We start from the raw sequence: 57,671 nt of genomic DNA on the forward strand, positions 1-57,671 counted from the left end.
CTGTGAACAAATAGGATTTAAAACTAACGGAGTAATACTTTCGTAATCCAGGTCATAAAAGAAAAATGGTGTACAGGTACCCGCTCTAAAACCTAATGTATCAGGATACCCCATAGAATAATCATTCTTTACTTCCTGATTTATCATCTCACGATAATGCGATGGCAAACTTGCCATCTGACTGCCACAGCGTATTGCGTTAAGTGGTTTATTTGTTATACCCTCGAGACGTATTTTTTCAGTTTTCATATTTTTTTGTTGCTCTAATGCTTCCTTAGAAAGCAACAACCCTATTTCACTGTAATCGCCTACCATTTTAATAAGCTCTCTAAACGACTGCTTGTTATACCGTATATTTCTGGTATATGTTGAGAGATCTCCTACCTGAAAAAAGAAAAGGAATTTAAACTTTGATTTTTTCTGAACATTAATAAGCCAACTAAAGGTGTCGTAAGGATCTTTGCGAAGACCTAAATTAATTTGCAGCCTTAGCCACAATCGTGAAAACTGCAATCGCAAAACATCGCTCGCAAAACTGGTAATTTCTCGTATAAATCCTATATCATACATCTCATAAGCCTGCTCAACATCTACCAGTGCCTGAAATGCAAATTTCTTAGTCACAAATTCATAATCTGGAAATTTTAATTGCAGTACATCCTTAAAATGATAGGCCCAGATGTCTATAACGGGTTCGGTAAGAAAATCTTCCTGATACCCCAAACTTTCTGATGCCGGAAACCTTCCTTCTGCATCTTTTACGTGTGGTAAAAATTCTTCATACCTGCTTAACAGTACAAATGCAGCAGCAAATATATCATAAGGCAATGCACTTTTTGTACCCGTAACAAAGAAGCATTTTGTATCTAACCAGGGCTGTACATTTATCTCCATATCAGAAATACCCTGTTCAAAAAGTACTTCTTGACTTTTAATATGTATTTCTTTTCCTAAGGGTTTATTTGTGTATGATAATTTTAAGCTATCATGTACAATAAACTCATCTACAGCTGTGGTAAATTTAACCGGAATCCCCAGTATTGCCGTACATATATGCTTAAATGTATAACGTAAACGAGGGGTAATTTTATGAGTATAAACTAAAAGCATAAACGAGTTCTAGAAGGCAAGTTCTGTATTTTACTTAGAAAGCCGAAAGAATTATAATAAACCTTCATCTGCGAAGCTAAAATAGGCTTTTTCGGTAATGATTAAATGATCAAGAACCTTTATATCTAAGCTTTGGGAAGCATTTTTTAATTTTTCTGTGATATTTTTATCTGCCTGGCTGGGTTTCAAGGCGCCTGAAGGATGGTTGTGCGCTAGAATAATCGAGACCGCCCCTGTTTCTAGTGCTTTCTTAAATACAAGACGTACATCTACTAAAGTGCCGGTCATACCACCTTTGCTTAACTGATGCATACTAAGTACTTTATTAGCGTTATTTAAGTACAGAATCCAAAATTCTTCATGCGCAAGCTCTCCTAATACAGGTTGAAGCAATTCAAAAACAGAGTGGCTTCCTGAAATTTTCTTTACCTCAGCTACATCTTCTAAGCGTCTGCGACGACCCAACTCTAAAGCCGCTGCAATTGTCACACCTTTAGCCTCGCCAATACCTTTAAATTTTAGGAGTTGATCTATACTTAACTTGCCTAAAGCATTTAAATTATTATTTACAGAAGCTAAAATTCGTTTACTTAAAGCTACCGCACTTTCATTACGACTACCAGATCCTATGAGTATAGCTACCAATTCTGCATCTGTTAAAGCATCTTTGCCCTTGCTGAGTAGTTTTTCTCGAGGACGATCATCTAAGGACCACTTTTTTATTGAAAATGAATCTAAATCTTCTGACATACAATCGTTATTTTCAATATAAAATTGAAAGAGTGATTACTTTTAAATACCTAAGCATCAGTTAAATTATAATATATAAATTTATAAAATGTAATTCTACGATAACTCGTAAAAAAATAAAATATGGAAAGTCTATTTCATGCAAATACACACATTGCTATACTTAAACGTTTAGAATCTTTAAGTCCTAATTCTATTGCTTCGTGGGGTAAAATGAATGTAAGCCAAATGCTTAATCACTGTCAAAAACCATTAGAAATCCCACTTTATAATAGAGATTTTAATTTAAAATCTAACTTTTTAATTAAGCTCCTCTTCAAAAAATCGATGTATGATGATTCAAAAATTAGAAAAAATCTCCCCACTCCTAAAGCTTTTAAAATAATTGAAACTAAAGATTTTTTAACCGAAAAAACTCAACTTAAAAAATTGATTGAAGATTTTTATGAGCTTCGTTCAAAAGAATCTTTTCAGCCGCATCCTGTTTTTGGTAACTTTACTACTTCACAATGGGGTCAGATGCAATACAAACATCTAGATCACCATTTTACACAATTTGGAGTATGAGTTTATATCCACCCCCGCACCACCAGGAATCTGGCTTTGCAAACGCGGTTAAAACACTACAGACCTTCCCTCTGGCATTATTAATCACAACACAAAATGATGTCCCCCTCCTCACTCATTTACCACTAATTTACAAGGCAGACAATAATCTGGGTAAACTAGTAGGCCATATAGATAACAATAATCCGCAACTTCAACACTTAAAGCCAGGTGCAGATGTAACCCTTGTTTTTAATGGACCAGACAGCTATATATCGCCAGCTATCTATACCACTCGTCAACTACCTACTTGGAATTATATTAAGGTTCATTTAGAAGGAAAAATTATACGTCATCAAAATATCGACGAATTAAAAAATACAATGGTAGAACTTACGCATACTCTTGAAGGTGATCAACAACGTTTTGTTCTAGATAAAGATGATTCTAGAATGGAAGCCTTTGTTAACTATGTAACGGGTTTTGAAATAGAAATAACGAACTGGGAGGGAAAATTTAAACTTTCACAAGACAAATTAAAGAAAGACCAGGAGAAAGCAAAATTTGCATTAAAAGACAGTTACTCCGCTATTATGAGTGATTATATAGATTTTATATATAAACGACATATCCCCAAGATTTAAGCCTAATTTCAAATAAAAGAATAGTTAGAAAGCCTCGTCTATATGCACTTTGTCGTAATTTTTAACCTTTTTAAGGTGCATTTACTGATTTAAAATTAATAATTATCTACAAAAATATGTATTAATCAAATTTTGCGTAACCATTCGTCGACACTTAAATGTAACTCACCTTTAGCAATATCCACTTAGGCTAACTGTATATGATTTCCTACAAGTTATTAATAGTTTTACATTAGAAATGAGATCTTTTACCCCTCAGAATATTAGTATTGTTAATACGAAAACCGGGAATTATGCGAATAACTAAAGAAAGTTTATACAATCCTTTTTTTGTAGTCTTTACCTCTGTTTTCTTATCTACACTAACATTTACGCTAGTCTTCTCATATACAGCCTGGGAAGACTTTTGGATAGGATTTTGGATGAGTGCTATCATACCTTTTGTGGTATCCTGCCCAATAGCAATAATTATGAATCGTTACTTTAAACGGCTAGATCTTCAAAAACAAAAATTAGAAAAATTAGATTCTACTAATAAAAAATTATTTGCGCTAATCTCTCATGATGTGCGCACTCCTTTGAATAATCTTAAAACGGTTATAGAACTATTTAACAATAATAGTATAGATATAGAAGAAAGTAAATCACTTTTAAATGATCTTTCAGGAAGATTAGATAACGTAACGCTGTTTCTAGATGGTTTATTAGATTGGTCAAAAAAACAGACCCAGGATAAACAAATTGAAAAAACACCTTTTCAAAGTGCAGATTTAATAAAATCTATTCTAAAACTTATGCAACCTCAGGCTCAGGATAAAAATATTGAAATAGTAACTCAAAATATAAATGCTAAAATATATGCTGATATAGACAGTTACTCATTTGTACTTAGAAATCTAATTCACAATGCAATAAAATTTACACCTTCAAATGGGGTTATCACCATTAATATCTACGTAGAAGATAATTTTGTTTATACAACAGTCACAGATACCGGCCTGGGAATTTCACCCAAAGTGATAGAAAAGATTATGAATGGTGAAAATTGGTTTACAACCCCGGGCACTTTTAATGAATTAGGATCTGGTTTTGGCTTAAAAACCTGTATGTTTTATTTAGAAAAAAATAAAGGATCACTAAGCATCAAAAGCGAAGTTGGCGCTGGTAGCACACTTACGTTTAGACTTCCAAAAGCCAGAGATTAACTGAAGGCTTCAAAACCTAAGTTTGTAGTTAACTAGAGTAACTCTTGAATTTTATCAAAGTCTAAACCACCATAGTTACCACTACTCATTAACAACAATACACTATCGTTGAATTTTGAATTTACAAGGAAATCCTTGAAGGTTGTAGCATCTGTAAAAATGGTCAAATCATCCCGCTCGAACGCTTGAGCAATTTGTTCTTTACTTATAGTTTCAAGCTTTTTGATAGCAACTGCTTCTGGAGAATAGAAAACAACTGCTTCTTCAGCAGAATCTAATGCTCCTTTGTAGCCTTTTATAAAATCAGCATTTAAGCTACTATATGTGTGTAGTTCTAAACAAGCAACTAAGCGCTTATCAGGAAATTGATTCTTTACAGCCTCAGTAGTTGCTTTAACTTTTGAAGGCGAGTGAGCAAAATCTTTAAACGCAATATTAGTGGCAGTTTCACCTATCTTTTCAAGACGTTTTGCGGCCCCCTCAAAACTGGCTATAGCCTCATAAAAATCATCTTCGTCAACACCCATATGTTGACAAATCCATTTTGCACCTGCAAGGTTATTTAAATTATGTTTCCCAAAAACAGATATAGGCATTGGCCCTTCTGGAGTTTCTAAAAGCGTTTCCCCATCTTCGATGGTGTATTCTGGTGTCGAGTAGGGATGTTTGCGCGTTGGCGCTTCAGCAGCTTCAACTATTCGCTTTACCTCAGCATCTTCTTCATTATAAACAAGAATACCTCCTCGTGAGATTGACTCAGCAAAAATCTCAAATTGCTCAATATAATTTTCATATGTCGGAAACACATTAACGTGGTCCCAGGCAATTCCACTAATCAATGCAATATTAGGTTTATATAAATGAAATTTTGGTCTTCGGTCTATAGGCGATGATAAATACTCATCTCCTTCAAGAAGAATAAAGTCATTCTCTTCGGTTAAATGCACCATCGTATCAAATCCCGGTAGCTGCGCTCCCACCATAAAATCTACCTCTTTATTCTGATAATGCAGTACATGCAAAATCATAGCAGTTATGGTAGTTTTTCCGTGAGAACCACCAATAACTACACGAGTTTTTTCCTTAGACTGTTCGTATAAAAATTCTGGATAGCTGTATATTTTTATCCCTTCTGCTTGTGCTTTGAGTAATTCAGGATTATCTTCTTTTGCGTGCATACCCAGAATAACCGCATCTAAATCTGATGTAATTTTATCTGGAAACCAGCCTAGTTCAACTGGTAATAAACCGTAATTAGCTAAACGAGTCTTAGAAGGTTCAAAAATAGCATCATCACTCCCGCTAATTGTGTATCCTTTGTGATGAAGCGCCAGGGCTAGATTATGCATTGCACTACCACCTATTGCTATAAAATGTACTTTCATAATCGCCTTTGAATTGAGTCTGCAAGTTAAGAAATCAGAAGTAGCTCGCTTAAAATAAGTTTAAGATTCTAATATCACATAGCAAGAATATTCTTTTTCTCATCTATAGCCTTATCAAAATCAGGAAGATCTTGAAGACACAAATTTATATAATGTAAAGCACGGGTTTTATCACCCTGATTTTTATAAATCTGAGCCATCCTATATTGCGCCCAGCCCACAGGAACACCATCTTTATATGAGTAGTTTGCAATATATTGCTTAAGACTTGCCAGACCTAAAACAGGCTCTATATTAAATTCTGCCGCAATTTTACCTATCTGGTAATTTATTTGATTGCGCTTATGTATTTTAAAACTTGTTGTGGCTGCATCTAAAGCTTTCTGCGGCTCGTTGTCCTTTTCATAAAGCGCTATAAGCTTAGCATAGGTAGTAGGAGAGCCACCTACCTTAATGGCACTTTTGTAGAATTGTTCGGCTTCCTTTAAATTATTTTGATGCTCCTCTACATAGCCTCTTGCTAAATAGCCATCTACAGGAGATATCTTCTGAAGCTCTAAAGCATAATCACGTGCTTTACTTGTGCTACCTCCTATAATACCCGGTAATTGCAGATATAACTCTACAAGAGCCCAGCGGGTTTCTATATGATTGGGATCTAGTTCTGCTGCTTTATGAAAGTGTTCTTTTATATCGTCTATATAGGTTAATGCTCTAATACGACTTATACTCAAAGCTTTCATACCTAATGCCCCACCATATTTAAAATGATAATTTGCATTAGAGGGTTGCTCCTTAACCAATTCTTCATAATAACCTAGAGCAGTATCCCATTTTTTATCGTAAGAAGCGATATCTCCTAAATATTCGCGAGTGAGTTTATCTTTAGGATATTTTTTTAAATAAGAGAGTAAAATAGGCTTTGCTTTTTCAAACTTTTCAGCTTTGTAATAGTTTTCAGCCATTACAAATTCGGTGCTTTGAGCATTACCGGAAATTGAAAATTTTAGTAAAAAAATGAAAAGCATTAAATGTATGCGCATACCTGGTTGTTTTGACCAAAGCTAAACAAAAAGCAGACCAGAAATAAACATTACCTAATAATTACCTTTTACTTTTTACTTTTCTGGCGGAAAATTTTTAAATATTTTCTGACTCACTTTTGTGTAGTAAGAAACCCGATCCTGAGGGTTTGTATTAAGTGCTATATTGCTGTCGCTCACTGCTTGCCAAACCAGCATGTCTTTTTTGCTATCTACTAAATCTATTGTTATAGTCTGATGATCTTTGCTACCGCCTAAAGGAATACCTGCACCAATACTCAAGCCCCCACCATAGCTACCACCACCTACACCCACGCCTACTGAATTTTGCGAGTTTTCACGGTACTGATCAGAGATAATATTTATTAATAAATCTGGAGTTTCAGATTTTACAAATCCTTTTTGTTGCATCACTATATCTATAGCATCAATTAGGCGATTTGCATCTAACTGACTCAAACCTGTTTGCATATCTGGGAGAAAATTATAGGTTTTGTATTCTGCAAAATTTATTTGCTCATCGTAATCATAGTTAACCTGAGTAGAACCACAAGAAATTATTAAAAACGAAACCGCTAAAACTAAAAAATACTTCATCATACTGCTTTTCTTTAAAAATAAGCAAAATGATGAAGTATGATAGTCAATAAAAGCTTAAAAGAAGAAACTTGTTTGGGTTACTTAACTTCAGGTTTGTTAAGCATAGCCCAAAGCTTATCTTTTAACTCAACAAGTCCCTGCTGTGCTACAGAAGATATAAATAGATACTCTACAGGAAGACTTTTATCAAGCTCTTTTTTTAATTCAGACTTAAGCTCTGCATCTAGCATATCACATTTGGTAATCGCTATCAACTTATCTTTATCTAAAAGTTCTGGATTGTATTTCTCTAATTCGTTTAATAAAATCTGATACTGCTCACCTACATTAGGAGCATCTGCAGGTATCATAAAAAGCAATGTAGAATTGCGTTCAATATGCCTTAAAAAACGGTAACCAAGTCCCTTACCTTCTGCAGCTCCTTCAATAATACCAGGTATATCTGCAATTACAAAAGTTTGAAAGTCACGGTACTGTACAATTCCTAGATTCGGTTTTAGCGTAGTAAACTCGTAATTGGCGATTTTTGGCTTTGCCGCAGTAATTACTGAAAGTAAAGTAGATTTACCTGCATTAGGAAATCCTACAAGACCTACATCTGCCAGTACTTTAAGTTCTAAAGTAACATTTACCTCTTCCCCATCCATTCCGGGTTGTGCATAGCGTGGTGTCTGGTTTGTTGCAGTTTTAAAATGCGCGTTTCCTAAACCACCCATACCTCCTTTAGCGATGATGAATTCTTCATCTGCCTCGGTAAGTTCTTTAAGTATCTCCTGCGTTTCAGTATCCCGCACTACAGTACCCAGAGGCACCTCGATGTACATGTCTTCACCATCTGCACCGGTACTGGTTTGCTTACTTCCGTTAGAACCGTGACCGGCTCTGGTATGTCTTTTAAACTTTAAATGTAAAAGTGTCCACAAATTAGGATTTGTACGTAAGATTACATGACCTCCACGGCCACCATCACCACCATCAGGACCTCCTTTTGTAACAAATTTTTCACGGCGTAAATGAGCCGAGCCACCACCACCTTTACCAGATGTTACGTGCATCTTTACATAGTCAACAAAATTTCCTTCGGTCATAAATAGTTAAAAGTTTAAATATAAAATGAGAGCTGTAAGTAACTCTCAATTTTGACATTTGTAATTTATAATGCGTCTATGGTTTTACTTAGACGCTCTGTAATTTCAGGTACGTTACCTACCCCATCTACTCCAAAATATTTATTCTGCTTCTGGTAGTATTCTTTTAAGATAGCAGTCTCCCCATAGTATACTTTTATACGATTGCGTATAACAGTCTCATCTGCATCGTCTTTTCTACCACTGGTTTTACCGCGCTCTAGAAGACGCTGTATTAAAATCTCGTCATCTACTTCTAAGGCTATCATAGCAGAAACTTCGGTATCTTTCTGTTTTAAAAGCGAGTCTAATGCTTCAGCCTGAGCAGTTGTTCTGGGAAAACCGTCGAATATAAAACCATTTGCATCAGCATTTTTATCAACTTCAGCGCTCAGCATATCTATGGTAACTGTATCTGGCACGAGCTGTCCTTTATCTATAAAAGACTTTGCAAGCATACCCAGTTCTGTAGCATTTTTAATATTATATCTAAAAACATCTCCTGTCGAAATATGAATCAGGTTATATTTTTCTTTTAGAAAAGAGGCTTGTGTTCCCTTCCCGGCACCAGGAGGGCCAAACAATACCAAATTTGTCATTTTTGTGGTTTTAAGTTTATAAATAGCATTGAGGTTACGCCCCAAACCGTTATAATCAAGGCCGTATCCCACTATAAAATCATTAGGAATCTCAAGCCCTACGTAATGTATTTTGTATTCTTTTGTGTAAGCTTCAGGCTTAAAAAATAAACTGGCAAAACGGTAATTTTTAACTCCACCACTCACCATCATTTCGGTGAGCTTTGCTATGGTATTACCGCTATCTACGATGTCTTCTATGATAATCACTTCACGATCTTCAAGATCTGCATCAATAGGAATATGAGTCATAACCTGCCCGGTACTCGAGGTACCATCATAAGAACTCAGTTTTAAAAACTCAATCTCACAGTTACCGTTAAATCTGCTCAATAATTCTGTAGCAAATTTAAAAGCCCCATTAAGAACTACGAGAAACAAGGGCTCTTTACCCTCGTAATCATGGTTAATTCTAGCTGCTACTTTTTCAATTGCATTTAAAAGTTCATCTTCTGAAATAAACTCATTAAAATGGAGACCGCGTAGTTTGATCATGGTTAGTCTGGCAGTGGTTTAAACTAAACGACAAAGATACATATTGTTAGTTAATATAAACCTGTAGATAGCTCATTAACAAAAGAGGTCTTTAAATTAAGAATAAGCGCATTTCATACTGAAGGTTTTAAGAACTTAACTTCTGCATTCTTCCTCTAAAAACTTACTTTTGCATTCACTAATTTTAGACGCTAAAAGACATCTATTTAATGAACTCTTATTTCTCTTCAGACTTTAAACTTGCTATTTTAGGTGGCGGTCAATTAGGCAAAATGATGCTGTACGAAACCCGTAAATTTGATATACAAACTGCGGTTTTAGACCCTAGCAATGAAGCTCCTTCCCGTATTGCAGCAAACTATTTTGAACAGGGGGATTTGATGGACTTTACTACGGTTTATAACTTCGGAAAAAAAGCCGATGTGGTAACTTTTGAGATTGAAGCCGTAAATGTAGAAGCTCTAGAAAAACTGCAGTCTGAAGGAATCACCGTTTATCCCAGCCCGCAGACGTTGCGAAAAATTCAGGATAAAGGGGTTCAAAAAGACTTTTATTCAGAAAAAAATATTCCCACAGCTCCCTACAAACGATACCCCAATCTAGAAGCTTTAAAACTAGCCATTACCGCACGGCAAACCAGTTTACCATTTGTATGGAAAAGCACTCAAGGTGGTTATGATGGTAAAGGTGTGCAGGTAGTGCGCTCTATTGATGATCTTGCTAAGCTTATCGATGTGCCCTGTATTGCTGAAGAAATGATTGCATTTAAAAATGAGCTTGCGGTAATTGTCGTGCGTAATCCCAGTGGGGAAGTAAGATCTTACCCTGTTGTAGAAATGGAGTTTCACCCGGAAGCTAACCAGGTAGAATATGTGATTTGTCCTGCTCGTATTGATGAGGCTGTAGCTCAGAAAGCACGTGATGTTGCAACTAAAGTTTCCGAGGCATTTGAACACGTTGGCTTACTGGCTGTAGAGTTATTTCAAACTCAGGATGACCAGATCATTGTAAATGAAGTAGCGCCCAGACCCCACAACAGTGGTCATTATAGTATAGAAGGTAGTTATACAAATCAATTTGAACAACACCTGCGTGCCATTTTAAATCTTCCGTTAGGAGAGACCGAAAGCAAAATAGGCGCCGTTATGGTTAACCTTGTAGGAGAAGAAGGCTATACCGGTGATGTATTTTATGATAAGATGGGAAAAATTCTGGCTTTAAAAGGTGTTACGCCACATATTTATGGAAAACGAGAAACCAGACCCTTTAGAAAAATGGGGCACGTCACTATCGTAAATAGCGATCTAAGTGAAGCCCGTAAAATTGCTGAAGAAGTAAAGAAAACGATCAAAGTCATCACAAAAATATAAGCTAAAACACATCTTATGGTAGGAATTATAATGGGAAGTACCAGCGATATGCCGGTAATGCAAGCGGCTATAGATATACTAAAACAGTTTAATATAGATACAGAAGTCGATATTGTTTCTGCTCACCGTACTCCAGACAAATTATTTGATTATGGCAAAAATGCTCACGAGCGAGGTATACAGGTAATCATTGCAGGAGCTGGTGGTGCTGCTCATTTACCGGGTATGATTGCATCCCTTTCACCACTGCCAGTTATAGGTGTCCCAGTGAAATCACGTAACTCTATAGATGGTTGGGATTCTGTACTATCAATTTTACAGATGCCGGGTGGTGTACCGGTTGCAACTGTAGCACTTGATGGGGCACAAAATGCAGGAATTTTAGCGGCTCAAATATTGGGCGCTACTAATAAATCAATACGCGATAAGATTCTTCAGTACAAGGATGGACTGAAACAGAAGGTTATAGAAGGTGCTGCTGAAGTTAAGAAATAAAAAAGAGCCGTTAAAAAACGGCTCCTATAGAAATGCTTCGGCAAATTAAAAGTTATTTATTAACCATTCTAAATATTATTAATCAAAACCAGCTACAGATCTATGCTAATGTCTTCATTTTGAATTAACAAATTTAAAAAAAATACATAATAAATTCGTTAAAATAAATACAATGCTAGACAAAATACTTATTTCTCAAAAAACTCATTGAAAATTGAAAAATTCAGAAAATATACTACTCAAAACTTTTGATATAACTCCTTTTGATCTTATTCAAGATTCTGATTATCAAAAAGCTATAGAGCACGCCATAGCAGAAGCACGTTTAGAGATTGATCAAATCACAAATTCTACGGAGCCACCCACATTTACAAATACAATCGCTGCATTAGATTATGCCGGTTATAAATTAGACCGGGTAAGCAGTGTTTTTTTTAATATAAATAGTGCAGAAACAAATGATGCAATTCAGAAAACAGCGCAGGAAGTTTCCCCGCTTCTATCTGAATTCTCAAATGACATAACGCTTAATGAGACGCTATTTAAGCGCGTAAAGCAGGTTTATGATGCACGTGAGACATTAGAACTTACCCGAGAAGAACAGGTTTTATTAGAAAAAAAATACAAAGGTTTTGCTCGTAATGGAGCTAATCTTCCCGAAGATAAAAAAGCGCGTCTTCGGGAAATTGACACTAAACTTGCTAAACTTGCTTTAACTTTTGGTGAGAATATTTTAGCCGAGACTAACAAATACGAACTTCAAATCACAAATGAGGCTGATCTTGCGGGATTACCCGAAAGTACTAAGGAAGCTGCAGCACAAACAGCTGAGGAAAAAGGTAAAGAGGGAGGGGTTTTCACACTTGAATATCCCAGTTACATACCTTTTATGAAGTATGCCGAAAATAGAGAATTGCGTAAACAAATGGCAATTGCTTTTGGAGCAAAAGGTTTTCATAATGATGATTTAGATAATCAGCAAAACGTACTTGACATTGTAAATCTGCGTCACGAGCGAGCTAACCTCTTAGGTTACAAAACCCACGCGCACTTTGTTCTTGAAGAACGTATGGCAAAAAATCCTGAGAATGTAACTCGTTTTCTTGAAGATTTGTTAGAAAAGGCAAAACCAGCCGCCGAACTCGAGTTTAAACAACTTGAGAATTTTGCTAAAGAACGTGATGGGATAGACCAATTACAAAAGTGGGACAGCGCTTTCTATTCTGAAAAATTAAAGCAACAACTGTTTGAGCTTGATGACGAACTTCTAAAACCTTATTTCAAATTAGAAAACGTAATTGAAGGCGTATTTACCGTAGCCAATAAATTATACAACTTGAGATTTGTCGAAGTTTTTGACATTCCTACCTACCATAAAGACGTAAAAACCTATCAGGTATTTGACGAGAAAGATAACTTTATTGCATTATTCTATGCAGATTTTCATCCCAGAGCAGGAAAACGTGGTGGCGCATGGATGACTCAGTTTAAAGGTCAATTTATTAAAGACGGTATTAATGAACGTCCACACGTATCTAATGTGTGCAACTTCACAAAACCTACCGCTTCAAAACCCTCTTTACTTACTTTTAATGAGGTAACAACATTGTTTCATGAGTTTGGTCACGGCTTACACGGTATGCTTGCCAATACAACCTACCCTAGCTTATCCGGACCTTCTGTATTTTGGGATTTTGTAGAATTACCCAGTCAGATTTTAGAGAACTGGTGTTATGAACCGGAAGCATTAGCACTTTTTGCTAAACACTATGAAACCGGCGAAACCATACCCATGGTTCTAATTGATAAAATTAAGAATGCAGCTAACTTTCAGGAAGGGATGCAAACCCTACGCCAATTGAGTTTTGGTATTCTTGATATGTCATGGCACGGTGCAGACCCCAGCGGAATAACCAGCGTTAAAGCACATGAAGACGCTGCTTTTGAAAACACCAAACTATATCCAGATGTTGCCGAAAATTGTATGAGTGTCGCATTCTCTCACATCTTTCAAGGCGGGTACTCTAGTGGTTATTATTCCTACAAATGGGCAGAAGTTCTCGACGCAGATGCATTTGCTTATTTTCAGGAACAAGGTATTTTTAACAAAGAAGTAGCTCAAAAATTCAAAGATCACGTACTCTCTCAAGGAGGTACCGAAGATCCTATGGTTTTGTATAAACGTTTCCGCGGAAAAGAACCGAATCCTGAAGCTTTATTAAAAAGAGCAGGATTGATAAACTAAATCACAAATGTCAAATTGCCCAAACTGCAAGTCTAAATTATCAACTCTAAAAGTTTTGAAAAGCTTTTGGAGTTTAAGAAGATATCCACCATTTAGCTGCCCTATTTGCGAAACGAAATTAAATCACACTGCTTCTAACCGAATGTCAGGAGGTCTAATAGTTGGGGTTGCAATATTTGTCTCAATGACTTACACAAGTAATCGTGATTTTGCTATTAATAAAACATTGATTACAATTCTACTCATGCTTTGTATAGCATTATTACTATCTGTTGTAGCAGTACAGTTCTTTAAAATTGAAAAATACTGATTAAAATGAGAAAGCTTATTGGTTTAAATAAATAGATCAATAAGCTTTTTTTAATTTAGGCCTATCTACCTATTCTTTTCCTCGATCCATTTACTCATAAACTTAGAAGCCTGTAAGGATTGATGCCAAAGCATAGACCCTGTAAAATTTGCCTGACGGTGGTGTTCTAAATTCAGCTTTAATTCATTTAGTCGTTCTGCGAATTGTGGTTGCCAGCTACTCGCTAAAAAACGCGTATTTATTATTTCAATTCCATTAGATTGAGCTTGTTGCCATTTATCTTTATTTACATATAATTCTATGGCGGCTTGCGCAAAAAGATTAGAATCGTCAGTTATGCATCCATTAAAGGGTAAATCTCCATGCATTCCTTCAGCACCCACCGTGCTGGTTACGGCAGGAGTACCACATTGCATAGCTTCTAGTAATTTTCCTTTTAAACCTGCTCCGGTCAATAATGGCGCCACTAATACGCGCGCACTTTCAATAACTTCAAATGCGCTTTCGGCTCTGCCTAAAACATAAAAATTCTCTTTTGGATTATGCAATTGCGTATGCTTTTCGGCAGGATACGAACCATAAACACGCATTTGAGCGTCGGGAAGTTGTTGTTTGATTAACGGCCAGATTTCTGTTTTTAATTGGCGTACCGAAAGCCAATTAGGCTCGTGTCTAAAATTACCTATCGTTACAAAATGAGCACGATTTTCATACGTTTTCCAACTATTAATAGTAGTATCGCTTACTTGCTCAACCATAAATGGTAAATAGAAAATTTGCTGACCTGGAACCTTAAAATAAGATTGTAAAAGCTGCATTTCTATCTCAGAAATAACTAAAGACAAATCACAGCGGTAAATACTTGCAACTTCGCGTTTAGCAAAATCGTTATCTAAAAATTGCTCCGAAAAAATTTCCCTTGCCTTTAGCGCTGCTTCCCTACCCTTACGTAATCCGTGAAGGTCTATGGTTTCTAAAACCCGAATCGCTTGGGGACACTGTTCTTTTACACGCCAACCAAATTGCTCCTCTACTACAAACTTGTCAAAAAGAACCAGAGCTGGATCAAGTTCTTTAATATAGGTATCAAAAGACGTATCATTTAACTGTATCTCTTGAGTAAACACCTGCTGTTCTTCAAGATTTTCTGCATACGCCGTTTTGCCTGCGGCACAAGCAAAATGTATTTCAAAATTCTGCTTTTTTAACGCCTCGAGTAATTGAAGAATGCGCGCCCCTGCAGCAGAAGAAACTGGTTCTGGCCAAACGTTACCAATGATCAATGCTTTCATCCTGCAAATATACTTTTAGCTAGGGAATAAATAAGTTTCATTTATTACTGAAACTTTAAAATATTTAATTATATTTGATTATGGAATTTAAAAAAGCAAAAGATCAATTTTTACAAACCTGGGGAGCATTGGGCTCTCAATGGGGCATTAATAAAACAATGGCGCAAATACATGCTCTTTTAATGATATCGCCAGATTCACTATCAATGGAGGATATTATGGAAGAATTACAGATTTCCCGCGGAAATGCCAGTATGAATTTACGTGGTCTTATAGATTGGGGTATTGTCTATAAAGAATATAAGCCCGGTGAACGTCGTGAATATTTTGTTGCTGATCAAGATGTTGATTCTTTAGCCCGCAAGATTGCAATTGAAAGAAGTAAACGTGAAGTAAAACCAGCACTACGAGTACTTGCAGGTGTTAAAAATTTTGATGATGACAATAGCAATGAAGCACTAAAATTTAAGATGAAAACGCAAGAATTACACGACTTTGTTGAAAAGGCTGATACCATGCTTGAAAAAATAATTAACCAAAAAGAAAATTGGATTACAAAAACAATAATGAAGCTTATGACCTAAGCTTTTTTATTTAGATTTAGTTTTCAATATTTTCTGAAAGTTTAAAAAATAAATTTGGATTGATGGTGATAAATAAATTACAATATCTTGTCTTCAATTATTTCATTATTAGTGTTTGGCTAATAAATGGTTTAGTCTGTAAAATCCTAAACTTAGTTCCCAGACATCAAGAAATAGTAGGTGAAATTCTCGGAAACAAATATGCTCCTCAATTGACTATTTTAATAGGTTTTTCTGAAATTATAATGTCTATCTGGATTTTATCTCGTTATAAACAGCAATTAAATGCGTGGTTACAAATAGGAATAATTTTATTAATGAATTGCCTAGAGTTTATCTGTGTTCCTAATTTATTAGTGTGGGGAAAATTTAATCTTGTATTTGCTGTATTATTCTGTGGGTTTATATACTACACAAACTTTATCCTAACAAAACAATAAGAGGCTATGGCTATCACTCTAAAAAATCATCCTTTTGCAGTTGAAGCTTTTTTTCAAAATTCAACTGTTTTAACTTTTGCTGTAGCTAAAGAGGAGTTAACTCCACTAATACCTTCATGTTTAGAATTAGACACCTTAGATGACAAGTGGGGTTTTTAGCGGTGGCAATGGTTGATACTAAAGACTTACGTCCTAAAGGATTTCCAAAATTTATGGGGAATGATTTTTTTTTAATTGGCTACCGCATATTTGTACGTTATATAGATCAAAGAGACAAAAGGCTTCGAGGTTTGTATATTATAAAATCTGAAACTAATAAAAAGCTTATGCAATTAATGGGTAACTTATTTACCCATTATAATTATTCCTCAACAGATATAAAACATCGCAAAACTGACAAAGGCATCGAGATAAAATCTGTAAAATCTGATTTTAAACTTAATATTGTCACAACTAAGAATACCGAAATTACGCTTCCTAATAGCTCTCCATTTACTAATTGGAAAAAAGCACGACGATTTGCAGGTCCCTTGCCATATACATTTACTTACAATACAGAAAAGAAAGAGGTTTTAATAATTGAAGGGGTACGGCAGAACTGGAAACCCAAAGCTGTTGAAGTTTTAGATTATAAATTTTCATTTATAGACTCTTTAAAGTTTAAAGAAATACATCTTGCAAATGCTTTTTCTATCACCGATGTTCCTTATTACTGGAAAAAAGGAAAAATTGAATTATGGAGTTAAAACGCGGCAAATTTCAAGGAGTACTCAATATACTAAGTTTCAACAGGCATTTTTATATCATTGGTTTATCTACACTTCTGGTATTCGGCCTAAGTCATTATTTCATTAATTGGAACACCAGCCTATTTTTGATTATACTAATTGCATTTATATATGGTTTAATGGCCCCACTAATTGTTTCAGCTTATGTGTATGACTTCACGGGATATTACAAGATGTCGTGGTTAAATAACTTAAAACTGAACTCATCAAAAATTACGCAAATCGTAAATATTAATGCTGGCTTTGATGAAACTAGCTTTATTCTGAACAAAAAATTTGAGACAGCTCAAATACGTGTTTTTGACTTTTATGATAGTAAAAGACATACAGAGCCGGCAATCGTGAGGGCTCGTAAGGTGAGCTCGGTATTTCCTAATACACAACAAATAAATTCACGACAAATTCCTATGAATAATAAATCTACAGATATAATATTTTTACTTTCTGCCTTGCATGAAATAAGATCAAACTCAGAAAGAATAGATTTTTTAAAAGAGTGTAAAAGAATTCATAAACCAGAAGGACATTTGATTATTATAGAACACTTAAGAGATTTACCTAATTTCCTAGCCTTCTCTTTCGGTTTTACACATTTCTTTTCTAAAAAAACCTGGCTAGATGTTTTAAAAAAAGCTCGTTTTATTGAAACAAGAGAATTAAAATTCACACCATTTATGTCAATTTTTGTAAGCAACATATGATGATTTATATGCAAACTCAACTACAAATTATAGGTGTTATTTTAATTGTATTAGCATTAGTACATATTGCATTCCCTAAATATTTTGATTGGCAAAATGGCTTGAAATCACTTTCGCTTATTAATAAGCAAATCTTTCAAGTACATACATTCTTTATTGCATTTACCGTGTTTTTAATTGGACTACTCTGCATAACGTCTGCAGAACAATTAACGACTACATCTTTGGGTAAGACAATTTGTTTTGGCTTGGGAATATTTTGGTCCGTACGGCTATTTTTTCAATTCTTTGTTTATTCTCCAAAACTTTGGAAAGGCAAGAGGTTTGAAACAAGTGTTCATATTGTATTTACTCTATTGTGGATTTACCTCAGCACGGTGTTTCTAATTATTTATTTTCAATAAAAAAACCCATCTGTAGTATACAGATGGGTTTAAGTTTTATTAATCACAATTAAATTATGCTTCTTCCATATATTCTTCTATAGGAGCACATGTACAAATTAAGTTACGATCACCATAAGCATCATCAACACGACGTACAGTAGGCCAGAATTTATTGTCTGCCACATATTCAAGCGGGTAAGCAGCCTGTTCTCTTGTGTATGGTAAATCCCAGGAATCTGCTGTAAGCATCATAAGCGTGTGTGGTGCGTTCTTAAGTACATTGTTTTCGTTTTCTGCAGTTGCTGCGTCAATCTCTTTTCTAATACAATTCATTGCATCGCAAAAACGATCTAGTTCAGATTTACTTTCACTTTCAGTAGGCTCAATCATCATTGTTCCTGCAACCGGGAATGATACTGTAGGTGCATGAAATCCGTAATCGATAAGACGTTTTGCAATATCTACTACTTCTATACCATTATCTTTAAACGGGCGACAATCTATAATCATCTCGTGTGCTGCTCTACCCATTTCACCAGAATACAAGACTTCAAAAGAACCTTTTAAACGCTCTTTTATATAGTTTGCATTTAGAATTGCGGCTTCAGTAGACTGTCTTAGACCGTCTGCTCCCAGCATTTTTATATATGCATAACTAATCAAACACACTAAAGAAGAACCCCAGGGAGCTGCTGAAATAGCTGTTATTGCCTGCTCACCTCCAGTTTTAATAACGGGGTTAGTAGGTAAAAAAGGAACCAATTGCTTTGCAACACAAATAGGACCTACACCAGGACCACCACCACCGTGAGGTATCGCAAAGGTTTTATGTAAATTAAGGTGACAAACATCTGCGCCAATGGCTCCGGGATTAGTCAACCCTACCTGAGCATTCATATTTGCACCATCCATATAAACCTGACCTCCATTTTCATGAATAATACTGGTAATTTCCTGAATTGCGCTTTCGTACACTCCGTGTGTAGACGGGTAGGTAACCATTATTGCAGCAAGGTTATCTTTATATTTTTCTGCTTTTTCACGTAAATCATCTACGTCAATGTTGCCAGATTCAGTTGCTTTAGTAACTACAACCTGCATCCCGGCCATTACAGCACTTGCAGGATTTGTACCGTGGGCAGATGATGGTATTAAACATATATTACGATGGCTATCTCCTCTGCTCTCGTGATACGCTCTAATAACCATTAGACCTGCGTACTCACCCTGCGCACCTGAGTTAGGCTGTAATGAAGTACCTGCAAAACCGGTTATTTCGTTTAATTGACTTTCTAATTTAGCAAGAACTTCCTGGTATCCCTGTGCCTGTTCTATAGGTACAAATGGGTGTATTCCTCCCCAACGAGGGTCACTTAGGGGTAACATTTCTGATGCTGCATTAAGCTTCATAGTACAGGATCCTAATGAAATCATACTGTGATTCAAGGATAAATCTTTACGCTCCAGTTTTTTAATATAACGCATCAATTCAGTTTCTGAATGGTAGCTGTTAAAAACAGGATTGGTCATAAATTCTGTTTTACGACGTAAAGTTTCCGGGAATTCCTCTACATCTATGAGTTGATCTAAATGCGTGAATTCTTTACCTAAAGCTTCCGCAAAAACAGATATGATTTTATTTAAATCTGCGAGGCTTGTTGTTTCATTAATAGATACTGAAACCGTATCAGCATCTGGATAGTAAAAATTAATTTCACTAGCTTCTGCAAAACTTCGCACCGCTTTAGCATCTGTTTTAACACGAATGGTATCAAAGTAAGCTGAATTTAGTTGATACAAACCTAAATTTTCTAAGGCATCAGCTAAGGTAGCTGTCGTACGATGAATTTTTGTAGCAATATATTTTAATCCTTTTGGACCGTGATATACAGTATACATACCAGCCATTACAGCAAGTAAAACCTGAGCTGTACATATATTTGAAGTTGCCTTATCTCGTTTAATATGTTGTTCACGAGTTTGTAAGGCCATACGTAATGCACGGTTGCCATTACGGTCTTTAGTAACCCCTATAATACGCCCGGGAATATTTCTCTTATATTCTTCACGTGTAGCAAAATACGCTGCGTGTGGACCACCGTAACCTAACGGAATACCAAAACGTTGCGTTGTACCTACAACTACATCTGCTCCTAAATGACCCGGTGATTCTAATAACACCAGACTCATAATGTCTGCAGCAACTGCAATTTTAATATCTGCATCTTTTGCTTTGGCTATAAACCCAGCATAATCGTGAACCTCACCACTAGCAGAAGGATATTGTAATAAAGCTCCAAAAAAGTCTGTGCCAAACTCAAATTCCTGAGGGTTTCCTACTACTAATTCTACTCCTACAGGAATAGCCCGTGTTTGAAGTACTGAAAGCGTTTGTGGTAAAACCTCTTTATCTACAAAAAACTTGACTACATCATTTTTCTTCTGATCACGGGTGCGCACCGCAGCTAATAAAGTCATCGCTTCTGCTGCTGCTGTAGACTCATCAAGTAAGGATGCATTTGCCAGCTCCATACCGGTAAGATCTGCAATCATGGTTTGAAAGTTTAGCAATGCTTCTAAACGTCCCTGAGCAATTTCTGCCTGATAGGGAGTATAAGCTGTATACCAACCCGGATTTTCTAAAATATTTCGCTGAATTACCGCAGGTATTTTAGCTTCGTGATACCCCAAACCTATATAGGTTTTAAACAATTTATTTTTGCTTGCAAGGGTATTTATATGAGTTGCGTACTCATATTCACTCAAAGCAGGTTCTAAGTCTAATGGCTTCTTTAATTTAATACCATCAGGCAAAGTCTCATAAATAAGTTGATCTATAGATTCAACCCCTATCGCCTTTAGCATCTCCTCTTTCTCTTCCGGTCTTGATCCTATATGCCTTAAAGCAAAAACATCTGTTCTCATATGCAATTTATGTGTGTTTAGAATGCCGCAAAATTACGATTTCAGTTATGAATAAAAGTCTATCAAACGGCGACTTTTTCAACGACCTAAAGCACTTATTAACAGTTATACTATATTTGCGAAATGAAGTCGCTAAAAGGCATTTTTGATTTTTACATTAACAGCAGTATCCACGTGGCTTTAGCGGTGCTTTGCTTGGCTTTAATTACACAATATGAATTACATCTCGAAAACGAAATAGCTTTTAATTATTTTATTTTTTTTGGGGCAATTACCGGATACAATTTTGTGAAATATGCAACCCTCGCAGGACTGCACCATCGCAACCTCACAGACAAATTAAAAATCATTCAGCTATTTTCTTTTTTATGCTTTGTGGCGCTACTTGTAATAGCCTATCGTTTTGAACCGCAGTTCTGGATTTCCTGTATTCCGTTAGCGCTTTTAACTTTATTATATGCGCTACCGTTCTTACCTCACAAAAGAAATTTGAGAATGGTGCCTACATTAAAGATTTTTATAATTGCAGCTGTATGGGCTGGTGTTACAGCTTATCTTCCGGTTATATACAATTCTGCGCTCTGGACATGGGATGCGAGTATCATTACGATACAGCGCTTTCTGCTGGTCTTAGCACTAATTGTGCCTTTTGAGATACGTGATGCTAAATATGATTCCCCTAATTTGGGCACACTCCCGCAATTAGTAGGCATAAAAAAAACCAAACTTTTTGGTTTGATTATGATTACAATTAGTGTTATTCTCGAATTTTTTAAAGATTCTATAAATCCTACAAGTAGTATAATTCACTATATGATAATAGGGATAACGGCTATGGCGATTTTACGGGCTTTAAAAAATCAAAATGAATATTATTCTTCCTTTTTTGTAGAAGGAATTCCTATTCTCTGGTATTTACTCCTGTTGCTTTTTAGCTAATTCTAGTTCTAATTGCTCTTTTATGCGCTTTTTGCATTCCTCTGGCATTTTATGGCATTTGGGGTCATTAATGAGCTTGGTTAGTTTTATATTCCGTTCAGAATAATCTGCACAGTGCTTACAAATCATGTTATGAAAAATCACACTCATCTTCTCAAATAAGGAAGCATCCTTATATTGCTCTTTATCACAAAGGTGACCTGCTTTTTTACAATCTACAAATAGTTTCATCTCTTATAACCAATTTTCTTCTAAGCAACTTGCAAGCGCTGTACGAGCCCTATGAATGATTACCCATAAATTAGACGGTGTAATATCAAATTCTTTACAAATAGTTTCTGTATCCTGTCCTTCAATTGTTTTTTTACGAAATATAGCGGCTTGCTTTTCAGGTAATTTATCAATACAGGCATAAATCGCAACACCTAATTCTGTATTCTCCAAATCATCTTCTGCTGTTTTATCAAACGGGTCTGCAACACGCTCCTCTAACCAATCACCAGCCTCATCATCATTTGCGTAATTCATACGCACCTCAGCCTTCCCCTTGTTAGAGTTTATTTTGCGGTAATGATCTATAATTTTACGTTTGAGAATAGAGATAAGCCAGGTACGTTCACTGGCTTCTCCTTTAAAATTTTTCATAGATTTTAACCCGGCCAAAAAAGTTTCTGAAATAATATCTTCAGCAATCTCTTTATCATTAACCTTTACAATTGTGTAATTGTAAAGATAATCAGAGTATTTATCCACCCATTTTTGGGGATTGAGTTGGTGGTCTGCCATAATTGTTAAATCTGTCGTATCAACACGTTGCAAATCTACACAAATATAGGTTGTGAGCTTGTGAGAATTTTAGTTTCCATCTGGCTTTTTAATTTCAATTTAAAACCTATTTATCTAAATGCTCTCAAACAACTACTTTTGCCTTTGATTTTAAAATTTATTAAACCATCAAAATTTAACCCACGGCGGTGGAAAATACTATAATCTGTGTACGAAAAAACTTTTCCGAATAAGCGGTATGCAAAAACTGCAAAATTTTTAGAGGAAGTGCTTCCGATCAAAAGCTCTATACTTGATTTAGGAGTCGAAAACCCGTTTTCAGAAATAATGAAAACTCTGGGGTATCAGGTTCAAAATACAAGTGGCGAAGACCTTGATATAAATACAGAGGCGGTAATACATACAGATGTTGATGCCGTTACCGCTTTTGAGATTTTTGAACATTTACTAGCTCCTTTTAATGTTTTAAGCGAGATAAAAGCAACTAAGTTAGTCGCCAGTATACCCTTAAAATTATGGTTTTCTCCTGCCTACCAAAGTAAAACTGACAAATGGGACCGGCATTATCATGAGTTTGAAGACTGGCAGTTTGACTGGCTTTTAGAAAAATCTGGGTGGGTTATTAAAAGGCGAGAAAAGTTTACACATCCCGTAAAAAAAATAGGTTTTAGACCATTATTGCGTCTTTTTACTCCCAGATATTATTTGATTTACGCAGAGCGAAAATGAAAATTGTAATCATCATACCCGCATATAACGAGGCAAATCTCATTAATTTAACTTTAGACTCTTTACTAAATCAGCGTTTTTCTGCTGAAAAAATTATCGTAGTTGATGATGGCAGTACAGATCATACGTCTGCTGTAGTTTCTAAATATGCAGCCTTGCATCCTACTATAGAACTTATTCAAAAAGACTCTGAAGCCACACACTTACCCGGAAGTAAAGTGGTACAAGCCTTTAATTATGGCTTAGAACGCCTAACAACCCATTTTGATTTGCTGTGCAAGTTTGATGCAGATTTAATTTTTCCGGAAAATTATTTAGAAACATTAGTGAAGCATTTTAAGAGTAACCCTAAACTTGGTATGTACGGCGGCTTTTGTTACGTAGATAAAAATGGGGTTTGGGAGCTTGAAAATCTTACCAATAAAGATCATATACGTGGTGCTTTAAAGTGCTACCGTAAAGATTGTTTTAAGGCTATAAATGGTTTAAAAACTGCAATGGGCTGGGACACACTTGACGAATTGCTTGCCCAATATCACGGCTGGGAAGTAGCTACTAATGAACATTTGCAGGTTAAACACCTTAAGCCAACCGGGCACACGTATTCTACCAAAGCAAAGTATAAGCAAGGTGAGGCGTTCTATGGGATGCGCTATGGCTTGTTACTAACTCTGGTAGCTTCCGCTAAGCTGGCCCTGCGTAAAAAAAGTTTTCAACTGTTCGGCGATTATGTAATGGGCTTTTATAAGGCACAAAAAAAACACCTTCCCTACTTAGTTACTCAAGAGGAAGGTGCTTTTATAAGAAATCTTCGATGGAAGAAGATTAAACAAAAATTATTTTAAAACTTCAGAAATCACTTCACCGGTGGTTCCGTTAGGAAATTCTATTCCTAACAAGGCAGAAATTGTAGCTGCGATATCTGGTATCACTGTTTTTTGTGTGGTTTTTCCCTTATTTATTCCATTTCCGTAGAAAAGCAAAGGAACATGTGTATCGTAACTAAATGCAGAACCATGAGAAGATCCTGTACCGCCACCGCTTAAATATCCTGGATCTAAAACTATAAACACATCCCCACTACGCTTTTGATTAAATCCTTTCTGAACTAAAGAAGCTACCCCACTTTCATAAGCTCCCTGTTCCATTTGAGCACGTGTATATACCATAGCTACGGCCTCATATTGTAATGCAAAATGCTTAATATCTTTTTGTAATTCTTCAGCATTAATTTTTTCATTTTCCAACACTTCATAGCTAAAAAACACCTGATAGTTCGATATATTTTCTATTAAATCATCTCTCCCATATTTTTGAGCTACAAAAGCCCTAAGTTCTTTATTAAACTCTGAACCTTTAAAATATCCTGAAGGAATTTTTACACTAGTTAAATACGCAGGTACATTCACTGCGGCGTGATCTGCCGTAAGAAAAACGGTGTAATTACCCTTTCCTACTTGCTTATCTAAAGCTTTAAAGAGACGTGCCAATTCTAAATCTAATCGTACATAAGTATCTTGAATTTCTTTAGAATTCACTCCAAAATTATGACCTACATAATCTGTACAACTGTAACTCACCGCAAGAAAATCTGTATCTAAATCCTTACCTAAATCTTCCCCATCAAGTGCGGCAATGGCAAAATCTGTGGTTAAAGAATTTCCGTAAGGTGTTGTTTTCAAAATATCATACCCACCGCTTGTAGCTCCTAATTTTTTTAAATCATAAGGAAAAGTAGCGGTTTCTTTTCCTCTAAATCCTCCTTCAAAGTCATTAAGATCACTACCACTCTCTATATATTCTTTTATAGGCTTATAGGTATCCCAAACTTTCATGTACGATTCGGGCTTCTTTTTATCATTAAAATCGTTTACCCACTTTGGGAGATTTTCCATATAATAAGTACTCGTAACAAATCGGCCCTCATCTGCACCATAAAACCAGTATGCGCCGTTTGCGGTATGACCGGCAGGTAAAATTGAACCTCGGTCCTTTATTGCTACACCTATCGTTTTTCCACGCATTTGCGTATGTAGCCTGTTTTGATCTGTTACTGTTGTAGTCTTCATACGTCGTGGAGACATCTGCCCTACCGGAATATTTGCAGTACCTACAGACGCTACCGTAGTATCTTCGGCACAATACACATCTTTTTTCTCAAATTTATTATACCAGTTGTTTGATATTATACCGTGATTTTGCGGAGTAGTAGCTGTGTAAACAGATGCGTGACCGGGACCGGTATAGGTAGGTACATAATTATAGTGGTTATTCTGGCAGTCAAAGCCTTCATTTTCTAAACGTTTAAACCCCTCATTGCCATAGTGCTTATCAAATCGGGTTAAGTAATCGTAACGCATCTGATCTACCACAATACCAACTACCAGCCTGGGTTTTTGTGGTTCTGCCTGACTAAAACTGTGCACACTCAGTAAAAGAAAAAGTCCTATTGAGAATGACTTAAAAAAAGAAAAATTCATTGTTTTATTAATTTGTTACACAAAGCTAAGGCTTTGTTTTATTAATAAGATTAAGTTAATCTTAAATAGCCGTCACACCTATTTTTGCTATTTTTAAGCCTGAATAAATGAATATGGGATACCTAAAAGAGATTGGTCTTTATTTTATGATGATTAAGGGTGTATTTATTAAACCCACAAAGACCTCTGTACTACGCAATCTTGTTTTAAAGGAAATAGACGATTTAATCATAGGATCACTTGGTATCGTATGTTTTATCTCTTTTTTTGTAGGCGGTGTTGTTGCTATACAAACCGCATTAAATATGGATAACCCCATACTACCAAAGTCATTGATAGGCTTTGCCTCAAGACAATCTATCATTTTAGAATTTGCCCCTACTTTTATTTCTATAATAATGGCTGGTAAAGTAGGGTCATTTATTACGTCGAGCATAGGTACGATGCGTGTAACCGAACAAATAGATGCACTCGAGGTAATGGGTATTAACTCATTAAATTATTTGGTTTTTCCTAAAATCATTGCAATGTTATTTTATCCTTTTGTTATCGCTATCGCAATGTTTCTGGGTATATTAGGAGGCTACACTGCAGCCGTATTAGGTGGTTTTGCTACCGGCGACCAATTTATACAAGGGCTTCAGGAAGATTTTATACCATTTCAATTAGTCTATGCTTTCTTAAAAACTTTTGTTTTTGCATTACTGCTTGCAACCATCCCTTCCTTTTTTGGTTATTATATGAAAGGTGGCGCGCTTGAAGTAGGTAAAGCCAGTACAACCTCATTTGTTTGGACCAGTGTATTTATTATTTTATCTAATTACGTTATCACTCAATTACTTTTAAGCTAATGATCGAAGTTAAAGATTTAAAGAAAGGATTTGGTGGAGATGAATTAGTCTTGAAAGGAATTTCCACGACTTTTGAAAAAGGAAAAACCAATCTGATTATAGGTCAAAGTGGATCTGGTAAAACCGTTTTTTTGAAATGTTTATTAGGCCTTTTTAGACCTACTGAAGGTCGCATACTTTATGATGGTGAAGCCTACTCAGAACTCTCCTCAGAGAATCAACGTACATTGCGCGAGCAAATGGGAATGGTTTTTCAAGGGAGTGCGTTGTTTGATTCTATGACGGTAGAAGAAAATATAATGTTTCCGTTAAGAATGTTTACTAAACAGCGTAAAGCAGAGCGATTAGAGCGCGCTAATGCTGTAATAAAGCGTGTAAATCTTATTGATGCCAATAAAAAGCTACCTTCAGAAATTTCTGGTGGAATGCAAAAAAGGGTGGCTATTGCTCGAGCTATAGTAAACAACCCAAAATATTTGTTTTGCGATGAGCCTAACTCAGGCTTAGACCCTCGTACAGCCACACTTATTGACAATCTAATACAGGAAATAACTCACGAATACGACATTACTACGATCATAAATACCCACGATATGAACTCTGTAATGGAAATAGGTGAAAAAATCGTTTTTCTGCAAAAAGGGCATTTAGCGTGGGAAGGTTCTAAAGACACTATTTTTAAAACAGACAACAAGGATGTGACTGACTTTGTTTATTCTTCAGATCTCTTTAAAAAGGTACGTGAAGCCGTTTTAAAAGACCAAGTAAACAAATAATAATCATCTTATTAATTATATCTATCATAAGATCATTCAATTAATAGCGAGCAATATTTAAAGTATCTAGATTATACTTGATTTTAATCCAGTTTCTTAATTTTAGTTCTTCCTTTTTCTTAGTTACTTCATTCAGTTTGGAGTTCCACTGTACAAAGAAAACAGGTATTGTATCTGCCTTTTTAAAGTCGGTATTTATGGTGTTAGAGAATCCAAAGCGTTCGATATTTTCATAGTTTACGTGAACCTCTTCACTCAATCCTTGAAAAGGTATCCCTGAAGATCGTAAGCGTGCAACTTCATTCTCTAATAATTCAATCTGACTATTTTTATCAGATAAAGCTTGTTGGTTATTCACGTAAAGATCTTCAAGAATCCCAGACTTTACAGCACTCGAAAGCTGTTCTGCCATTTCTGAAGATTGATCAGACCCCTGATGAATTTTTAAATCAACCTCTTTCAAGTTTTCATTTTCACGAAGACCCTCATACCATTCTGCAATTTTCTGTTTAGGAACCAGAGCACCTATTAGATAAACATCTATACGCTTACTTTTATAATCCTGAGAAAATTTCACAACTTCTGCCCCTTCATATTTAATTACCGTTTTTATATACTCATCTGTAGCACTATTAAAAACCTGTGTTTTGTAAAGATTATAAAACAAAAACATACTAGGTATCATCACAATTAGAGCCACTAACGACGCCATTTGAGCAACAAATCTACGACGCTTACTGTTTGCATATTTAACCATAGGAAACCCTAATAGCTTAGATACTAAAAAGGTGGAAAGAGCAATAAACACGGCATTAATAGAAAATAAGTAAAAGGCACCTGTGTAATACGAAGGCTCACCCATCGCAATACCGTAACCCACAGTACATAGTGGTGGCATCAATGCCGTGGCAATAGCAACTCCAAAAATAACGCTTGCCATAGTACCTTTTTTAGTTTTACCTACAATGAGTGCGAGTCCACCAAAAATGGCCACCAACACATCTAATATGGTAGGATAGGTACGTGCTTCAAGTTCTGGAGTTAACTCAGTAATAGGTGAAATCAAAAAGTAAATAGTTGCGGTAAGTACACTAAGAACTATCATAACCGCTAAGTTGATCAACGATCTTCGTAGTGTCTCAATATCATTAATTGCTAAAGAAAGACCTATACCTACGATAGGTCCCATTAAAGGAGATATTAACATCGCTCCTATTACTACAGCAGTACTACTAACATTTAAACCTATAGAGGCAACAAATATTGAAAATATAAGAATCCACGCGTTATGCCCTTTAAAGGAAATATCTTTCTTTACAGCTTCAATAGTTGAATCTCTATCTGTATCGTCACGTATATCTAATAATTCAGACATAAATTGACGGATATTTTTTAAGAGGCTTTTAGCATCTTTTTTTACTGCCTCATTGGAAACAATTTTCTCTTCTCCTGTCTGTTTACTTTCTTCTACCATAAATTGTTACACGAGATCACTCCCAAACTTTTCTTTAACTTCATTTCTCATAATCTTGACATCCTGTTCTTTTGCCTTTGGCATAATTACAAGCACATCCTGACTATCAACAACAATAAAATCTTTCAAACCATCTACTACAACTACTTTACCGGGCTGTGTACGTATTAAATTACCTGTAGACTCCTTAGAAACTACTTTAGCGTTTACAATTACATTGTCATCTTTATCCTTATCAAGCTTATCGTATAAAGATCCCCAAGCACCTAAATCACTCCAGTCAAATGTTGCCGGAATAACACCTACGTGTTTACTTTTTTCAAGTATTCCGTAATCAATACTTATATCTTCTGCTTTAGCATAATTCTCTAATATAAACTGAGCTTCGCTTTGAGTATTCAAAGAGTCATATCCGCTATTAAATAGGGAAAACATTTCAGGTAAATACTTCTCAAATGCTTCTATAATTGCTTTGGCACTCCATATAAAAATCCCTGCATTCCAAGAGTAATTACCTTCAGCTAAAAATGATTTAGCTGTATTATAATCAGGTTTTTCCTTAAATGCTTTTACGGTTTTAACATCAGAATCTGCTGCGGCATATTGAATATAGCCATAACCTGTATGTGGGAAAGTAGGTTCAATCCCCAGTGTTACTAATAGTTTTTCTTCAGAACTATCTGTTGCGCAAGCCTGAAACGCCGTCTCTAAATCTCGTAGAAATGAAGCTTCATCCTCTATCCAGTGATCACTGGGTGCAACGATCATAACAGCATCAGGATTTGACTTGTAGATTTTTAAAGCAGCTAATAAAATACACGGTGCCGTATTACGCATTGCAGGCTCAAGCACTATATTCTCATCCTTAACTTTAGGCAATTGCTCATTTACAAGTGCTTTATACCGTTCATTTGTTAAAACCAGCACATTATCTGCGGGTACGGTCTGAGACAAACGACCAAAGGTGCGTTCTATTAGCGTTTCTCCAGCACCTAAAATATCGTGAAATTGCTTAGGATAACTTGCCTTACTAAGTGGCCAAAAACGAGATCCTACTCCACCAGCCATTATAATTGCGTAATAATTTTTATTCATAAGTGATTATTCTAAAAGCTCTATTTCTGCGTTAGGCTGAAATAAATAAATTCGTCCAGTTGCGGGCTCTAAGCATTCATAGCGCTTAATACGCTTTACACCTTTCTTAAAAATTTTACCGTTGTAAATTCTAAAAAGACTACCCTCCGGAATTTCAAATATATAGTTTTTATCATTGGGAGGATCAAATTCCTTAAGTGCAAGCGACAACTTAGCATCAGTATCACTACTGGCTTTAGGATTTTTAAAATGATGTGCCAGAACCGGTAAAATTTGTTTTGGAAAAATCTCGGGACGTATAAAAGGGAGCATAAGGTTTTGAAAGGTATATTTCCATTCTCTTCCGTGAGGTTTAATACGCGGTCCATATTTCTGAAATGCAACTAAATGTGCTATTTCGTGAATCAAGGTTATTAAAAAACGGTAGGTATTCAGATTTGTATTTACAGTGATTTGATGTCCACCATCTGCTAATCTTCTATAATCTCCATGCCTTGTGACACGCTCATCTACAATTTTAAGGTGTACACCAAAGTTTTTAATTAATTCAAAAACTGGCACAACAGCCTGCTCAGGTATGTATTTACCTAAAATCTCTTTCATAAACTAGGGCGTAGTTGCCGATACCTGTAGTACTTTGCCGTTATAAAATTTTTGAGCTGTAAGTGAAAAGTTAGCGATATAAGAAGCCATTTCCTGTGCTGAAAGCGGTGCTAAATAACCCGGAAATGCTTCTTCAAGCATTTCGGTTTGCACGGCTCCTAAGGCTAAAACATTAAAAGCAATACCTTGTTCCTTATATTCTTCCGCAAGCAATTCACTTAGTGTAATAACCGCACCTTTACTTGAACTGTATGCAGCAAGACCAGGAAATTTTGAACTTCCCTGAATACCACCCATACTGCTTACGGTAACCACATGTGCTCCTTTTGCCATAAATGGAAGAATTGCCTGAGTTAAAGCAGCAACTCCGAACACATTAACCTCGTAAACGCTGCGGAATGATGCTGCAGAAATTTCTTCAAAAGGTTTATTCACTAAAGCTCCTGCATTATGAATTAAAACATCTACAGAACTCCATTGCTCACTAACAAAATCAGAAACTTTCTTCAAGTCTGATGCATTTGTAATATCAAAAGAAAATGTATGTATTCTTTCTAAATTTAATTCTTTTAAAGGCAATTCATTGCGGGATAATGCCAGTACATTATGACCTTGAGCAGCTAAAAGTTGTGCCATTTCAAAGCCTATTCCTCTACTTGTTCCGGTAAGAACTATATTTTTTACGTTACTCATTCCAGATAATTTCGTGAGATTCACTATTAGTCATCCCTTCAACTCCCGGGATCAATTGATTTACAACAGATGCTATATGATCAAAATTCATAACTGCAGCCTCATCGTCTACGTGATGGTAATAATCAAAATTTGTAAAATCAAATGTTGAAACAGTTTGCGCTGGTATTTTAAAAACTTCATAAAACGCATAGTTATCACTACGCTTAAACAAATTATATTCTTTAGCCTGAGGCAAGAATCCCATTACTTTTGCTCCTGAATAACTGTTAAACTTCTCAGCCATATTACTATTTTCAAATCCTGTAAGATATACGCTATAATCCTTACCAATCATTGGCACGCCTATCATCTCAATATTGAACATTACATACGGCTTAATCTGTGTAGTTTTTAAACGCGCTGCTAAATGAGCAGAACCCAAAAGCCCTAATTCTTCAGCAGAAAATAGTGCAAATATAATACTGCGCTTATTTGATTTTGATTTTGCAAAATACTTAGCTAACTCAATTACAGCAGACGTCCCAGAAGCATTATCATTTGCCCCATTTGCAATTACATCTCCATTAACAGCTTTTGCAGTTCCTATATGATCATAGTGCGCTCCTATTACTACATACTCATTTTTTAATTTAGGATCTGTACCTTCTAGCATACCTACTATATTATAACCAGATACCCCTTTTGCATCAAATTTATCTCTGTACGAACTGAAATACGATTTAACACCTGCATCTTGGAATTGTTTTATGATATAGGTCGCTGCCTCATCAATACCTTCACTTCCGGTTTTTCTACCCTGCAAATCATCTGAGGCTAAAAATTCGACGTGTTTTTTAATAGATTCAGGGCTAACGTAAGCCTTAAAATTTTCCGACTTTTTTGCTTCGGTTATTGCGGTCTTAGCAGCTGTTTGAGTGGAATACCCTTTAGATGCCTCTGCGGCCGCCGTTGTGTCAACTTCGCGTACATCAGAATGACTTCCGCAAGCCATAAAAGTAAATGCACTTAGTGTAACTAAAATTTTTCTCATAGGTTCAAGATAAAAAAATCCCATCAGGTATTGACGGGATTTTAAATTATAATCTATTTGTAAACTGTCAACGTATTAGGTCAACATTAAAATAGGATTTTCAATATACATTTTTAAAGTCTGTAAAAATTGAGCACCAGTAGCACCATCTACAGTACGGTGATCACAAGCCATAGATAAGGTCATCGTGTTACCCACTACAATTTTACCCTCTTTAACCACTGGCTTTTCAATAATTGCGCCCACAGAAAGTATTGCTGAATTGGGTTGATTTATTATTGAAGTGAAGTTTGTAATGCCAAACATACCCAGGTTAGAGATCGTAAATGTACTACCCTGCATTTCTTCGGGCTTCAACTTTTTGTTACGTGCTTTACCGGCAAGCTCTTTTACCTCTGCATTTATTTGCTGTAATGATTTTTCATTAGCAAATTCTACTACAGGAACCACAAGACCGTCTGGTACTGCTACTGCAACACCTATATGTACATGTTTATTTAAACGCATCTTATCATCAAACCACTGCGAATTTACTTGAGGATGCTGCTTTAAGGCGATAGAAACCGCTTTAATAATCATATCATTATAAGAAACCTTAGTATCTGGCAATTGATTGAACTGACTGCGAAAAGCAATCATATTCTCCATATTAAACTCTACATTTAAGTAATAATGCGGTGCTGTAAATTTAGATTTACCAAGAGATTTTGCAATCGCTTTACGCATTTGAGAATTACTAACGTCTTCATAGCTTTCTTCACCGGTTGCAACAAACTGCTGAACGCTGGCTCCTGTGGCTGCAGGAGAATAATTCTCCACATCCTTACGCACTACTCTACCGTTTTCTCCACTACCTGATACTTTAGAAATATCTACACCTTTTTCTTCTGCTAATTTTTTAGCTAAAGGAGATGCAAAAACACGACCATCTGCAGATGATGAATTTTGAGGTTTTGGAGCTTCTTTTTTAGATTCCTCTTTCTTAGGAGCTTCTTTTTTAGATTCTTCTTGTTTAGGTGCTTCTTTCTTAGATTCTTCCTTCTTAGGCGCCTCTTTTTTAGAAATTTCTTTTTTAGCTGATCCGCTTTTATTACCGTTTATAATACCGGAAACATCTGTACCCTCTTCACCTATAATAGCAAGTAAGGCATCAACCTTTGCAGTTTCCCCTTCTTGTATACCTATATGTAGCAAAGTACCTTTGTAAAAGGACTCAAACTCCATCGTTGCTTTATCAGTTTCGATTTCTGCAAGTATGTCGCCTTCCTCTACTTTATCACCTACTTTTTTCAACCAGGAAGCAACAGTACCTTCCTCCATTGTATCACTCAATCGAGGCATAGAAATAACCTCAACGCCTTCTGGAATATCAGAACTTTCAATATTATCAGATGATTCTTCTTCTGCATCATCATTAGAATCCTGAGTTTCTTCTTCTTCTTCCTCTTTAGAGTCGTCGGCATTTACTTCTTTAGAATCAGATTTAGACGCTGATTCAGAATCAGAGCTTCCGTCAATCAATCCTGAAATATCTTCTCCTTCTTCACCTATAATTGCTAAAAGAGCATCTACATTAGCAGTCTCTCCCTCTTGAATACCTATATGAAGTAGCGTGCCTTCGTAAAAAGACTCAAACTCCATAGTAGCTTTATCGGTCTCAATTTCTGCAAGTATATCGCCTTCTTCTACTTTATCACCTACTTTCTTAAGCCAGGATGCAACGGTTCCTTCTTCCATTGTATCACTAAGGCGAGGCATTTTTATTACTTCTGCCATACTATTATACTGGTTTATGTGCTAAAAATGGATAATCTTCCTGCTCGTAAACAACATCGTACATAATTGATTTATCTGGAAATTCACTTTCTTCAGCAAATTTCTCACACTCTGCAACTCGTTTCTTTACGCGCTTATCTATCTCTTTTAATTCTTCTTCAGTTGCATATTTTTTCTCTAACAAAATATCCTTAACCTGAGTAATCGGGTCAATTTTTTGATATTCTGCAACCTCATCTTTAGTTCTATACTTTTGAGCATCACTCATAGAGTGACCTCTGTAACGATATGTCTTAAGTTCCAAAAATGTAGGACCATCTCCACGTCGTGCTCTTGCTATCGCCTCATCAAAAGCTTCTGCCACAGCAACAGGATTCATCGCATCAACAGGACCACAAGGCATCTCGTAACCCAATCCCAATTTCCAGATATCTTCGTGATTGGCAGTACGCTTTACTGAAGTTCCCATTGCATACCCGTTATTCTCTACACAAAATACAACCGGAAGTTTCCAGTTCATCGCCATATTAAACGTCTCATGTAAAGAACCCTGACGCGCCGCACCATCTCCGAAGAACGTTAAGGTTACCGCATCACGCTTAAAGTATTTATCTCCAAAAGCAAGACCCGCTCCTAATGGAATTTGCCCCCCTACGATACCGTGACCTCCGTAAAAACGAAATTCTTTAGAAAATATGTGCATAGAACCACCTAACCCCATAGAGGTACCGGTTTTTTTACCATACAGTTCTGCCATTACACGTTTAGGATCTTCTCCCATACCTATAGGCTGCACGTGATTACGATATGCAGTAATCATTTTATCTTTTGTAAGGTCCATTGCATGCAATGCACCTGCAAGAATAGCTTCCTGACCATTATATAAGTGCAAGAACCCTCTTACCTTTTGTTGAATATAGACTTGAGCTAATTTATCTTCAAACTTGCGCCAGAAGGACATCTCTTCATACCAGTTCAGGTATACTTCTTTTGTGATTTCTTTCATTAAATATGGGTTTATCTATACACCAGCTCGTCTTAATTTGACGAATAACAAAAATAGTATATTCAAAAGGAAGAGAGAAAGTCTTTCTCTAAAAAAAACACTACTCTTTTAATATTGAAAAGCAGATCGTATTAAGACTCCTTAAGTACTATTTTATACTATATTACAGGTACTCCTGTGTAAAAAGTAATGGTAGAAGATTTTGTAGCGAATCACTTTTAAATACACTACCGCGTTCTCCCATAAAAAAGATCTCTATAGGCTGTTTTTGCTTTACCTCATATTCTGCAATAGCCTGTCTACAAGAACCACAAGGAGGAATAGGTGTTAATGTCTCTTTATTTTTTGCTTTTGCTGAAATGGCCATCATTTTAATAACAGCATTGGGATAATTTGCCCCCGCATAATATATTGCCGTACGTTCTGCACAAAGGCCAGAAGGATAGGCTGCATTTTCTTGATTATTCCCTTTTATAACCTCACCGTTATCTAACAAAATCGCTGCGCCTACGTGAAATTGGGAGTAAGGTGCATATGCTGCATCTCTAGCATCAAACGCCGCGAGCATTAATTCGTGCGCATCTTTCGGCAATTCTGAAAGATCATCATAAACATCAAGTTCAGATTGAATCTGTATTTTTTTCATCTATAAATTTAAAGTAGCCTACACTATTGCTATATTCAAATATTAATTAGAGCAAGCGGATTAGAGAATACATACTAATACTCAGAATATTCATCTCCAAAACTGAAGGTTATACCAAAACGTAATGTATTTTCTAAAGGATTGCGCACCTGAGTTGTAGAAAAGAGGTAGGAAACATCAATATCAACTGCAGTATATCTAAAGCCTAAACCTAAGGTTGCAAATTTACGAGCTCCTTTTAAATCGCTTTCATTAAAATAACCTGCTCTAAAAGCAAATACATTATCATAATTATATTCTGCTCCTAAAGACCATGTAACCTCTTTAAGCTCTTCGCTTATTCCGTTAGGTGCATCTCCAAAAGATTGAAAAACACCTTCAAAAAAGCCTATAGTTTGATATTCTGAATTATCAGTGCCGTCTATAACTCCATCACCATTAAAATCCTGAGGAGAAGGAACGAGTAATTTATTAAATTCGAGTCCTACAGCAACTGTATTATAAGGATCTAATATAAAATCAAACCCACCTCCCAGTCTTAAGTTTGTAGGTATAAAATTTTCCTGCCCTGCATCGTCATATTTGATTTTAGGACCTATGTTAGAGATATTAAAACCACCGCGCCATCTGCCATCAAAATCATTGTAAGAGATTTGCTCAGATTGATAATATCCCGCTATATCAACACCTAGAGAACCAGCAGCACTCGCATCTTCATCCTGTACCTGCAGTTTTAAATTACTTCTTAAATAACGTCCTGCAACGGCCATAGAAAAACGGTCTCCTAAACGCAGTGCATAAGAAATATCTAATGTAAACTCATTAGGGCTTAAAATTAAAGGATTATCTATTTGCGCCTCATTATCTACAGCCTCTATTTCTCCAAGACTAAAATAACGCAGACTCCCTGCAAAAGCGCTACGATCACTAAACCGGTTATAATAGGTAATCTGCCCTAAAAATATGTCGTTCACTAATTGACTTAAGTAGGGTGTATAATTAAACCCAACGCCCTGTTGCGTTTCTATAAAAGCATATTTAGCAGGATTCCATTGTTGTGAGTACGCGTCAGGACTTGAAGCAACACCTTGATCTCCCATACCGGCAGAGCGTGCATCTGCCGCAATCGCTAAAAAAGGAACGCCCGTGGTAATAGGGCGACCTTCAACATCTTGTGCTGCGGCAGGTAAAACACTTACTAAAACAAGTAAAAAAGGTAGAAGTTTATTCATTAAAGTGGCGCTTTTTGACAAATATATATTAAATGCTTATAGGATGACTAATTTCTCAAATTTTTCAACCTTCTTATTCGTTAACGTAGATTTAACGGTAATCTTATACACATAAACGCCTTTTCCTATTTTTTGTCCGAAATCATCTAGACCATCCCACGTGAGTTCTCTAGATAAAAATCCAGTTGTGCTCACGATTTGATTTATCGTCTTAACAACTTTACCCGAAATTGTAAAAATCTGAACCTGTACTTCTAGTGGTTCATAAGGTCTGTTATGGTTAAACCAAAACTCTGTATAGTTTACAAAAGGATTGGGATAATTAAGTATATTTTCTAATTTCAATTCATCATCACCCGCAACAATAAATTGTAAATCTGCTGTTGATGAATTGTTATAGGTATCCCAGGCTATAACCGTAACGGTATGCAGTCCAGGCTCTAAATCTCTAAGTTTACGCAGCGCTCTACCTAAATTAAAGTTATCTGTATCACTCTCATAAAAATCATTGAGTATGATGGGGTTTTCTTCGTCTCCATCTAAAATCGCTATTAAATCATGTCCTATTCCGCTTGCGGTATTGATACCATTTATATCTTCTAACTTAACTAAAAGTGTAGGTGATGTATTTGTAATGCCCCCATTTACAAAGCCTTCATCATTCATATACAAATTAATCAAAGGCCCCTCATTGTCTTCAGGCGCATTCTCATTTAAGCCACCTACAAGTATTCGTTGATCTACACCTGCCTGATCCTCTAAAACTCCATCACGTTTGCTGTAAAAATTAACCCGCCCATTTCCCAAGGGTATTGCAGCATCTTTAGGAACCACAAAATTAAACGTAAACATTCCGTTCTTCACACTCGCCTGCCCTCTGTATAAAATAGCCCCTAATGTTTTAAAATCTAGAATTAATAAATTTCCGGCTTCATCTGTTGTACCGTCATTACCCAGTGTCTGCCTGTTTACATACTTGTCATAAATAGTAGTTGCCAGATCACCGGTGTAATCTTCTATACGATTGCCCGAAACGTCAACCACCTCCCCGCTCATCTTTATACGACTCAAGGCCTTCAAGGTGTCTGTCTGCTGCGTTACCGGAATATCATTTATCGTCGTAAGTCTAATGTTAGGCTTAGCAAAAGCTAATTTCATCGCAGGGTCTCCTATATAAAAAATCACCCGGCGGTTATCGTCATTTATTTGATTTTTAGTCTCTCTCAGATTTTCGGCAACACTTTTTATTTCATTTGTACCAAAGGAAAATAGGTCTGAAGTAAGTTGCCTGTTAAATGCAACACCCAACCTTACTGAAATTTCTCGTGTAGTTGCTACAAGGCCCACCGCTCCACCATCAGAGTTCCAGAATAATTCTTCTCCCGCCGCCGTACGATTAGGATTATCAAAACGGGTAAACTCACACGTTACCGTTACAATTACCGGAAGCTTATCTGTATTATTTAAATTCTTAGCATTCTCACGTGTAAAAATAAATTCTGAAGCCAGCGTATTTTCGCCACCATGCCCTAAATACGCCATAACCAATGCACCTACCTCTAGTTCGTTTGAGATCGCCTCATTAACCTCGGGATATCTGTTGCCACCAGCTGATGACTGCTGCTGATAACTGTCACTGTGTATTTTTTTTACATTTATAAATGGTTTCTCTACCTGAATCTGATCTCCAAGGGCATCAATTGTAGATTCTAATTCTGCAAATTCCCAGGGTAAATCAACATCATCACTTACTAAAACAAAATTATTGCGCCATCTTCCTAAAGCGGCCTGTGAATCGTATCGTATTATTTTATCAACAACAGCATTTGCAAGTTGTGGTGTATCTGCTAAAATTCTTCCCACCGCCACATCAAGACGATCTGCTCCGCCATTACCAGCAGGACTTCCATTCTCAATAACTCCCTCGTTAAGATCTAGTGAACCAAAATAATCATCGCTCATATACGACTGCGACTGTGAGAAGCTGTAATACGTATTAAATGTGGGGACTATATTGTTATTATTAGCAATACGATCTTTATAATCAAAAGAAGTATCCCCAAAAAGGCATAAATATTTAAGACGGGTATCTACTGAGGAAGCATTATCATACACATAGCGTACTAAATTACGTATGGCTCCTATATCTGCATTTCCAGAATTAAACTCGTTATAAATCGCATCAAGCGTGAGTACTTTAACATTTAAATTTCTATAATTTCTGTTATGAGTTGCTAAACGCTCTGCCTGCGGCCGTAAGAGTTCTGATGTAACTATTAAATAATCTACATCTCGAAAACCACCACTACCCTGAAAGATCGTGCCTTTAATATTTTGATTTTGCACTAACGAATTTCCATTTTCGCGTAGCGGAAGATAAAAATCCTGAGGGTTAAGCGCTACATACTTATGCTGTACACCCAGCTGCGCCTTAAAACTAAAATTTGAAGCGCTTTCTGCATTTACTACTGAAGTTATGGCTGTTTTATTAGTAACATCCCAAATTTCAGAAAATTCGGAAGCATTACTTAATTCAAAGCGACCTACTCCTAATGTACTTGCCGTGCTATTCTTTGAAAAAGCCAATTGCACTCCGGTTCCTGCTAATCTTCGCTCTGCTCCTATCGCTATAAAATCTAGAAACCCCGTCCCCGAAGGATTGCCGTTGTTATTATAGTTAAGCGTTAGATTCAATTGATCTCCATTTACAAGGACAGGCGGATTTGAGACAGGAGTTAAAAAACTATCATAGGTGGCATCACGCGCTAAAATAGATTCATTTATGGGTAATATATTAAGTGTAGAAACCGCATTTCCATTTAGACTCACCGTAAAAAACGTAGGCGATTCTGAAATTGCAGCAGTATAAACCTTAAGATTTACTGGGGTTGTTGCAACTCTATTCGGAAAATTAAACTTAAAACTTTGTTCATTTTCAATATCAAAACGCTCCCCAAACCAGCGTCTGCCGAGATTGAGTAAATTTTGCTCGTCTAACTCGTGGTATTGGTAATCATCAAATGTGTTAATCACAACATCTGCATTCGCAGCAGGTTGTTGCATTTCTTTTACCCGCAAACCAGAACCTCCAGAAGCGGTAATAAAATAAGAAGTTTTATCTGTATAGGCATTAATATGCGTCAAGCTTTCAGCATTGAAACCCTGTGGGCCTTCGGCATAAAACAATATATAGTCTGTATCATCAAAACGGGAATCATCTTCTCCTACAACCTTAATGGTATTTTCCTGTGGGTCAAACAACAAATTATCTGCATTACGTAAGGGCAACATAGCACCACCGTTTCCATAAATTTTCAAATTCTGCGGATTGATTGCATTAACATTCATTCCCAATGACTCCAGAAAACTTTTATCGAGTTTATAAATTCCGGTTTTTTCTACATAAAATTTATAAATAGCTCCAGAAGCAAGCACAGAATTTTTAGTTTCTTGTAGAACTGCAGAACGATTTGATTTAAGACGTTTTTCACTATATTCAATTCTAAACGACTCAACACGTTTTAAAATCTTATTCTCGTAAAATATAGGAAAAAAATCAAATTCAAAATATGTTTCTCCCCGAGCAGTAGAAATGCCTGACTTAAACTGAAAGTCTTCAGTGATCGTATTTATATCTAAATCCTTTAAATCTTGCTTGCTTATAATTTTTGTTGAAAGTGGAATAAAATTCACTGAAGCTGGAGACGTACCCACATTCATTTTCCATCTATTATGATATTTAATTCCTCTAACAGATGAATAACTGAAAAATTCAGGCTCAAAACCAGGTACAAATCTTGGCCTTGCTTGAGTAGAAATATTTACAGATTCGCTCCAGTTTATAACAAACTCTTTATTCTGCGCAAACACAGCACAAAATGCAAAAAGCAAAACGACATTCAGTTTAAAAGTTCTCATTGGGTAATTTACAAGGCTTTGCAAAATAAGTAAGAAATCTAACATAATTCATTTTAGTGTATTAGATATACTAAACAGCACGATTTTTCGTTTGAAAGGAGCTAACTCACTGTATTAATTGACTTAGTATTTGCATAACTTATAATTTTATTGCAATTTGACTGCTTTATATTATATTGCAGTCCCAAATTTTGCTTAAAGAATTTACACCTATGAATAGGAATCTTGTGCTTAAATCGCTCAGCTTCAGCCTTGTTGCAGTATTACTATCAAGCTGCGGAGGCAAAGGCAAAGACTACAAAAACAGCTCTAGAGCCACAGGCTGGAGTATTAATGACAGAGATGGCGGTTTTCAAGCCAATACAGACTATAAAGAGCAGGAAGCTGCTCCCGGTTTAGTATTTATTGAGGGCGGTACCTTCACAATGGGTCAGGTTCAGGATGATGTGATGCACGATTGGAATAATACTCCAAATCAACAACACGTACAATCTTTCTATATGGATGAGACCGAGGTAACTAACCTTATGTATCTCGAATACCTTGATTACCTAAAAAAGGTATTCCCTCCAGAAGAAGCAAATTACCGTAATATCTACTACGGCGCTTTACCAGATACTTTAGTGTGGCGTAACCGTCTTGGTTTTAACGAGACAATGACAGAGAATTATCTACGTCACCCTGCTTATGCCAGATACCCTGTAGTAGGAGTTAGCTGGATACAAGCTGTAGAATTCGGTACCTGGAGAACAAACCGTTATAACGAATTTGTGTTAGAACAGGAAGGTTACACTCAAAAAGGAGCGAAATACAATGTAGATGCAGAGTCTACATTTGACACTTACACCTACTTACAATCTCCGAGTTTAACTTATGGCGGTCAAGATGATGTAATTCGAGGAGGAAGAGCTTCTGCACAGCGTGAGAAAGCAAATACTCCAAAAGCAAACCCGAATAATCCCGGAGGAAGCCCTGAGGCAAAAGACATTTATGTACAAATGAAAGATGGTATTATTTCTACTACAAAATATCGTCTACCTACCGAAGCAGAATGGGAATATGCCGCTTTAGGACTTGTAGGAATAAGAGAATATAACGTTTACCGTGGTAGAAAAAAATATCCTTGGGATGGTGCTTACACACGTTCTGGTAATCGCAAGACACGGGGTGATCAATTAGCTAACTTTAAACAAGGAGATGGTGATTACGGCGGTATCGCAGGTTGGTCTGATGACAATGCAGATATTACTGCAGAGATTAAATCGTATGCTCCTAACGATTATGGCTTGTATGATATGGCCGGAAACGTTTCAGAATGGGTAGCTGACGTATACAGACCTATTGTAGATGATGAGTACAATGATTTTAACTACTACCGTGGTAACGTCTACACTAAAAACGCTATTAATGAAGATGGTACTGTTAAAGTACTTACAACTGCAGATATCGTTTTTGACACCCTTGATAATGGTAAAATTATTGCACGTAACCTACCTGGAGAAATTTTACAGGTTCCTGTTAACGATGACGATACCTATTTAAGAACTCAATTTTCTGAAAGTGACAACCGTAATTTTAGAGATGGTGACAAACAGTCTTCTCGATATTACCAAAGTTTCTCAGACTCAGAATCTACAAATGACAGAATGTATGATTCTCCTATTAACAAAATATCAGCAGGAGAAAATGGTTTGAATAAAGAATACGATAAAGCAAATGATCGTACTACTTTAATAGATGACGAGGTTCGTGTATATAAAGGTGGATCCTGGAGAGACAGAGAATACTGGTTAGATCCTGCACAACGCAGATACTTACCACAATCTATGGCTACAGATGATATTGGCTTTAGAAATGCGATGTCACGAGTAGGATCAAAAGCTACTAAAAATAAAACACCTAGAAACTAATTTTAGATCTACGGTACTAACATAAAGTATTAATTATTAATGCCCTCAGCTTTCTAGCTTTGGGCATTTTTTTTAACTGATTACTATGGAAATAAATGATATTCACTCCTTATTTTTAAAAAGTAAAGGGGTTACCACAGACACTCGCAAAATAAAACGAGATACGATCTTCTTTGCCTTAAAAGGAGATAATTTTAACGGTAACACCTATGCGGTAGAAGCTCTAGAATACGGAGCATCATATGCGATTATTGACGACAAAGATTATGCGTCAGATAATAACCGAATAATTCTAGTAGCAGATGCGCTTAAAACACTTCAGGACCTTGCACACATACATAGAAAGCACTTAGACATTCCTATATTGGCCTTAACAGGGAGTAATGGTAAAACCACAACAAAAGAATTAATTAACTCCGTTCTTTCTAAAAAATTTAAGACAGTTGCTACCCAGGGCAATTTAAACAACCATATAGGTGTGCCTTTAACCCTGTTATCTATGACTTCAGATACTGAGTTTGGGATAGTAGAAATGGGTGCAAATCACATTGGCGAGATTGAACAACTAACAGAAATTGCAGCTCCAGATTTTGGTTATATAACAAACTTTGGCAAAGCCCATCTAGAAGGTTTTGGCGGCGTTGCAGGTGTAGTTAAAGGTAAGAGCGAACTTTACACGTACCTTATAGGACACAAAGGAACCTTGTTTTTAAACCTCGATGATCCTATTCAAAAGAGTAAAACAGGCCAAACACATAGCTACACATTTAGTCAATCTGAAGGTTCTGACGTGCATTTTAGGTATGAAACAGCAAACCCATTTGCTTCCTTAATTTTGAACAATCAACATCTCAAAAGCAATTTAATAGGCCAGTACAACACGATAAATATTGCGGCCGCTGCTGCAATAGGCTGCTACTTTAAAATAAATACCGAAGATATTATAAATGCTATTGAATCTTATATTCCCTCTAATAACAGATCTCAGATCATTGAGCGGGAAGAACAGACAATCATTCTAGATGCCTACAATGCAAATCCTTCAAGTATGGAAGCTGCATTAAACAATTTTGCCGGTTTAGAAGCAAAATCTAAAATTGCATTTTTAGGAGATATGTTTGAACTGGGAGAAAGCGCAGTAGAAGAACATCAATATATTGCTGATTTAGCACGTAATTTAGACCTGGAAAATGTTGTTTTTCTTGGTGAAAATTTTAAAAAAATAAAAACTAAAAACCACCAATATAAAAATATAAAGGATCTTGAAGAAAAAGGACTTCCTGCTGAAATTTCCTATTTGCTTCCGCAGGCGACTATTTTAATTAAAGGTTCAAGAGGGATGAAGCTAGAAGGTATCTTAGATCTTTTAAATAATTAATCTACTATACAAAAGAATTAAAAGAGGGTTTTATCTGAAGATAAAACCCTCTTTTATGTGGGATATATTGGATTCGAACCAATGACTTCCACGTTGTCGACGTGACACTCTGAACCAACTGAGTTAATATCCCTTAAAGAAAGTAAAGCTAATTAAGTATTTGAATACATACAATGTATTTTAGCCTTAAATTAAATCACAATCTCAGGTTACTCGTTTGTATAATTAAAAACTCAATACGTATTAAGTAAGTAATTTATCATCTATAGTAATTAGAAAAACTTAATTTTAAAATGTAAACAAATTAGATATTTATGAAAATACAACCTTTTCAATTTAAAAATGTAAAACTTGCAGGACTTGCATTAGCTTCCGTTTTGTTATTTTCTTGCGGTGATCAAAAGAAAAAAGACAGCAGCGATGAAGTTGAAGTAGTAAGCCAGGATTCAATTAAAACAGCACAATTTGGTGGTTTAGCACTTTATACATTGCGTGATGCAATGACAGAAAATGCAGAAACAACCTTACAAACAGTCGCAGGAGACGGTTATGCATATATTGAAGCAGCCGGCTATGAAGAGGGAAAATTTTACACGATGACTCCGCAGGATTTTAAATCATTTTGTGAGGGTATTAATTTAAAACCGGTAAGTACACATCAGGGTTCTGTAACTTTAGAAAATGCAGAACAGATGATTGCAGATGTAAAAGCAGCAGGTTTTCAATATTTTGTTATTCCTGTACCTCCTATGGGTATGTTTACTTTTGATCAGGAAACAATGACAATGGGTATGACAGGTACTGTTGAGGAGCTCACAAAAATTCTAAATACTCTCGGGGAGCAGTGTAATGCTGCCGGGTTACAATTGCTATATCACAATCATGATTTTGAATTCAAAAAAAATGAGAATGGAATAGTACCTATTGATTACTTGCTTGAAAACACTAACTCTGAATATGTTAACTTTCAAATGGACCTGTATTGGGTGACTAAGACAGGTGCAGACCCTGTCGCTTATTTTGAAAAGTATCCTGGCAGATTTAAATTATGGCATGTGAAGGATATGGATGACGAAGGAAAATTTGCTCCTGTAGGTGAAGGTAAAATTGACTTTAAACGTATTCTTGCTGAAAAAGAAAAGTCTGGGATGCAATATTACTTTGTAGAACAAGATCAAACTTTTAACCACACACCTCTAGAAGCAATTAAGATTAGCCATCAAGGCTTAGAGACTATTGGTTTTAATTAAAACCGAATAGCGTTACAACCTTAAAAAGGCTATCATTTAGATAGCCTTTTCTTTTTGCACTTTTAAACGACTCCTATTTTAAAAAGAAGCAAGTCTATATAGTTTATATTATTTAAGATTTAAACAAGAATCTCAGACAAAAACTCTTACTTATAATTAGTACTTGATACAGATCATTAACTATCTGATTTTAGATTAAATAGAATCAATTTAAAACTTAGTATTAAAGCAAAATGATATAATCAAAAAAGGCTTCACATTTCTGTGAAGCCTTGTCTTTGCTAGTAGCGGGAACTGGACTCGAACCAGTGACCTTCGGGTTATGAGCCCGACGAGCTACCTACTGCTCTATCCCGCGATATTGGACGGCAAATATAGAACACTTCTTTGGTTCTCACAAGGGCTTTTTGAAAATATTTTCATTCCGCATTAAAATTATAATTTCACTAACATTAATAGCCTGAAATATAGATACCTTTAATCTTCATGAAAAAAATACTAATTTCTCTTTTCGTCTTTTTTAGCCTTCTAGGCGTGGCCGCAATTTTTCTCAATAGCTATCTAAAGAACCAACTTCAGCAGATTATAAAAAATGATTTGCCCTCCACAATAAATCTTACCTACGAAGATTTAAATATTGACAGTTGGGGTGGCAATGCCAGTATGAAAAACGCTACTGTAAGTATAATTGCTAATGATTCTATGCCTCGTAGTAAAGTAAACAATGCTACCGTAATGTTAAAAGGATTAGATCACTGGGATTATTTTAGAAACAAGAATATTCATTTTAAAAAAATTACCATTCTTGCAGATAGCCTTTCTCATTATAAGCAGGTAAAAAAAGAAACAAAGAAGTTTTCTAAAGACAGTACAAGCACAAATCCTATTAAGGCTGAAAACATAAATGGCACCTTTCATATTGAGGAGTTTGAGCTGGTGACTAATTATATCCAAATTTTAAAACCAGAAACAGAAGACATACTACTTAAAACGGCCCACTTTAATCTAAACCTACAAAACATTACCCCTACTATTACAGAAACCATTACAAGACCTTTTAATTACGAGCGCATTAGCCTTAGTTACGACTCGCTATATTACCAAATAAATGATTTTGATGAGCTTACTGTTCAAAACGTGCACTGGGATGGCTCCTCATTACAAATGACCAATACACAGCTTAAAACAGCAGTTTCGCGCAAGCAATTAAGTAATAGTATTAGTAAAGAACGAGATCACGTAAATCTGTTAATTAAAAAAATTAGCATTGATTCTCTAAGATACGGAGAACGCTCTGGCAGGTTCTATATAAACACGCCATTAATCTTGCTTGAGGAGCCTGCGCTCAACCTTTACAGAGATAAACTTCTTGCAGATGATTTTAGCACAAAACCTTTGTACTCAAAAATGTTACGTGATCTAAAGTTTGATTTAATGGTAGATTCTTTAAAAATTAAAAATGGCTCTATAATCTATACGGAGAAAGTAAATCAAGGTTCAAAGTCAGGATCTATAAATTTTAAAAACCTGCAAGCTAACCTTACTAACATTGGTAACACCTACAAAGAACACGAGAAAAAAACTAAAATAGCTATAAAGGCTATTTTTATGAAACAAAGCCCTATGACTCTCGACTGGGAATTTGATGTACAAAACAAGCAAGATAAATTTTATCTAGTGGGTAGTTTAAGTAAGCTTCCCGTAAAAAATCTAGATGGCTTTACCTCACCTAACCTTGGCGTTGAAATGCAAGGGAATATTGCGCACACATATTTTACTATTACCGGTAATGACTATAATTCTCATATAGACATGCAAATGACATATGACGACTTTAAAGTAAATATTCTAAATCAAGAAAAGAAAAAGAAAAAATGGTTAGCATCAACAATTGCTAATATTTTTATTTCTAACACAAGTAAGCGGGAAGATCAAGGCTTTAAGGAGGGCTCAGGTGACGTTACCCGAAATCAAAACAAATCTTTTTTTAATTACCTCTGGATTAATTTAAAAGATGGAATGCTAAAAACAGTTACTGTATTAGATTAATTTGAAGCAATCCATTCTATAGCTTCTAAACGACGATCTATAGTAAAATTTTTGAAATCTTTGCCCAGTATAGACTTATTGACATTAGTTATTGCGTGTATCCACTTACGATTTGTTACCATTGCAACCTTGTTTAACCTGTGGCTATGCTGCATTGGGAATATACTTGCAATAAAAACCGCATCAAGTGTAAAACGATTAATATTATTGTCTTCTAAGTAAAGATTTATAGTTTCGTGCTCTTCAAACATTTTTAGAATTGCCTGCTTCAATTCACTAATTGCATCGTAATTCATGGTACCTTCTACAATGTAACCAATTGCATTATCAGAAAAACTAAAATTTAAAAGCACTGAGGGGGAATTTTATGCAAATATAATAATAAAGATATAGTAATGTGTATCTAATTTTCAGGTTAGAAAGACCTTAGCAAATAGCAATTTTTAGAACAGTAAGCTTAGCTTTCCTCCAAATAAAGGCAGTATTCTTAAATTTTAGGATTGAATTGTATAAAAAATACAATACCCCAACCGCTACAAATTTTTATAATTACTGCTATTGCTCTATACTTTGCGCAGAAAATGTCACAAGCTCACCATCTTCATAACCCACCGTTAGCTCTATAGGATTGCAACATACTTCACAATCTTCAACATAAATCTGATGCCGCACTGAAACGTCTAATAACATCGAGATTTCTTCCCAGCAATACGGACATTGAAAAAAATGCTCTTCCATCATAATTACTTATAGTTCCACATTTAGAATTTCGCCGCTAATTTGAAGTACTAAAATCTCTGCAATTTTAGCATCATACTTGGCTTGACTCCTACTTAATTCAGCATTTAACAAATTGAGTTGTGCTTGCCTAAATTCTATAGAAGTGACCTGACCTAAATTGAATTTCTCTTTAGTACGTTCAAAATTATTTTTTGCTGTGACAATATTATCTTCCTGAACTTCAAAGATTCTAAGTTTGTTTTGATAATCGTCCCAAGAATTATTAAAATTACGTTCTATATCAATTTTTAATTGCTCTTTTTGAAGCTTTTGGTTTTCTAAAACAATTTTAGCATTCTTAACTCTTGTAATCGTGCCTCCGCCATCAAATAAATTCCAGGTTAAATTAACCCCAGCCGAAAATCCAGTGGTTGTATTTTGAAGTAAAAAGGCTAATGGACTATTATTGCTAGACTCATTCCAACCATACGAACCCGTTAGACCTACTGTAGGCAAATAGCCGGATTTGCTTGCTTTAAGTGTAAATTCATTAATGGCAATATTCTTTTCATTTTGAACTATTGTTACATTATTGTTCAACATGTTTAATAGTAAATCTGACTTATTTAAGTGAATTAAAAATGCAACGGTCGTATCGACTTCAAATGTATTTTTGATAGTATTACCTGTAACAACGTTTAAATCACGTTTCGCATTTATTAAATTTTGCTTTGCCGAAATTATACTGATACTATCATTATTAATATCAACACGTGCATTCAATACATTGAGCTTTGTGTTTTGACCATATTCAAATTGAAATTCGCTTCGTAATAATCGGTCTTTTGAAATTTCAATAGTTTCCATGAGCGACTTTAAATTTTCGCTTAGCTGAGCCACGTTATAATAAACTGATAATAATTGTACAGTTGTATTTTCAATTGTCTCTCTGGCTTGTAATTCCGATAAATTATATTCTTGCTTTAGGCGTTTGTAGTCATAGTAACGTCCTAAACCATCAAACAAAACATAATCTAAATTTATAGATGCATTATATCGTCTGGTTTCTGCACCTTCGGCAATTCTGGTATCACCATTTGCTAATTGTCCTTCTGAATTTTGACGATCAATAGACGCACCTGCCAAACCTGTTAAGATTGGCAAATATCCTGAGTTTAAAATATCCTGATTGTTCTCTGCGATCTCAACATTATTATTGGCGATTTGTATGCCATAATTATGCTTCAAGGCTAGAGTAACAGCTTCTGAAGGTTTAACGACTTGTTGTGCTAATGAAATATTGCAACAGATTATAAGCCCTAAAAGCATACCATATCTGCTTCCCATTTGCCCCTTTAATAGTTTTACTCTACTAACATCTAATATTCTATTTACTCGTGAATTAATGCTCTTCATCTTCCTCTTTTAATTCTTTAATTGCACGTTCAACATCTTCTCTACTGGGCTCCTCTCCTGTTTTTACCCAAACTGATTTCGTTTTAATCCAGTTTGAAATAGACAATAATAACGGAAGCATTAATAAGGTTAATAAAGTTGCGATGGCGATACCATAAGAAATAGAAATTGCCATAGGCTTTAAAAACTGTGCCTGACGGCTCTTCTCAAGAAGTAAAGGAGCAAGACCTGCAATAGTTGTTATACTGGTCAGGAAGATCGCTCTAAAACGAGAACGGCCTGCTTCAAAAATAGCATCTTCAAACTTCATCCCTTCTTTGAGAAAACCGTTGAGTTTACCTATGAGAACCAAACCATCGTTTACCATAATACCTATTAAAGCAATAATACCCAGAGCAGAAAGTACATTTATCGGAAAACCGTGAATATAATGCCCCCAGGCAACACCTATCACACTAAAAGGAATCATAAACAACAGTAAAAACGGCTGACTGTAACTGCGGAAGGTGAATGCGATAGTTGCATAAATAAGGAATAAAATAACCCAAATTACCTCGTTTGCAGAATTGCTTAGCTTTTCTGCCTCTCTATTTTGACCCTCGTAAGAAACTGATAAGGTTGGATATTTTGATAAAATATCGGGTATTACCGTTGCCTTAATTTCAGCAAGTATATCTGTAGTGCTTCCGTTAGGGTCTGCCATATCTGCATTAACCTGTATTTCACGTTGTCCTTCTAAGTGACTAATAGATTCATCACCTCTAGAAATAGTATAAGTCGCTATCTCACTCAGCGGAATACGCTCTCCGGTAGGAGTAACAATACGCATATCATCAAGATCATTTAGACTGCTACGATCACTGCGATCATAACGCACCCAAACGCGTATCTCATCTTGCCCGCGTTGAAAACGTTGCGCCTGCGTTCCAAAAAAACCACTACGCACCTGCGTCATCACACTGCTTAAATTAAGTCCTAAAGAATAAGCTGTTTCCTTTAATACAATTTGTATTTCTTTAATTCCCTCAGGGTCTGTATCAACCACATCGCGCAGCAATGCATTATTCTCGAGACTAGCCCGCAACTCGTCTTTAGCTGCTTCTAATTCTTCAGTATTATTTCCTAATAGAGAAATAGATATAGGGCTTCCGCCAAAATTACCTCCAGAACCAAAAGTTAAACGCTCTACGCCAAACACTTCTCCTACTTCATCCCGAATGGAGTTTGTTATATCTGGAGAAGAAAAGTCTCTAAACTCCCCGGGCAATAAATTTATGCGTAGAGAAGCCTTATTGTTTCCAGGTCCCACACGCTTAATGATATTTTCAACAACCTGTAAATTATCGGTTTGCTTGTTTGTATAGTCTTCATTTACACGCCAGGCAGCTTTCTCTACCATTGTGATAATACTATCTGTACGCTGTGGGTTTGTACCTTCAGGCATTAACAATTCTATAGAAACTGTATCACTCGCAATACTTGGAAAAATAGTCACACCTATCACACTTCCCATAATTGAACCCACAGTGACAATAAGTAAAGCGGCAATTATACAAAACGAAATAAGCTGGTTTGTAAGTGTAAACCGAAGTGCAGGCGTGTAAATTTTGTCCCGCATATAACTCATAAACTGATCGCCTTTCTTATTGAAATAGCGCAGTTTGTACATAAACTTTTGAATTCCCGTTTTCTTAGCAATATCTAATTCAGACTCACGTACTAAAGCTTTACTGTGTGCAATATGCGCCGGTAAAATAATTAAAGCTTCCACGAGAGATACTACAAGTGTAAGAATCACGACCGTAGAAACTTCTCCAAAAAACTCCCCTATTCTACTGTCGAGAAATAAGAAGGTTGAGAATGCTAAAACCGTGGTTATAATTGCTGAAATAATAGGTGGAATAACCTCTACAGTACCATCAATTGCGGCTCTAATGGGTGTTTTACCCATCTCATAATGCTGATAGATATTTTCTGAAATCACAATACCGTCATCAACCAGAATACCTATAACGATAATCATCCCAAAAAGAGACAATACATTAATTGTTACACCAAAGCTTCCGGCAAATATAAACATTCCTAAAAATGCTACGGGAATCCCTGCTGCTACCCAGAATGCAAGACGCGTATTTAAGAAAAAAGACAAAAATAAGATTACCAGAAGAATACCTTCTGCGCCATTTACTAACAGTAAATTTGTACGCTGCTCCAGACGTATTGAAGAATCTGAGGTAATATCTATATGTACTGCATCGTATTTTGCATTAAAATCTTCAATATAAACTTTAACCTGTTCTGCAGTTGTAAGCAGGTCTTCATTGTTAGTATTACTTATCTCAACATTAACCGCAAGATTCCCGTTAAAATAAGATGCATTAGGCGTCTCTGAGAAACGATCTCTAATTACTGCCACATCGTTAAGTCTTATGAGCGATCCGTCATTATTTGCACGTACAATGAGATTATTAAGATCATCGCCGTAATACGATCTGTTGTTTGCCCTTATAAGATAATCTTCTTTTTCCGTTTTAATGTTTCCTCCGGTGGTAAGAATATTTGCTCTGGAAACTGCCTGCGCAACTTCAGTAAAGGTAAGTCCATACGCCAGTAAATCATTTTCGCGTACAGCAATTTCAATTTCTTCATCAGGATAACCGCTTATTTCTATCTGCGATATTCCATCCATCGCCCGTAAATCATATTCAATAGTTCGTGCAATTTGCTTTAAGGTAGCAAGATCTATGGTTTCTCCACTCACCGCAAAACCTATAGTCTGTCGTATTGCTTCCTGCTTAGCGACAACCAGAGGCTCCATCCCCGTAGGAAAACTGGGTACGCGATCAACGGCATTTTTTACTTCAGCAAGAATGACATTAATATCTTCATCCTGATCAATCTCTATCGTAACGTTACCACCGTTTTCTCTAGATGTAGATGTCACACGATCTATGCCTACAAGACCTTTAAGATTATCCTCAATTTTAAGAATAATACCTTCTTCTATTTCTTGCGGAGAAGCACCGGGATACGTAACGTTAATCGTGATTATTTGTGAATCTATTAAAGGGAAAAATGAAGATTTCATCCTCAAAACTCCGATGATTCCAAAAATCACAAAAGCCATAATAACCACATTGACGGCTACACTGTATTTTATGAAATAACTAATTAATTTTTTCATAAAACCTATTCCGTATTTCCTGTAGTTTGATTTTCCTCATAAATCTTCACGCGCATTCCGGCATAAGCACCGGGAACACTCTTAGAAAGATATTGAGTCCCATCTGGAACTCCTTTAATAATAACTTCTTTATCTGAAAAATAGACGGGATTTACATCTATTAGATCAAGTAGTCCATCACGTATAACATAAATCTGTGAGTTATCTACTAATAACTGACGCGGAATACTTATTGCATCTGGCTCATCTTTGGCTTCTAAATTTGCCTGAAGAAACATACCTTCTTTTAAAGAATCTGCCCCGGCAATCTCAATAAACACCTTTATCGTTTGCGTGGTTTGATCAACTCTACCATTTACACGTACTACTTTACCGGTGTATTCTTTAGTCCCGTCAACTGTTGTTAAAGCAACTTTCTCACCTATCGTTAAAAGATCGCTAAACTTTTTGCCTATCGCTACTTCAAGTTCGTAAACTGAAGTATCTATAAATTCACCCAGTTTTTGACCAGGACGTACCAGCGTACCTTTATTTACCGGCGCCTCTGTTAAAATTCCTGAGAATGGGGCAGTAATGCGGTATTTACCTAGCCGCTGCTCCAGGTTTTTTACGTTGTAGTATGAAGAGTAAAGACCTCTACCTGTAATAAAGTAGCGTTCTTTTTGAGAATCTGTTTCGGGTAATTGCGGCGTTGATTTATTGATGTCAAAACCATTAAGATAGGTTTGCCATTTCTGAAAAATCTCTGGATAATCTAATCGTAAATCTGGCATTATTGAAGTTACCAGATTGTACAATTCACTCTTGGCGGCTTGTACCGAAGCATAGTATTCTGAAGAATCAAGATTTAAAAGGGTCTCACCTCTAGTATACGACTGGCCCACTTTAAAATCGTGAGCGCTTGATCTAAAAATCCCCTGAACTTCTGCATAAAGCTCCAGTCGGTTTTTTGCAACTAAATTTCCATTAGCCGGTATAACTATAGGAACGGTATCATTTTTAACTTCTTCAACAAAAACCGTTTTAACAACTTTGTCAACTTTAACAGGAATATCTTTATCCCGGTTAGCAATTGAATACCCAATCGCAATTGCGACACCAAGTATTACTAAACCTAATATCAGACGTACAGCTTTAAGCATTAAGTATTTTTTAAGAAACAACCATAAGCTGCAAAAATACCTGTACTTAGTCTTCTAGTTTGTTAAATTTAATATAAATAAAGTGCTAATTATAAAGCTCTAGTTCTTCGGTCACTTCACCCCATTTTGAAGTAAGCTCTTCAATTTTTTTCTTCTTAGCCTCGTATCTTTTAAAAAAGTCTGGCTTAGAACTGGTTTTAGCATAGTCTGCAGCAAGCTCCTGATCCATTATTTTAATTTCACGCTCCAGCTTATTCACTTCAGACTCAATATTACTAAGTTGGTTATTAAGTGACTTTACTTTTTTTTGATCTTTATATTCAACCTTAGGGGCTGCTTCTTTTACTTTAACCTTAGGATCTTTTTTCTCTAAATCTCTTAAGTTTTCTACAGCGCGTTTCTCTAAGTAATAATCAATATCTCCTAAATACTCTTTTATCTTATGGTCTTTAAATTCGTAAACGGTAGATGTTAGACCTTGTAAGAAATCTCTATCGTGAGAAACCAGCAATAAAGTACCCTGAAAATTCTTAAGGGCATCCTTTAAAACGTTTTTAGATTTGATATCAAGATGGTTTGTAGGTTCATCCATCACCAAAACATTAAAGGGTTGCAACATTAATTTAGCAAGCGCTAAACGGTTACGCTCCCCTCCAGATAGTACACGCACGTATTTTTCTACCTCCTCTCCTCTAAAAAGAAATGAACCCAGAATATCGCGTACTTTACTTCTATTTTTTTCATTTGCAGCATCAATCATCGTGTCGAGTACAGTTTTGCTTCCGTCAAGGTGATCTGCCTGGTTTTGCGCAAAATATCCTATTTGCACATTATGCCCCAGTTTTAACCTTCCTTCATACTTGATCTCATCAACAATTATTTTTGCAAGAGTTGATTTTCCCTGGCCATTTTGACCTACAAAAGCCGTTTTACTGTCGCGCTCTATTAAAAGATCTATTCCTTGTAAAACATGCTTATCGCCATAACTTTTCTTAATCCCTTCTGCCTCAACAACCACCTTACCCGGCACTACAGACACAGGAAAATTAAGGGTCATCACACTATTATCATCTTCGTCGACCTCAATTACATCCATACGGTTAAGCTTCTTAACTAAAGACTGTGCCATAGTTGCTTTAGAAGCTTTTGCCTTAAATTTAGATATTAGCTTTTCTGTATGTTCTATTTCCTTTTGTTGATTTTTCTGCGCAGCCATTTGTTGTTCGCGCATTTCCTGACGTAAAACTAAATATTGCGAATAGGGTTTAGGGTAATCGTATATTTTACCCAGCGAAATCTCTATCGTACGATTTGTTACATTATCTAAAAACATTTTATCGTGAGATACGATTACAACAGCCCCCTGATAGTTGCGTAGAAAACTTTCAAGCCAAATAATAGATTCAATATCTAAGTGGTTTGTAGGCTCATCAAGTAATAAAACATCATTATTTTGAAGTAATAATTTAGCCAGCTCAATTCGCATACGCCATCCTCCAGAAAATGTATCTGTAATTTTATTAAAATCTTCTCTACTAAAACCAAGCCCCATCAAGATACGCTCTGTCTCTCCCTGATAGCTATACCCGCCGTGAATTTCATATTGATGTTGAACTTCATTAAGTTCAACCATTAAGTCGTGATAATAATTACTCTCGTAATCTGTACGCTCTGCTAATTCAATATTTATCTCTTCAAGACGCGCCTCAAGCTTTTTAATAAGTTCAAAAGCTTCATAAGATTCTTCAAGAACGGTACGTCCCTCTACAAAATCTATATCCTGTTTTAAGAAACCTATCTGAATGTCTTTATCTGTAGCGATCTGGCCGGTGTCGTATTCTTGCTCACGTGAAATTATACGTAGCATCGTAGATTTACCGGCTCCATTTTTACCCACTAATCCTACCCGATCTCCTTCACCCAGTCTAAACGTAACTTCCTCAAATAGATATTCTCCCTGAAACGAAACAGAGAGGTTGTGAATATTTAACATGCTCTAAATTTTAAGGCGCAAAGTTATTATTAAATGCCGGATTTTCTGCATTTAAAGATTATCGATTTTTGTAACTTTAGATACCTTAAATTATCTGGGAAACCAGTAAAATTACACTATGAAAAAACTTCTCCAGGGAAATCCGTTATATAGCATACTTACTGGCACTTGCCCGGTTTGTCAGCAAAAAAGTATGTATGAGAATCCAAATCCTTATATACTTACAGATACGCTCAAAATGCACGAACGCTGTTTGCACTGCAATACTAAATTTAAGATAGAACCTTCTTTTTTCTACGGGGCTATGTATGTAAGTTATGGTGTAGGTATAGCTTTTGCTGTAGCAGCATTTGTAATTACTCACTTTTTTATAGGTGCAGGTCTGGTAGCAGGTTTTATTTCAATCATTATAACTCTTCTTGTATTTGCGCCTATAATTATGCGTTTGAGTCGTAATATCTGGATTAATTTTTTCTTTAATTATGATGAAGAAAAAGCTAAAGGTACCACTAGAACTTCTTAGGGAATCTAGAAATCGAGATCTCCTCATCAAGGGGAAAACCTAGTTCGAGATGCTCAAATAGCACTTTAGCGAGGTAGGGTGACATCATCGTACCCCGAGTTCCTAAACCATTTAACAGAACCAATTGTTTATTATTAGGGTGAACACCTATTAGTGGTCTTCTGTCTCCCGTTGTGGGTCGTATTCCTGCTTGTTGCGCTTCAACTGTATATTCACATGCAATCACTTTATTTAATTTCTGTAGTAATTCTTCTAAAGCTTCAGTAGTAGGTACTGAATCTTTATCTTTCCAATTAAATGTAGCCCCTACTTTATACAAATCATCTCCTAATGGAATAATAAAAAATGAAGCTTTAAGGGCTTTTGAAAGTCGTAAATCAGGAGCTTTAATGATTAGGTATTCCCCTTTATTGCCTACCAAAGGTAATTTGTTAAAAAATGGATTTTGTTTAATACCGTAGCCTTCGGCGAAAACTACTCGTTTAGCCTTGATATCTCTATAGCAAATTGAATCATCACTTTTTAAAACAAGTTCGTCGTAATTAAATTGATCAAAACTCAAAGAATCACTACTCATAAGCGAATGTGCATACGCATCTAATAAGGCAGGAATATCTAAACGTAACGTTTCTTTTACTTCTCCCAACTGTAATGGAGCTTTAATAAAATGGGAGTTATTTTTAACCAATGAGGCATCTAAAAAACGATTTAAAACAGGCTTATCTGTAGCCTCAAACCAATTATTTTGGTCTTCAATTGAGGAGAAAATTTTTAAAACTGGCAATTCCTTCATAAACGGAAACGCAAATTTCTCATTGAGGCGCGTAAAATAGGCTTTCGCAAGGTGAAATTGCTCTTCCCCTTTATAAGGCATAGTATATCGCTTCAAAGTCACCGGATTAATAAGGCCGGCTGCAACTCTACTGGCCGCGCTATCTTTAGTATCTATTACAAAAAACGACTTGTTATGCTGTTCTAATTGATCGCAAA

General features: G+C 36.0%; 51 protein-coding genes and 2 tRNA genes (2 of these 53 cut by a window edge). 22 read left to right on the forward strand and 31 right to left on the reverse strand.

Features of this window, described 5'->3' with window-relative positions:
• Both ACEN25_RS07740 and radC read right to left on the reverse strand, forming a co-directional pair.
• Window positions 1-1,110, reverse strand: partial view of a polysaccharide deacetylase family protein gene (locus tag ACEN25_RS07740; protein ID WP_441802406.1) — the 5' portion only. The gene continues 195 nt to the left of window position 1, outside the view; only the first 1,110 of its 1,305 coding nucleotides appear in the window; it begins with the start codon at window positions 1,108-1,110; its stop codon lies off the left edge, out of view.
• A 51-nt stretch (window positions 1,111-1,161) separates the two neighbouring features.
• Window positions 1,162-1,860, reverse strand: a complete 699-nt coding sequence (radC, locus tag ACEN25_RS07745) for a RadC family protein (RefSeq protein WP_441802407.1) — start codon at window positions 1,858-1,860, stop codon at window positions 1,162-1,164.
• 123 nt (window positions 1,861-1,983) lie between these two features.
• Here radC and ACEN25_RS07750 point away from each other — a divergent pair, with 123 nt between their 5' ends.
• The 3 genes from ACEN25_RS07750 to ACEN25_RS07760 all read left to right on the forward strand — a co-directional run bounded on the left by ACEN25_RS07750 (window position 1,984) and on the right by ACEN25_RS07760 (window position 4,255).
• A complete protein-coding gene (locus tag ACEN25_RS07750) occupies window positions 1,984-2,427 on the forward strand; it encodes a DUF1569 domain-containing protein (RefSeq protein WP_441802408.1) in 444 nt (147 codons plus the stop codon).
• Window positions 2,424-3,050, forward strand: coding sequence for an FMN-binding negative transcriptional regulator (locus ACEN25_RS07755; protein WP_441802409.1), 627 nt, complete (start codon window positions 2,424-2,426; stop codon window positions 3,048-3,050). The genes ACEN25_RS07750 and ACEN25_RS07755 overlap by 4 nt, the downstream gene beginning before the upstream one ends.
• A 293-nt stretch (window positions 3,051-3,343) precedes the next feature.
• Window positions 3,344-4,255, forward strand: a complete 912-nt coding sequence (locus tag ACEN25_RS07760) for a sensor histidine kinase (protein ID WP_441802410.1) — start codon at window positions 3,344-3,346, stop codon at window positions 4,253-4,255.
• A 32-nt stretch (window positions 4,256-4,287) separates the two neighbouring features.
• Here ACEN25_RS07760 and ACEN25_RS07765 read toward each other — a convergent pair whose 3' ends face one another.
• From ACEN25_RS07765 to ACEN25_RS07785, 5 genes are all read right to left on the reverse strand, one after another.
• Window positions 4,288-5,640 carry a UDP-N-acetylmuramate--L-alanine ligase gene (locus ACEN25_RS07765; protein WP_441802411.1) on the reverse strand — a complete coding sequence of 451 codons (1,353 nt, stop codon included), beginning with the start codon at window positions 5,638-5,640 and terminating at the stop codon, window positions 4,288-4,290.
• A 74-nt stretch (window positions 5,641-5,714) separates the two neighbouring features.
• Window positions 5,715-6,683, reverse strand: a complete 969-nt coding sequence (locus tag ACEN25_RS07770; protein WP_441802412.1) for a tetratricopeptide repeat protein — start codon at window positions 6,681-6,683, stop codon at window positions 5,715-5,717.
• 75 nt (window positions 6,684-6,758) lie between these two features.
• The gene (locus ACEN25_RS07775; protein WP_441802413.1) at window positions 6,759-7,283 is read right to left on the reverse strand and encodes a DUF4136 domain-containing protein; all 525 of its coding nucleotides are present in this window, start codon (window positions 7,281-7,283) and stop codon (window positions 6,759-6,761) included.
• A gap of 77 nt (window positions 7,284-7,360) precedes the next feature.
• Window positions 7,361-8,371, reverse strand: a complete 1,011-nt coding sequence (gene obgE / locus ACEN25_RS07780; protein WP_028376373.1) for a GTPase ObgE — start codon at window positions 8,369-8,371, stop codon at window positions 7,361-7,363.
• Window positions 8,372-8,436: 65 nt separating this feature from the next.
• Window positions 8,437-9,543, reverse strand: coding sequence for an adenylate kinase (locus tag ACEN25_RS07785; protein ID WP_441802414.1), 1,107 nt, complete (start codon window positions 9,541-9,543; stop codon window positions 8,437-8,439).
• A 209-nt stretch (window positions 9,544-9,752) separates the two neighbouring features.
• On the opposite strand from ACEN25_RS07785, the gene ACEN25_RS07790 reads away from it, so the two are divergent.
• The 4 genes from ACEN25_RS07790 to ACEN25_RS07805 all read left to right on the forward strand — a co-directional run bounded on the left by ACEN25_RS07790 (window position 9,753) and on the right by ACEN25_RS07805 (window position 13,963).
• Window positions 9,753-10,913, forward strand: a complete 1,161-nt coding sequence (locus ACEN25_RS07790; RefSeq protein WP_441802415.1) for a 5-(carboxyamino)imidazole ribonucleotide synthase — start codon at window positions 9,753-9,755, stop codon at window positions 10,911-10,913.
• A gap of 15 nt (window positions 10,914-10,928) precedes the next feature.
• Complete coding sequence (purE, locus tag ACEN25_RS07795) at window positions 10,929-11,408, forward strand: 5-(carboxyamino)imidazole ribonucleotide mutase (RefSeq protein ID WP_441802416.1); 480 nt, start codon at window positions 10,929-10,931, stop codon at window positions 11,406-11,408.
• A 214-nt stretch (window positions 11,409-11,622) separates the two neighbouring features.
• Window positions 11,623-13,653, forward strand: a complete 2,031-nt coding sequence (locus ACEN25_RS07800; RefSeq protein ID WP_441802417.1) for a M3 family metallopeptidase — start codon at window positions 11,623-11,625, stop codon at window positions 13,651-13,653.
• A gap of 7 nt (window positions 13,654-13,660) precedes the next feature.
• Window positions 13,661-13,963 (forward strand): TIGR04104 family putative zinc finger protein, encoded by a 303-nt coding sequence (locus ACEN25_RS07805; RefSeq protein WP_441802418.1) that lies wholly within the window; start codon window positions 13,661-13,663, stop codon window positions 13,961-13,963.
• A 65-nt stretch (window positions 13,964-14,028) separates the two neighbouring features.
• Here ACEN25_RS07805 and ACEN25_RS07810 read toward each other — a convergent pair whose 3' ends face one another.
• On the reverse strand, window positions 14,029-15,255 hold the full coding sequence (locus ACEN25_RS07810; RefSeq protein WP_441802419.1) for a glycosyltransferase family 4 protein: 1,227 nt from the start codon (window positions 15,253-15,255) through the stop codon (window positions 14,029-14,031).
• 80 nt (window positions 15,256-15,335) lie between these two features.
• Between ACEN25_RS07810 and ACEN25_RS07815 the strand changes: the two genes are divergently transcribed.
• From ACEN25_RS07815 to ACEN25_RS07835, 5 genes are all read left to right on the forward strand, one after another.
• The gene (locus ACEN25_RS07815) at window positions 15,336-15,839 is read left to right on the forward strand and encodes a GbsR/MarR family transcriptional regulator (protein ID WP_441802420.1); all 504 of its coding nucleotides are present in this window, start codon (window positions 15,336-15,338) and stop codon (window positions 15,837-15,839) included.
• 62 nt (window positions 15,840-15,901) lie between these two features.
• Entirely contained in the window at window positions 15,902-16,279 is a 378-nt protein-coding gene (locus tag ACEN25_RS07820) for a DoxX-like family protein (protein ID WP_441802421.1), read from the forward strand.
• 6 nt (window positions 16,280-16,285) lie between these two features.
• A complete protein-coding gene (locus ACEN25_RS07825) occupies window positions 16,286-16,438 on the forward strand; it encodes a hypothetical protein (protein WP_441802422.1) in 153 nt (50 codons plus the stop codon).
• The gene (locus ACEN25_RS07830) at window positions 16,426-17,025 is read left to right on the forward strand and encodes a DUF2071 domain-containing protein (RefSeq protein ID WP_441802423.1); all 600 of its coding nucleotides are present in this window, start codon (window positions 16,426-16,428) and stop codon (window positions 17,023-17,025) included. The genes ACEN25_RS07825 and ACEN25_RS07830 overlap by 13 nt, the downstream gene beginning before the upstream one ends.
• On the forward strand, window positions 17,016-17,768 hold the full coding sequence (locus ACEN25_RS07835) for a methyltransferase domain-containing protein (RefSeq protein WP_441802424.1): 753 nt from the start codon (window positions 17,016-17,018) through the stop codon (window positions 17,766-17,768). The genes ACEN25_RS07830 and ACEN25_RS07835 overlap by 10 nt, the downstream gene beginning before the upstream one ends.
• Before the next feature lie 458 nt (window positions 17,769-18,226).
• On the opposite strand, the gene gcvP is transcribed toward ACEN25_RS07835, so the two are convergent.
• Window positions 18,227-21,079, reverse strand: coding sequence for an aminomethyl-transferring glycine dehydrogenase (gcvP, locus tag ACEN25_RS07840; protein WP_441802425.1), 2,853 nt, complete (start codon window positions 21,077-21,079; stop codon window positions 18,227-18,229).
• A 123-nt stretch (window positions 21,080-21,202) separates the two neighbouring features.
• Here gcvP and ACEN25_RS07845 point away from each other — a divergent pair, with 123 nt between their 5' ends.
• Window positions 21,203-22,018: a hypothetical protein gene (locus ACEN25_RS07845; RefSeq protein ID WP_441802426.1), complete on the forward strand. Its 816-nt coding sequence runs from the start codon at window positions 21,203-21,205 to the stop codon at window positions 22,016-22,018.
• Here the strand turns inward: ACEN25_RS07845 and ACEN25_RS07850 are convergent.
• Window positions 21,995-22,249, reverse strand: a complete 255-nt coding sequence (locus ACEN25_RS07850; RefSeq protein ID WP_028376386.1) for a hypothetical protein — start codon at window positions 22,247-22,249, stop codon at window positions 21,995-21,997. The two genes, ACEN25_RS07845 and ACEN25_RS07850, sit on opposite strands and share 24 nt — an antisense overlap.
• Before the next feature lie 3 nt (window positions 22,250-22,252).
• Window positions 22,253-22,804, reverse strand: a complete 552-nt coding sequence (locus tag ACEN25_RS07855) for a sigma-70 family RNA polymerase sigma factor (RefSeq protein WP_028376387.1) — start codon at window positions 22,802-22,804, stop codon at window positions 22,253-22,255.
• 207 nt (window positions 22,805-23,011) lie between these two features.
• On the opposite strand from ACEN25_RS07855, the gene ACEN25_RS07860 reads away from it, so the two are divergent.
• Window positions 23,012-23,533 carry a methyltransferase gene (locus tag ACEN25_RS07860; RefSeq protein ID WP_441802427.1) on the forward strand — a complete coding sequence of 174 codons (522 nt, stop codon included), beginning with the start codon at window positions 23,012-23,014 and terminating at the stop codon, window positions 23,531-23,533.
• Window positions 23,530-24,378 carry a glycosyltransferase family 2 protein gene (locus tag ACEN25_RS07865; RefSeq protein WP_441802428.1) on the forward strand — a complete coding sequence of 283 codons (849 nt, stop codon included), beginning with the start codon at window positions 23,530-23,532 and terminating at the stop codon, window positions 24,376-24,378. The genes ACEN25_RS07860 and ACEN25_RS07865 overlap by 4 nt, the downstream gene beginning before the upstream one ends.
• Here the strand turns inward: ACEN25_RS07865 and pafA are convergent.
• Window positions 24,370-26,013, reverse strand: coding sequence for an alkaline phosphatase PafA (gene pafA / locus ACEN25_RS07870; protein ID WP_441802429.1), 1,644 nt, complete (start codon window positions 26,011-26,013; stop codon window positions 24,370-24,372). The two genes, ACEN25_RS07865 and pafA, sit on opposite strands and share 9 nt — an antisense overlap.
• A 113-nt stretch (window positions 26,014-26,126) precedes the next feature.
• Between pafA and ACEN25_RS07875 the strand changes: the two genes are divergently transcribed.
• The gene (locus ACEN25_RS07875) at window positions 26,127-26,864 is read left to right on the forward strand and encodes an MlaE family ABC transporter permease (RefSeq protein WP_441802430.1); all 738 of its coding nucleotides are present in this window, start codon (window positions 26,127-26,129) and stop codon (window positions 26,862-26,864) included.
• Window positions 26,864-27,640, forward strand: a complete 777-nt coding sequence (locus ACEN25_RS07880) for an ABC transporter ATP-binding protein (protein ID WP_028376392.1) — start codon at window positions 26,864-26,866, stop codon at window positions 27,638-27,640. Before ACEN25_RS07875 ends, ACEN25_RS07880 begins: the two co-directional genes overlap by 1 nt.
• 40 nt (window positions 27,641-27,680) lie before the next feature.
• On the opposite strand, the gene ACEN25_RS07885 is transcribed toward ACEN25_RS07880, so the two are convergent.
• The 10 genes from ACEN25_RS07885 to porU form a co-directional block, all read right to left on the reverse strand.
• The gene (locus tag ACEN25_RS07885) at window positions 27,681-29,114 is read right to left on the reverse strand and encodes a DUF389 domain-containing protein (protein WP_441802431.1); all 1,434 of its coding nucleotides are present in this window, start codon (window positions 29,112-29,114) and stop codon (window positions 27,681-27,683) included.
• A 6-nt stretch (window positions 29,115-29,120) separates the two neighbouring features.
• Window positions 29,121-30,209, reverse strand: a complete 1,089-nt coding sequence (locus ACEN25_RS07890; protein WP_441802432.1) for a mannose-1-phosphate guanylyltransferase — start codon at window positions 30,207-30,209, stop codon at window positions 29,121-29,123.
• Window positions 30,210-30,215: 6 nt separating this feature from the next.
• Window positions 30,216-30,812, reverse strand: coding sequence for a SprT-like domain-containing protein (locus tag ACEN25_RS07895; protein WP_441802433.1), 597 nt, complete (start codon window positions 30,810-30,812; stop codon window positions 30,216-30,218).
• Window positions 30,813-30,815: 3 nt separating this feature from the next.
• Entirely contained in the window at window positions 30,816-31,505 is a 690-nt protein-coding gene (locus ACEN25_RS07900; RefSeq protein ID WP_441802434.1) for an SDR family NAD(P)-dependent oxidoreductase, read from the reverse strand.
• Entirely contained in the window at window positions 31,498-32,538 is a 1,041-nt protein-coding gene (locus tag ACEN25_RS07905; RefSeq protein ID WP_441802435.1) for a M28 family metallopeptidase, read from the reverse strand. The genes ACEN25_RS07900 and ACEN25_RS07905 overlap by 8 nt, the downstream gene beginning before the upstream one ends.
• 75 nt (window positions 32,539-32,613) lie before the next feature.
• On the reverse strand, window positions 32,614-34,314 hold the full coding sequence (locus ACEN25_RS07910; RefSeq protein ID WP_441802436.1) for a pyruvate dehydrogenase complex dihydrolipoamide acetyltransferase: 1,701 nt from the start codon (window positions 34,312-34,314) through the stop codon (window positions 32,614-32,616).
• Window positions 34,315-34,318: 4 nt separating this feature from the next.
• Window positions 34,319-35,320, reverse strand: coding sequence for a pyruvate dehydrogenase (acetyl-transferring) E1 component subunit alpha (pdhA, locus tag ACEN25_RS07915; protein WP_028376399.1), 1,002 nt, complete (start codon window positions 35,318-35,320; stop codon window positions 34,319-34,321).
• 163 nt (window positions 35,321-35,483) lie between these two features.
• A complete protein-coding gene (locus ACEN25_RS07920) occupies window positions 35,484-35,966 on the reverse strand; it encodes a cytidine deaminase (RefSeq protein WP_441802437.1) in 483 nt (160 codons plus the stop codon).
• Window positions 35,967-36,040: 74 nt separating this feature from the next.
• Window positions 36,041-37,198 (reverse strand): type IX secretion system outer membrane channel protein PorV, encoded by a 1,158-nt coding sequence (porV, locus tag ACEN25_RS07925; RefSeq protein WP_028376401.1) that lies wholly within the window; start codon window positions 37,196-37,198, stop codon window positions 36,041-36,043.
• A gap of 36 nt (window positions 37,199-37,234) precedes the next feature.
• A complete protein-coding gene (gene porU / locus ACEN25_RS07930; RefSeq protein WP_441802438.1) occupies window positions 37,235-41,161 on the reverse strand; it encodes a type IX secretion system sortase PorU in 3,927 nt (1,308 codons plus the stop codon).
• Window positions 41,162-41,328: 167 nt separating this feature from the next.
• Between porU and gldJ the strand changes: the two genes are divergently transcribed.
• A complete protein-coding gene (gene gldJ / locus ACEN25_RS07935; protein ID WP_028376403.1) occupies window positions 41,329-43,026 on the forward strand; it encodes a gliding motility lipoprotein GldJ in 1,698 nt (565 codons plus the stop codon).
• An 85-nt stretch (window positions 43,027-43,111) separates the two neighbouring features.
• Entirely contained in the window at window positions 43,112-44,404 is a 1,293-nt protein-coding gene (locus ACEN25_RS07940; protein WP_441802439.1) for a UDP-N-acetylmuramoyl-tripeptide--D-alanyl-D-alanine ligase, read from the forward strand.
• 58 nt (window positions 44,405-44,462) lie between these two features.
• Here the strand turns inward: ACEN25_RS07940 and ACEN25_RS07945 are convergent.
• Window positions 44,463-44,537 (reverse strand) — tRNA-Val (locus ACEN25_RS07945).
• 181 nt (window positions 44,538-44,718) lie between these two features.
• On the opposite strand from ACEN25_RS07945, the gene ACEN25_RS07950 reads away from it, so the two are divergent.
• On the forward strand, window positions 44,719-45,654 hold the full coding sequence (locus ACEN25_RS07950; protein WP_441802440.1) for a sugar phosphate isomerase/epimerase family protein: 936 nt from the start codon (window positions 44,719-44,721) through the stop codon (window positions 45,652-45,654).
• A 285-nt stretch (window positions 45,655-45,939) separates the two neighbouring features.
• Here ACEN25_RS07950 and ACEN25_RS07955 read toward each other — a convergent pair.
• Window positions 45,940-46,012, reverse strand: a tRNA-Met gene (locus tag ACEN25_RS07955).
• A gap of 128 nt (window positions 46,013-46,140) precedes the next feature.
• Here ACEN25_RS07955 and ACEN25_RS07960 point away from each other — a divergent pair.
• Window positions 46,141-47,703, forward strand: a complete 1,563-nt coding sequence (locus tag ACEN25_RS07960) for a hypothetical protein (protein WP_441802441.1) — start codon at window positions 46,141-46,143, stop codon at window positions 47,701-47,703.
• Here ACEN25_RS07960 and ACEN25_RS07965 read toward each other — a convergent pair.
• From ACEN25_RS07965 to ACEN25_RS07990, 6 genes are all read right to left on the reverse strand, one after another.
• Window positions 47,700-48,056, reverse strand: coding sequence for an STAS/SEC14 domain-containing protein (locus tag ACEN25_RS07965; protein WP_028376412.1), 357 nt, complete (start codon window positions 48,054-48,056; stop codon window positions 47,700-47,702). The genes ACEN25_RS07960 and ACEN25_RS07965 overlap by 4 nt on opposite strands.
• Window positions 48,057-48,258: 202 nt before the next feature.
• A complete protein-coding gene (locus ACEN25_RS07970) occupies window positions 48,259-48,441 on the reverse strand; it encodes a CPXCG motif-containing cysteine-rich protein (RefSeq protein WP_441802442.1) in 183 nt (60 codons plus the stop codon).
• Window positions 48,442-48,450: 9 nt separating this feature from the next.
• Window positions 48,451-49,839: a TolC family protein gene (locus ACEN25_RS07975; RefSeq protein ID WP_441802443.1), complete on the reverse strand. Its 1,389-nt coding sequence runs from the start codon at window positions 49,837-49,839 to the stop codon at window positions 48,451-48,453.
• A complete protein-coding gene (locus tag ACEN25_RS07980) occupies window positions 49,826-53,023 on the reverse strand; it encodes an efflux RND transporter permease subunit (RefSeq protein WP_441802444.1) in 3,198 nt (1,065 codons plus the stop codon). Before ACEN25_RS07980 ends, ACEN25_RS07975 begins: the two co-directional genes overlap by 14 nt.
• Before the next feature lie 5 nt (window positions 53,024-53,028).
• Window positions 53,029-54,165, reverse strand: coding sequence for an efflux RND transporter periplasmic adaptor subunit (locus tag ACEN25_RS07985; protein WP_441802445.1), 1,137 nt, complete (start codon window positions 54,163-54,165; stop codon window positions 53,029-53,031).
• 85 nt (window positions 54,166-54,250) lie between these two features.
• On the reverse strand, window positions 54,251-56,158 hold the full coding sequence (locus tag ACEN25_RS07990; protein ID WP_441802446.1) for an ABC-F family ATP-binding cassette domain-containing protein: 1,908 nt from the start codon (window positions 56,156-56,158) through the stop codon (window positions 54,251-54,253).
• Between the two features lie 118 nt (window positions 56,159-56,276).
• Between ACEN25_RS07990 and ACEN25_RS07995 the strand changes: the two genes are divergently transcribed.
• Entirely contained in the window at window positions 56,277-56,681 is a 405-nt protein-coding gene (locus ACEN25_RS07995) for a DUF983 domain-containing protein (protein ID WP_441802447.1), read from the forward strand.
• Here the strand turns inward: ACEN25_RS07995 and ACEN25_RS08000 are convergent.
• Window positions 56,668-57,671: the 3' portion of an NAD(P)/FAD-dependent oxidoreductase gene (locus tag ACEN25_RS08000; protein WP_441802448.1), read on the reverse strand. 52 nt of this gene lie beyond the right edge of the window; the window shows 1,004 of its 1,056 coding nt (coding positions 53-1,056); the start codon falls outside the window, past its right edge; its stop codon occupies window positions 56,668-56,670. The two genes, ACEN25_RS07995 and ACEN25_RS08000, sit on opposite strands and share 14 nt — an antisense overlap.

The organism is Leeuwenhoekiella sp. W20_SRS_FM14 (genome assembly GCF_052119605.1).
In the GTDB taxonomy this organism is placed as follows: domain Bacteria; phylum Bacteroidota; class Bacteroidia; order Flavobacteriales; family Flavobacteriaceae; genus Leeuwenhoekiella.

What these genes read in the sequence shown, in the direction of transcription:
- ACEN25_RS07995 (WP_441802447.1), top strand. Translation starts at nt 56,277, where the DNA reads ATGAAAAAACTTCTCCAGGGAAATCCGTTATATAGCATACTTACTGGC.
- porV (WP_028376401.1), bottom strand. Translation starts at nt 37,198, where the DNA reads ATGAATAAACTTCTACCTTTTTTACTTGTTTTAGTAAGTGTTTTACCT.
- ACEN25_RS07850 (WP_028376386.1), bottom strand. Translation starts at nt 22,249, where the DNA reads ATGAAACTATTTGTAGATTGTAAAAAAGCAGGTCACCTTTGTGATAAA.
- ACEN25_RS07785 (WP_441802414.1), bottom strand. Translation starts at nt 9,543, where the DNA reads ATGATCAAACTACGCGGTCTCCATTTTAATGAGTTTATTTCAGAAGAT.
- ACEN25_RS07960 (WP_441802441.1), top strand. Translation starts at nt 46,141, where the DNA reads ATGAAAAAAATACTAATTTCTCTTTTCGTCTTTTTTAGCCTTCTAGGC.
- ACEN25_RS07990 (WP_441802446.1), bottom strand. Translation starts at nt 56,158, where the DNA reads ATGTTAAATATTCACAACCTCTCTGTTTCGTTTCAGGGAGAATATCTA.
- pafA (WP_441802429.1), bottom strand. Translation starts at nt 26,013, where the DNA reads ATGAATTTTTCTTTTTTTAAGTCATTCTCAATAGGACTTTTTCTTTTA.
- ACEN25_RS07905 (WP_441802435.1), bottom strand. Translation starts at nt 32,538, where the DNA reads ATGAGAAAAATTTTAGTTACACTAAGTGCATTTACTTTTATGGCTTGC.
- ACEN25_RS07910 (WP_441802436.1), bottom strand. Translation starts at nt 34,314, where the DNA reads ATGGCAGAAGTAATAAAAATGCCTCGCCTTAGTGATACAATGGAAGAA.
- ACEN25_RS07890 (WP_441802432.1), bottom strand. Translation starts at nt 30,209, where the DNA reads ATGAATAAAAATTATTACGCAATTATAATGGCTGGTGGAGTAGGATCT.
- purE (WP_441802416.1), top strand. Translation starts at nt 10,929, where the DNA reads ATGGTAGGAATTATAATGGGAAGTACCAGCGATATGCCGGTAATGCAA.
- ACEN25_RS07970 (WP_441802442.1), bottom strand. Translation starts at nt 48,441, where the DNA reads ATGGAAGAGCATTTTTTTCAATGTCCGTATTGCTGGGAAGAAATCTCG.
- ACEN25_RS07980 (WP_441802444.1), bottom strand. Translation starts at nt 53,023, where the DNA reads ATGAAAAAATTAATTAGTTATTTCATAAAATACAGTGTAGCCGTCAAT.
- ACEN25_RS07750 (WP_441802408.1), top strand. Translation starts at nt 1,984, where the DNA reads ATGGAAAGTCTATTTCATGCAAATACACACATTGCTATACTTAAACGT.
- ACEN25_RS07805 (WP_441802418.1), top strand. Translation starts at nt 13,661, where the DNA reads ATGTCAAATTGCCCAAACTGCAAGTCTAAATTATCAACTCTAAAAGTT.
- ACEN25_RS07855 (WP_028376387.1), bottom strand. Translation starts at nt 22,804, where the DNA reads ATGGCAGACCACCAACTCAATCCCCAAAAATGGGTGGATAAATACTCT.
- ACEN25_RS07815 (WP_441802420.1), top strand. Translation starts at nt 15,336, where the DNA reads ATGGAATTTAAAAAAGCAAAAGATCAATTTTTACAAACCTGGGGAGCA.
- ACEN25_RS07775 (WP_441802413.1), bottom strand. Translation starts at nt 7,283, where the DNA reads ATGATGAAGTATTTTTTAGTTTTAGCGGTTTCGTTTTTAATAATTTCT.
- ACEN25_RS07835 (WP_441802424.1), top strand. Translation starts at nt 17,016, where the DNA reads ATGGAGTTAAAACGCGGCAAATTTCAAGGAGTACTCAATATACTAAGT.
- ACEN25_RS07880 (WP_028376392.1), top strand. Translation starts at nt 26,864, where the DNA reads ATGATCGAAGTTAAAGATTTAAAGAAAGGATTTGGTGGAGATGAATTA.
- porU (WP_441802438.1), bottom strand. Translation starts at nt 41,161, where the DNA reads ATGTTAGATTTCTTACTTATTTTGCAAAGCCTTGTAAATTACCCAATG.
- ACEN25_RS07810 (WP_441802419.1), bottom strand. Translation starts at nt 15,255, where the DNA reads ATGAAAGCATTGATCATTGGTAACGTTTGGCCAGAACCAGTTTCTTCT.
- obgE (WP_028376373.1), bottom strand. Translation starts at nt 8,371, where the DNA reads ATGACCGAAGGAAATTTTGTTGACTATGTAAAGATGCACGTAACATCT.
- ACEN25_RS07985 (WP_441802445.1), bottom strand. Translation starts at nt 54,165, where the DNA reads ATGCTTAAAGCTGTACGTCTGATATTAGGTTTAGTAATACTTGGTGTC.
- ACEN25_RS07825 (WP_441802422.1), top strand. Translation starts at nt 16,286, where the DNA reads ATGGCTATCACTCTAAAAAATCATCCTTTTGCAGTTGAAGCTTTTTTT.
- ACEN25_RS07765 (WP_441802411.1), bottom strand. Translation starts at nt 5,640, where the DNA reads ATGAAAGTACATTTTATAGCAATAGGTGGTAGTGCAATGCATAATCTA.
- ACEN25_RS07900 (WP_441802434.1), bottom strand. Translation starts at nt 31,505, where the DNA reads ATGAGTAACGTAAAAAATATAGTTCTTACCGGAACAAGTAGAGGAATA.
- ACEN25_RS07755 (WP_441802409.1), top strand. Translation starts at nt 2,424, where the DNA reads ATGAGTTTATATCCACCCCCGCACCACCAGGAATCTGGCTTTGCAAAC.
- ACEN25_RS07940 (WP_441802439.1), top strand. Translation starts at nt 43,112, where the DNA reads ATGGAAATAAATGATATTCACTCCTTATTTTTAAAAAGTAAAGGGGTT.
- gcvP (WP_441802425.1), bottom strand. Translation starts at nt 21,079, where the DNA reads ATGAGAACAGATGTTTTTGCTTTAAGGCATATAGGATCAAGACCGGAA.
- ACEN25_RS07760 (WP_441802410.1), top strand. Translation starts at nt 3,344, where the DNA reads ATGCGAATAACTAAAGAAAGTTTATACAATCCTTTTTTTGTAGTCTTT.
- radC (WP_441802407.1), bottom strand. Translation starts at nt 1,860, where the DNA reads ATGTCAGAAGATTTAGATTCATTTTCAATAAAAAAGTGGTCCTTAGAT.
- gldJ (WP_028376403.1), top strand. Translation starts at nt 41,329, where the DNA reads ATGAATAGGAATCTTGTGCTTAAATCGCTCAGCTTCAGCCTTGTTGCA.
- pdhA (WP_028376399.1), bottom strand. Translation starts at nt 35,320, where the DNA reads ATGAAAGAAATCACAAAAGAAGTATACCTGAACTGGTATGAAGAGATG.
- ACEN25_RS07975 (WP_441802443.1), bottom strand. Translation starts at nt 49,839, where the DNA reads ATGAAGAGCATTAATTCACGAGTAAATAGAATATTAGATGTTAGTAGA.
- ACEN25_RS07895 (WP_441802433.1), bottom strand. Translation starts at nt 30,812, where the DNA reads ATGAAAGAGATTTTAGGTAAATACATACCTGAGCAGGCTGTTGTGCCA.
- ACEN25_RS07885 (WP_441802431.1), bottom strand. Translation starts at nt 29,114, where the DNA reads ATGGTAGAAGAAAGTAAACAGACAGGAGAAGAGAAAATTGTTTCCAAT.
- ACEN25_RS07865 (WP_441802428.1), top strand. Translation starts at nt 23,530, where the DNA reads ATGAAAATTGTAATCATCATACCCGCATATAACGAGGCAAATCTCATT.
- ACEN25_RS07770 (WP_441802412.1), bottom strand. Translation starts at nt 6,683, where the DNA reads ATGCGCATACATTTAATGCTTTTCATTTTTTTACTAAAATTTTCAATT.
- ACEN25_RS07790 (WP_441802415.1), top strand. Translation starts at nt 9,753, where the DNA reads ATGAACTCTTATTTCTCTTCAGACTTTAAACTTGCTATTTTAGGTGGC.
- ACEN25_RS07875 (WP_441802430.1), top strand. Translation starts at nt 26,127, where the DNA reads ATGGGATACCTAAAAGAGATTGGTCTTTATTTTATGATGATTAAGGGT.
- ACEN25_RS07950 (WP_441802440.1), top strand. Translation starts at nt 44,719, where the DNA reads ATGAAAATACAACCTTTTCAATTTAAAAATGTAAAACTTGCAGGACTT.
- ACEN25_RS07820 (WP_441802421.1), top strand. Translation starts at nt 15,902, where the DNA reads ATGGTGATAAATAAATTACAATATCTTGTCTTCAATTATTTCATTATT.
- ACEN25_RS07920 (WP_441802437.1), bottom strand. Translation starts at nt 35,966, where the DNA reads ATGAAAAAAATACAGATTCAATCTGAACTTGATGTTTATGATGATCTT.
- ACEN25_RS07845 (WP_441802426.1), top strand. Translation starts at nt 21,203, where the DNA reads ATGAAGTCGCTAAAAGGCATTTTTGATTTTTACATTAACAGCAGTATC.